Origin of the sequence: Paenibacillus enshidis, from assembly GCF_042136365.1 — a bacterium.
GTDB lineage: Bacteria > Bacillota > Bacilli > Paenibacillales > Paenibacillaceae > Paenibacillus > Paenibacillus enshidis.
The window spans coordinates 57672-115342 of the sequence record NZ_JBHHMI010000010.1; the positions used below are offsets into that span (position 1 = coordinate 57672).

Annotated in this window: 52 protein-coding genes and 2 pseudogenes (2 of these 54 cut by a window edge); 12 read left to right on the top strand and 42 right to left on the bottom strand. The window is 48.6% G+C overall.

The genetic code is table 11. The features are described from left to right. A protein-coding gene (locus tag ACE41H_RS13225) for a DUF6138 family protein (RefSeq protein ID WP_375355740.1) crosses the window boundary here: on the bottom strand, positions 1-1630 show its 5' portion. 35 nt of this gene lie to the left of the window's left edge; 1630 of the gene's 1665 nt are visible here — the first part of the coding sequence; the start codon lies at positions 1628-1630; its stop codon lies beyond the left edge, outside the window. Between the two features lie 193 nt (positions 1631-1823). On the opposite strand from ACE41H_RS13225, the gene ACE41H_RS13230 reads away from it, so the two are divergent. Continuing rightward, the gene (locus ACE41H_RS13230; protein ID WP_375355741.1) at positions 1824-2009 is read left to right on the top strand and encodes a hypothetical protein; all 186 of its coding nucleotides are present in this window, start codon (positions 1824-1826) and stop codon (positions 2007-2009) included. Between the two features lie 120 nt (positions 2010-2129). Here the strand turns inward: ACE41H_RS13230 and ACE41H_RS13235 are convergent, their stop codons facing one another. The 4 genes from ACE41H_RS13235 to ACE41H_RS13250 all read right to left on the bottom strand — a co-directional run bounded on the left by ACE41H_RS13235 (position 2130) and on the right by ACE41H_RS13250 (position 5280). Continuing rightward, entirely contained in the window at positions 2130-3194 is a 1065-nt protein-coding gene (locus tag ACE41H_RS13235) for an ankyrin repeat domain-containing protein (protein WP_375355742.1), read from the bottom strand. A gap of 27 nt (positions 3195-3221) precedes the next feature. Continuing rightward, positions 3222-3785, bottom strand: a complete 564-nt coding sequence (locus tag ACE41H_RS13240; RefSeq protein WP_375355743.1) for a DUF1697 domain-containing protein — start codon at positions 3783-3785, stop codon at positions 3222-3224. Positions 3786-3832: 47 nt separating this feature from the next. After that, positions 3833-4315, bottom strand: coding sequence for a hypothetical protein (locus ACE41H_RS13245; protein WP_375355744.1), 483 nt, complete (start codon positions 4313-4315; stop codon positions 3833-3835). Positions 4316-4863: 548 nt separating this feature from the next. Next, a complete protein-coding gene (locus ACE41H_RS13250; RefSeq protein ID WP_375355745.1) occupies positions 4864-5280 on the bottom strand; it encodes a hypothetical protein in 417 nt (138 codons plus the stop codon). 292 nt (positions 5281-5572) lie between these two features. On the opposite strand from ACE41H_RS13250, the gene ACE41H_RS13255 reads away from it, so the two are divergent. Then, a complete protein-coding gene (locus ACE41H_RS13255; RefSeq protein ID WP_375355746.1) occupies positions 5573-6370 on the top strand; it encodes an SDR family NAD(P)-dependent oxidoreductase in 798 nt (265 codons plus the stop codon). Positions 6371-6614: 244 nt separating this feature from the next. Here ACE41H_RS13255 and ACE41H_RS13260 read toward each other — a convergent pair whose 3' ends face one another. From ACE41H_RS13260 to ACE41H_RS13290, 7 genes are all read right to left on the bottom strand, one after another. Further along, the gene (locus ACE41H_RS13260; protein WP_375355747.1) at positions 6615-7268 is read right to left on the bottom strand and encodes a GntR family transcriptional regulator; all 654 of its coding nucleotides are present in this window, start codon (positions 7266-7268) and stop codon (positions 6615-6617) included. A 371-nt stretch (positions 7269-7639) separates the two neighbouring features. Next, the gene (locus ACE41H_RS13265; protein WP_375355748.1) at positions 7640-8620 is read right to left on the bottom strand and encodes an ABC transporter ATP-binding protein; all 981 of its coding nucleotides are present in this window, start codon (positions 8618-8620) and stop codon (positions 7640-7642) included. Beyond that, positions 8604-9593 (bottom strand): ABC transporter ATP-binding protein, encoded by a 990-nt coding sequence (locus ACE41H_RS13270; protein ID WP_375355749.1) that lies wholly within the window; start codon positions 9591-9593, stop codon positions 8604-8606. Before ACE41H_RS13270 ends, ACE41H_RS13265 begins: the two co-directional genes overlap by 17 nt. A gap of 87 nt (positions 9594-9680) precedes the next feature. Further along, positions 9681-10943, bottom strand: a complete 1263-nt coding sequence (locus ACE41H_RS13275) for a M20 family metallopeptidase (RefSeq protein WP_375355750.1) — start codon at positions 10941-10943, stop codon at positions 9681-9683. A 146-nt stretch (positions 10944-11089) separates the two neighbouring features. Continuing rightward, on the bottom strand, positions 11090-12679 hold the full coding sequence (locus ACE41H_RS13280) for an ABC transporter substrate-binding protein (RefSeq protein WP_375355751.1): 1590 nt from the start codon (positions 12677-12679) through the stop codon (positions 11090-11092). A gap of 37 nt (positions 12680-12716) precedes the next feature. Next, positions 12717-13622 (bottom strand): ABC transporter permease, encoded by a 906-nt coding sequence (locus ACE41H_RS13285; RefSeq protein ID WP_375355752.1) that lies wholly within the window; start codon positions 13620-13622, stop codon positions 12717-12719. Between the two features lie 28 nt (positions 13623-13650). After that, positions 13651-14661, bottom strand: coding sequence for an ABC transporter permease (locus tag ACE41H_RS13290; protein ID WP_375355753.1), 1011 nt, complete (start codon positions 14659-14661; stop codon positions 13651-13653). A gap of 326 nt (positions 14662-14987) precedes the next feature. Between ACE41H_RS13290 and ACE41H_RS13295 the strand changes: the two genes are divergently transcribed. From ACE41H_RS13295 to ACE41H_RS13315, 5 genes are all read left to right on the top strand, one after another. Next, positions 14988-15317: a PadR family transcriptional regulator gene (locus ACE41H_RS13295; protein WP_375355754.1), complete on the top strand. Its 330-nt coding sequence runs from the start codon at positions 14988-14990 to the stop codon at positions 15315-15317. A gap of 13 nt (positions 15318-15330) precedes the next feature. Further along, positions 15331-16200: a pentapeptide repeat-containing protein gene (locus ACE41H_RS13300; protein WP_375355755.1), complete on the top strand. Its 870-nt coding sequence runs from the start codon at positions 15331-15333 to the stop codon at positions 16198-16200. A gap of 16 nt (positions 16201-16216) precedes the next feature. After that, entirely contained in the window at positions 16217-16987 is a 771-nt protein-coding gene (locus ACE41H_RS13305) for an ABC transporter ATP-binding protein (RefSeq protein WP_375355756.1), read from the top strand. Next, positions 16988-17755: an ABC transporter permease gene (locus tag ACE41H_RS13310; protein WP_375355757.1), complete on the top strand. Its 768-nt coding sequence runs from the start codon at positions 16988-16990 to the stop codon at positions 17753-17755. A 130-nt stretch (positions 17756-17885) separates the two neighbouring features. Continuing rightward, on the top strand, positions 17886-18491 hold the full coding sequence (locus tag ACE41H_RS13315; RefSeq protein WP_375355758.1) for a YjgB family protein: 606 nt from the start codon (positions 17886-17888) through the stop codon (positions 18489-18491). Positions 18492-18788: 297 nt separating this feature from the next. On the opposite strand, the gene tnpB is transcribed toward ACE41H_RS13315, so the two are convergent. The 23 genes and pseudogenes from tnpB to ACE41H_RS13430 all read right to left on the bottom strand — a co-directional run bounded on the left by tnpB (position 18789) and on the right by ACE41H_RS13430 (position 46736). After that, entirely contained in the window at positions 18789-19892 is a 1104-nt protein-coding gene (gene tnpB, locus ACE41H_RS13320; RefSeq protein ID WP_375355759.1) for an IS200/IS605 family element RNA-guided endonuclease TnpB, read from the bottom strand. A gap of 4 nt (positions 19893-19896) precedes the next feature. Next, entirely contained in the window at positions 19897-20166 is a 270-nt protein-coding gene (gene tnpA / locus ACE41H_RS13325; protein ID WP_375355760.1) for an IS200/IS605 family transposase, read from the bottom strand. Beyond that, on the bottom strand, positions 20153-20407 hold the full coding sequence (locus ACE41H_RS13330; RefSeq protein ID WP_375355761.1) for a hypothetical protein: 255 nt from the start codon (positions 20405-20407) through the stop codon (positions 20153-20155). The genes tnpA and ACE41H_RS13330 overlap by 14 nt, the downstream gene beginning before the upstream one ends. Before the next feature lie 175 nt (positions 20408-20582). Next, the gene (locus ACE41H_RS13335; RefSeq protein ID WP_375355762.1) at positions 20583-23876 is read right to left on the bottom strand and encodes a DUF5704 domain-containing protein; all 3294 of its coding nucleotides are present in this window, start codon (positions 23874-23876) and stop codon (positions 20583-20585) included. Between the two features lie 4 nt (positions 23877-23880). Then, positions 23881-24819, bottom strand: a complete 939-nt coding sequence (locus ACE41H_RS13340; RefSeq protein WP_375355763.1) for a copper amine oxidase N-terminal domain-containing protein — start codon at positions 24817-24819, stop codon at positions 23881-23883. A 41-nt stretch (positions 24820-24860) separates the two neighbouring features. Beyond that, positions 24861-25133, bottom strand: coding sequence for a hypothetical protein (locus ACE41H_RS13345; protein ID WP_375355764.1), 273 nt, complete (start codon positions 25131-25133; stop codon positions 24861-24863). A 362-nt stretch (positions 25134-25495) separates the two neighbouring features. Beyond that, complete coding sequence (locus tag ACE41H_RS13350) at positions 25496-26218, bottom strand: GntR family transcriptional regulator (protein ID WP_375355765.1); 723 nt, start codon at positions 26216-26218, stop codon at positions 25496-25498. 9 nt (positions 26219-26227) lie between these two features. Beyond that, positions 26228-27244, bottom strand: coding sequence for a sugar kinase (locus ACE41H_RS13355; protein WP_375355766.1), 1017 nt, complete (start codon positions 27242-27244; stop codon positions 26228-26230). Further along, a complete protein-coding gene (dagF, locus tag ACE41H_RS13360) occupies positions 27237-27992 on the bottom strand; it encodes a 2-dehydro-3-deoxy-phosphogluconate aldolase (RefSeq protein ID WP_375355767.1) in 756 nt (251 codons plus the stop codon). Before dagF ends, ACE41H_RS13355 begins: the two co-directional genes overlap by 8 nt. Before the next feature lies 1 nt (position 27993). After that, positions 27994-29097 (bottom strand): DgaE family pyridoxal phosphate-dependent ammonia lyase, encoded by a 1104-nt coding sequence (locus ACE41H_RS13365; protein ID WP_375355768.1) that lies wholly within the window; start codon positions 29095-29097, stop codon positions 27994-27996. After that, a complete protein-coding gene (locus tag ACE41H_RS13370) occupies positions 29075-30175 on the bottom strand; it encodes an amidohydrolase/deacetylase family metallohydrolase (protein ID WP_375355769.1) in 1101 nt (366 codons plus the stop codon). Before ACE41H_RS13370 ends, ACE41H_RS13365 begins: the two co-directional genes overlap by 23 nt. Positions 30176-30862: 687 nt before the next feature. Beyond that, a complete protein-coding gene (locus tag ACE41H_RS13375) occupies positions 30863-32287 on the bottom strand; it encodes a GH32 C-terminal domain-containing protein (RefSeq protein WP_375355770.1) in 1425 nt (474 codons plus the stop codon). Positions 32288-32348: 61 nt separating this feature from the next. Further along, a complete protein-coding gene (locus tag ACE41H_RS13380; protein ID WP_375355860.1) occupies positions 32349-33323 on the bottom strand; it encodes a glycoside hydrolase family 32 C-terminal domain-containing protein in 975 nt (324 codons plus the stop codon). Positions 33324-33440: 117 nt separating this feature from the next. Continuing rightward, positions 33441-35737: pseudogene (locus ACE41H_RS13385) on the bottom strand (LamG-like jellyroll fold domain-containing protein); the annotation flags it as partial. A 154-nt stretch (positions 35738-35891) separates the two neighbouring features. Then, positions 35892-38171 (bottom strand): GH32 C-terminal domain-containing protein, encoded by a 2280-nt coding sequence (locus ACE41H_RS13390; protein ID WP_375355771.1) that lies wholly within the window; start codon positions 38169-38171, stop codon positions 35892-35894. Beyond that, a pseudogene (locus ACE41H_RS13395) lies at positions 38168-39664 on the bottom strand (glycoside hydrolase family 32 protein); the annotation flags it as partial. The gene ACE41H_RS13390 and the pseudogene ACE41H_RS13395, both read right to left, overlap by 4 nt. Before the next feature lie 47 nt (positions 39665-39711). Continuing rightward, on the bottom strand, positions 39712-41334 hold the full coding sequence (locus ACE41H_RS13400) for an ABC transporter substrate-binding protein (protein WP_375355772.1): 1623 nt from the start codon (positions 41332-41334) through the stop codon (positions 39712-39714). Positions 41335-41455: 121 nt separating this feature from the next. Further along, the gene (locus ACE41H_RS13405) at positions 41456-42352 is read right to left on the bottom strand and encodes a carbohydrate ABC transporter permease (RefSeq protein ID WP_375355773.1); all 897 of its coding nucleotides are present in this window, start codon (positions 42350-42352) and stop codon (positions 41456-41458) included. 12 nt (positions 42353-42364) lie between these two features. Then, complete coding sequence (locus ACE41H_RS13410; RefSeq protein WP_375355774.1) at positions 42365-43315, bottom strand: ABC transporter permease; 951 nt, start codon at positions 43313-43315, stop codon at positions 42365-42367. A gap of 164 nt (positions 43316-43479) precedes the next feature. Beyond that, a complete protein-coding gene (locus ACE41H_RS13415; RefSeq protein ID WP_375355775.1) occupies positions 43480-44448 on the bottom strand; it encodes a LacI family DNA-binding transcriptional regulator in 969 nt (322 codons plus the stop codon). Positions 44449-44654: 206 nt separating this feature from the next. Further along, a complete protein-coding gene (locus ACE41H_RS13420) occupies positions 44655-44768 on the bottom strand; it encodes a hypothetical protein (protein ID WP_375355776.1) in 114 nt (37 codons plus the stop codon). Next, on the bottom strand, positions 44761-45846 hold the full coding sequence (locus ACE41H_RS13425) for an NAD(P)H-dependent flavin oxidoreductase (protein ID WP_375355777.1): 1086 nt from the start codon (positions 45844-45846) through the stop codon (positions 44761-44763). The genes ACE41H_RS13420 and ACE41H_RS13425 overlap by 8 nt, the downstream gene beginning before the upstream one ends. Positions 45847-45881: 35 nt before the next feature. Then, on the bottom strand, positions 45882-46736 hold the full coding sequence (locus tag ACE41H_RS13430) for an alpha/beta fold hydrolase (protein ID WP_375355778.1): 855 nt from the start codon (positions 46734-46736) through the stop codon (positions 45882-45884). A 133-nt stretch (positions 46737-46869) separates the two neighbouring features. Here ACE41H_RS13430 and ACE41H_RS13435 point away from each other — a divergent pair, with 133 nt between their 5' ends. Further along, on the top strand, positions 46870-47733 hold the full coding sequence (locus tag ACE41H_RS13435) for a LysR family transcriptional regulator (RefSeq protein WP_375355779.1): 864 nt from the start codon (positions 46870-46872) through the stop codon (positions 47731-47733). A 298-nt stretch (positions 47734-48031) separates the two neighbouring features. Here the strand turns inward: ACE41H_RS13435 and ACE41H_RS13440 are convergent, their stop codons facing one another. After that, positions 48032-48877 (bottom strand): aldo/keto reductase, encoded by an 846-nt coding sequence (locus ACE41H_RS13440; RefSeq protein ID WP_375355780.1) that lies wholly within the window; start codon positions 48875-48877, stop codon positions 48032-48034. Between the two features lie 218 nt (positions 48878-49095). Between ACE41H_RS13440 and ACE41H_RS13445 the strand changes: the two genes are divergently transcribed. Then, positions 49096-49572, top strand: a complete 477-nt coding sequence (locus ACE41H_RS13445; RefSeq protein ID WP_375355781.1) for a MerR family transcriptional regulator — start codon at positions 49096-49098, stop codon at positions 49570-49572. Between the two features lie 229 nt (positions 49573-49801). Continuing rightward, on the top strand, positions 49802-50539 hold the full coding sequence (locus tag ACE41H_RS13450; RefSeq protein WP_375355782.1) for an SDR family oxidoreductase: 738 nt from the start codon (positions 49802-49804) through the stop codon (positions 50537-50539). A 60-nt stretch (positions 50540-50599) separates the two neighbouring features. Here ACE41H_RS13450 and ACE41H_RS13455 read toward each other — a convergent pair whose 3' ends face one another. The 3 genes from ACE41H_RS13455 to ACE41H_RS13465 form a co-directional block, all read right to left on the bottom strand. Continuing rightward, positions 50600-51937, bottom strand: coding sequence for a glycosyltransferase family 2 protein (locus ACE41H_RS13455; RefSeq protein WP_375355783.1), 1338 nt, complete (start codon positions 51935-51937; stop codon positions 50600-50602). A 130-nt stretch (positions 51938-52067) separates the two neighbouring features. Next, positions 52068-52841, bottom strand: coding sequence for an exodeoxyribonuclease III (locus ACE41H_RS13460; protein ID WP_375355784.1), 774 nt, complete (start codon positions 52839-52841; stop codon positions 52068-52070). Positions 52842-52928: 87 nt separating this feature from the next. Next, complete coding sequence (locus ACE41H_RS13465) at positions 52929-53588, bottom strand: alpha/beta hydrolase (protein ID WP_375355785.1); 660 nt, start codon at positions 53586-53588, stop codon at positions 52929-52931. Between the two features lie 226 nt (positions 53589-53814). On the opposite strand from ACE41H_RS13465, the gene ACE41H_RS13470 reads away from it, so the two are divergent. Beyond that, complete coding sequence (locus ACE41H_RS13470) at positions 53815-54138, top strand: DUF3817 domain-containing protein (RefSeq protein WP_375355786.1); 324 nt, start codon at positions 53815-53817, stop codon at positions 54136-54138. Here the strand turns inward: ACE41H_RS13470 and ACE41H_RS13475 are convergent. Next, positions 54122-55204, bottom strand: a complete 1083-nt coding sequence (locus tag ACE41H_RS13475; protein ID WP_375355787.1) for an iron-hydroxamate ABC transporter substrate-binding protein — start codon at positions 55202-55204, stop codon at positions 54122-54124. The two genes, ACE41H_RS13470 and ACE41H_RS13475, sit on opposite strands and share 17 nt — an antisense overlap. Before the next feature lie 561 nt (positions 55205-55765). Next, positions 55766-57160, bottom strand: a complete 1395-nt coding sequence (gene thrC / locus ACE41H_RS13480; RefSeq protein WP_375355788.1) for a threonine synthase — start codon at positions 57158-57160, stop codon at positions 55766-55768. 198 nt (positions 57161-57358) lie between these two features. Between thrC and ACE41H_RS13485 the strand changes: the two genes are divergently transcribed. Continuing rightward, a complete protein-coding gene (locus tag ACE41H_RS13485) occupies positions 57359-57613 on the top strand; it encodes a hypothetical protein (RefSeq protein ID WP_375355789.1) in 255 nt (84 codons plus the stop codon). 25 nt (positions 57614-57638) lie between these two features. On the opposite strand, the gene fhuB is transcribed toward ACE41H_RS13485, so the two are convergent. After that, positions 57639-57671 carry the 3' portion of a Fe(3+)-hydroxamate ABC transporter permease FhuB gene (fhuB, locus tag ACE41H_RS13490; protein WP_375355790.1) on the bottom strand. It continues 2022 nt past the right edge of the window, so the window shows 33 of its 2055 coding nt (coding positions 2023-2055); the start codon falls outside the window, past its right edge; it ends in the stop codon at positions 57639-57641.

The following is a 57671-nucleotide window of genomic DNA, read 5'->3' on the forward strand; positions in this document are numbered from 1 at the left end:
CTTTGAGTGGAGGTTGTTCTTTTTTGGCCGCTTTGGCGAGCTTTTGGGCACTGCCGAAAATCCGGCACAGTACCAGCTCCCGCTCATAATCCTTTTTATCCTGCAACACCCGTACAAGCGCATCGGCAAGCTCGGGGCGGTCAATGGCTATATTCTTAACAGGTCTAGCCTCCTCGTTGCCTCCCAGCAAAATCTCCACCAGCACAGGCACTTGCTCCGCCTTGACGCCATGCGCCTCAACAAATGCTTCCGCATAGCTGTCCTGCACCAACTGATGCTCGGTATCCACCAGTTCCATATAGCGGCATACCAGCGGGAAATAAGACTCACTGTACAGGCCGAGACCAAATACGGCGTAGGTGCCGGGCATGACGGATTTTTCACTAGGCTCCACATCCCCGTACCAGGAAAATTCCTCCATCGCCGTTTCGGCGTATTCGGCAAGCTTGGGGAACAGGGCCGGATATTGCAATGCGTTACCAAAAAACTGATGAAGCTTCGACTTGGCGAGCTTTTTCAACGGGAGAAAATGCTTTTGTCCGCTTTTCAGCTGCAGCTTGTATCCTTTGGGAAACCCTTCTCTCAAAAGGCCGATCAGATAGTCCAGCGCTTCCCCATAAGCCTGCTCCTCTTCGGACAGAATGCGAATTTCTATCGTCTGTGTCACATCGTTATTTCTGCCTTCCATCCAGCTTCCTTTATAAGTACTTTCAAATTCCCCGCTTCCGGCCTGCAAGTAATTTGCCGCTTTCCCGGAACCGAGCTGGGCGGCGAGCTCCAGATACTTCTGCCTCGTATGCGGCTCCCTTCCGCCGATCTCCAGAGCTGCAAAGAGAAAAAAGTCCATTTCCCCCGGGTCCGGGGCCTGGCGTCCAGATTCCGCCTTCAACACCCAATTTGTCGAGTAATCATCAGGACGAACAAAATGTTGATTCAGAAAATGCTCCTGCGCCCAATCGTTCAAAGCCGAGGTATAATGGCCTGTCCACTCGTCCAATCGTTTACGGTTGCTGCGAAGCTTGTCCGTAAGCCGGCGAATCAGTGGCCCCACTGCTTTTTCATCCTGCTTTATAACATCCGGATTCGTCAAATGCCGTGCAAAGAAAAACATATCATTTTCGCTTGGCAGCACGGGAGGGTCGGATAGAATTTTCGTCTGAATAAAATGATCCAGCGATTCTTTGAGCTCCGCAAGCTTCGATTCATTCACCATGTGGTGGCTGAGCCGCAATTCAGATTGCTCCCGTTCAAATACAAATAAGATTTCAAAGCGGTAATCAAAAAAACGGGGGCCGAGCCCCTCCGAACGGAACAGGGCATCCATCCGGCCCCATAATGCAGGGAAAAACTCCTGAATCAGAAGCTCGTCTGTCAGTTCTTCTATATAAGAACCCGCTTCGATTTTGTACGAGCTGTCACTCCAGGAGAACGGTTCGTAAACATCGATATGGATGCTGCCTTGAGCCCAGTTGAATTTTCCTTTTCTCCACGCCACCTGGAGGTAATTGTGAATGCCTGCCTGCAGTCTGCTTTGCTTGTTCAGCTCATGGATTCTTTGGCTTTCCTTGGCGTAAATCGCGGTGACTTCCGCCCACACATCGGCCAGAAAAGCTTCGACAGCTTTATTCAATGATCTATCCCCTTGTCTGGTCAGTTAGTTACGTTCACTTGGTATTCTTTTATTCTAGTAGCCTGATAAGGTTGTTAAAAGAGCTTAAAGGCTTAGTCGGCCATAACAAAAATGAGCGGCAGGGTCAATTGACGCTGGTTATTTTTGCATGATACATTGATGCCAACTATAAAAAAACGGGGGACAGGCAGATATGTATACAGGCGCAGCGCTTTATCAGACCGAGTCGATCAGCCCGACCGAAGCTTTCCGCTTGGGGGAAGCCTTTTTCCATGCTATGGGTGTAATTAAAATAACGGACGAGGCTATTACAAGCTGCTTGAGGATGGAGACCATGACGGCGATTTCGATCTGGAGGAGGTATCCGCTGAAGCATTGAAAGAGAAGCTTTACGATGGCGAGGCTGACACCTTTTGGCTTAGATGAAATTCAGCCCAGATATTCGCCGAATTCTGGTCAGCACCTTTTCATGAAACTCTCTCAATTACCTGCAGCTGTCTCAAAAAAGTTCTCTCAAAACGCCAACCGGATCGGCCATAAAATCGGCAAACTTCGCCAAAGGGGCAAACTCCAGATGTTCTTCATCGTAGAATCCTATTTTCTTGGAGCCCGGGTGCCACACGATCAGAATATGGCTGTAATTATCCACCCCGGCCGACAGACGCAGCAGCTTTTTGCGGTCAACCTTCATTTCGACGGTATCCGTCAGGCTCAAAAAATCAATGTATTTGATCTTAAACTCATTTTTGGGGAGCATAAGACGCAGATTGTCACCGCTTAGAAAATCGATCAGCTCTTGCGGAAGCTTATAGCTCTGCAGTGCGTACAGCTTATTGCTACGGTCATGAAATTCAGGCGGCTCCAGCGACTTCAGGTATGCGGCCAGCTTGTGATTCTGATTGGCAGCCGCAATAATGTACGGGCGCTCGCCGTTCTGCTCGGCCAATGTGACATTCGCCCCATGCTCAATCAGAAACCTTGCCATCTGCATATCGTTATTTCTGACCGCCACGGTCAGCGGCGTGGCCCGGTAAGGGTAGACCATGTCCGGTTCGTTGAAGTTGATGTCAACCCCATGCTCCAGCATATAAGTCACAATTTTCAGGTTGTGATCCGAAACCGCGGTACGCAGTGTTTTACCGCCATATTTGCGGATATCCAGTCCGAGCTCTTGGATGACCGGAATGTTTTTAACGTTTCCGTAATAGGCCTCCTGATAGGCGCTGGATTGGACAGAGTTCAGCAGATTCACCCGTGCCCCCTGCTGATGTACATAACGTACCGTTTCCTCACTGCCATACCTGACAGCCAGAAGAAAAGCAGGCTTTTTCTCTTGATTCAATTCTGCTCCATGCTCTATGAGCAGTTTTACAGCGTCGAGCTGGTCCATAATCAGCGCGATTTCAAGCGGCAATAGATTTGTATACTTTCCAAGTTGAAGCGGGGCCTGTATATCCCACCCCTCAGCAATCAGCCTTTGCAGTGCCGGCATATTTCCTTCATAGATATGCAAAGCTTCCTCCGGCAGGGTCTCGAAGTTTCCTTTGTCCTTTAATTTGTACACTACAGACTCTCCTATCATGCTTCATTATTAATCAGCCGCAATTTCCTGCTCCGCTGCTGTCTCCATCAACTGGTGAATCTTCCGGGTCGTATTCACGTTGCGGACCGTCATATGCTTATATAGCTTGGTGCCCACCAGTTTGATCAATCCACTCCTTGAGGCATTCGCTTTACTGACGGAATACAAAATGGCCCCGGAAGCAAACAGCACCGTGTCGATCTCCGGATTTATCGGAATCTGGTCGAGAACCGACCTGTCGTTAATCTCATCCCACAGGAAAAGAACATCACCTTTCATTTGGGCATCATTCGTCCAATCCTCAGGCAAGACTTTCATAACTTCCCTGATTTCCGGCAGATTACGGATAAGGACACGGATATTGAGGCTAAAGTCGGCGAAGATGCCCTGCTCCAGTTTGTCTGCCAACTCCTGGTGGTTCATGCTTTCGTTAGAAAAAATGATGTTTCCCGAATTGATATAAGTGGTCACATGCTTCATGCCTGCTTTTTCAAACATTTGCTTGAGCAGCTTCATATCCACCTTGTTGTTGCCACCCACATTGATTCCTCTCAGCAAAGCAATGTAGATCAAGAGCTTCCCAACCCTTCTGTGATGTAATGAAAATATAATTGCTCCGGTTATTTCAGGGGGATTTCATACAGCTTGATTGCGGTCTGCAGCGATTGCTGAAGGCCGCGTATCACCTCAAAAGCCGGTTCGAGGCTCTCCCCGATTCCATTCACAAAAAGGTCAATATGAAATTTCAGTGTTGTTCCGATCTGTCTGCCGAAAGGAGTTGAGGGCGGAAGCGCAAAGGGGCGAAGCTGAATCCGTGTTCCGCCACGCGCATAATCCCGCACGAACCAGGCAAGAAACTCCAGAGAATGCATGCTTTCCAGCGAATAGTCCGTGCAGAGCTCAAATTGGATTAGCACTTCATTCTCCAAGCCGCCGTTCGTGCGGAGCAAGGCTGCATGGGGAAGATGGGCGAACCCTGAACTCCCCAACAGCTCCACGCTGATGGGCTCCAAATTTTCAACTCCGCTCTGGACTTCCGTAATTCCCTTTAACTGCATCAGGGTGTTATGGAATTTTTCAATATCAACAGGATAATGGCTCATATGCACTCCTCCAAAAATAATCGTCGTCCTTCCACTTCAAATACACAGTAAGGGTCCTATCCTCTGTATATCCGCACTTCCTCCCGTTTTCCTCAGCAAAAATTATAATAGCCGCGCCAGAAACCGTTCTATTTATGCCTGGCGAAGTAATATTACCGGCATTACGTCTAGCTTTGTTGATACACCGTGGCCGTCAGGCGATCCTCCGTACAAATAACATGTAAAAGATACCTTCTCATTAGCTGATCCGGTCCTCCCCATGCAAATAACCGGTATGAGCGGTGTAAGTCCCACTGGTCCTTTTTGGCAAATATTCTTTAATTATAGTACAGTTCACTTATATCTTAATTGATGCAAATTAACTATTTTTTATAGTCTATGATCTGGAGAACGGGGGCAGATTGCATGATTAACGATAAAAAGACTATGCCGGATTGAAACTTTAATAGCATAGTCTTTTTATGCAAATATCTGTATTCTACTACGCTGGAAGCTTCAGGAATCCTTGCGAGAATACTGCTTCATGGACACGCTGGACTCTCTTACGATCAGCCGGGGCTCGAATTCCACCCGCTCATATTCGATATGGTACCTTGATTCAGATACTCTAACAGCATCTTTCCTGCTTCGTTCAAAGATATATGGATAGAGGGTTTTTCCTCCTTCATTTGCTTTAGAGCCGCTTCATACCTTTGAACTGTCCGTTGTTCGCCAGCTATTAACTTTTCTATTTTATCCTCATAATTTTGAATGTTTAGCTGCTCATTTGCTATTTGCTTTTCAAGTGTTTCCTGAAGGTTGTATATTTGATCGTTCAGATGATCCTTTTCGATTTCCAGGTCAGTGGTTTTATTGCGATAAAATTGCGTAACTTCCTCCATTTCAGACAACTTTGCCTGCAAAGAGACATTCTCAGATATTAAAAGTTCGTTTTTTTGTTGTAAACGAGTCTGGTTTTTTTCCAAGCTCCTCATTAGTTTCTTTAAGCTTTCCGCTTAGAAAACGTAGAGATGTTACGGTCTCTGCGTTTTTCTATTTTTCACTTTAGTTTTTACCAAATTGTTTTGATATGAAATTAAATCTGAAATATTCCATTGTTATACTCATGCTTGTGACTAATACTTTTTTATGTAGTTCAACCAAAATTTCTATTGATTAGTATGTCAATTTCGTGACAAAAAAATATATATAATATATAATAACAGTATAGATTTATATATTATATATAATCCAATAAAAGATTTAGGAGGTATTTTCATGACAAAAGGCTCAAGATTACAAGATAAAGTAGCTTTAATTACAGGAGCTGCAAAAGGTATGGGGGCAATGCATGTCCGTATCTTTGCAAGTGAAGGAGCAAAAGTTGTAGCAACAGATTATAATTATGAAGGTGTACAGCAAGTAGTAGATGAGGTAAATAAGGAATTCCCAGGTTCAGCAGTTGCTTATAAACTAAATGTAGCAGATGAAAATGACTGGATAGAAGTTACTAAAAAAGCATACGAAAAATTTGGTAGATTAAATGTACTAATTAATAATGCTGGTATTTTAGAAAGCGCAACCTTTGATAAATTAACACACGAACAATGGAATCGGGTAATGGACGTAGATACATGGGGCGTCTTCATCGGTATGCGTAATGTTCTACCATATATGAAAGAAGAAGGTGTTGGTTCTATTATCAATTTGTCGTCCATTGCAGCAATTAATGCAAGCGGCGGTCTATCAACTTATACAGCTGCAAAAGGGGCTGTAACTGCATTAACGCGTGCTGCCGCAATTGAATTCGCACCATTTAATGTACGTGTTAACGCAGTACATCCAGGAACTATTGATACAGACATGTTCCGAGAAGGATTCCCAACAGATGAATTACGTCACGCTGCAATGCAAGGTCAACCTTTAAAGCGTGTTGGTAAAACAGAAGAAGTTTCTTATTTAATGGTATATTTAGCTAGTGATGAATCAGGATTTACAACAGGCACTTCTCAAGTAATCGATGGAGGATATACTGTACAAGCAGGTGATATTGCAGCTGTTCCTTCAGAAGAATAAATTTAATATAAAAAAAGACTTATCTAAAATTAAAAAACCTACCTTTAGGTAGCTCAGCTTGCAGAAAAACCCCCATTTTTTAAAGTATGATTTTGAATAAAGGGGGTTTTTTGTTGTTTTATTTTTATTTGACCACAACGTAGTGATATTTAGACATAATAAAACCACTTTATGTTGTGGGTGAATTCATGGAAAATTCTGCTGAAACTTTCTCGACAGCCTAGCTACCTTTTGGTAGCTGATTTTATATAAAAAATGTCTTAAGTGATAGGTCTCTTAATGACATTTTAGCTTCTTCATATTGTTCATTTATAATTGCATTAACAGCAGTAGATAAAAGATCCTCCCTATTTTTTAAATTCTCTTCCTTTTTCCATTTTACTTGTGAATATGCATTTGTAATATAAGTAATTTGTGTGTAAAAGTTTAAAAAAGCCTCGTTGTTTGCTACTTCAAAAATATAACGACATGTGTAATCACACTGCATTGCAAAATCAATAATTTCTTTATCTTCCAAGAACTTTCTAGCAATTGAAAAACGATTCATTAATGTTTGATATTTTTCGTCCGACCACTTACCGATTGAGTAATTCACACCAATGTTAAAGATCTCTGTCAATGCTTGAGTATAGTCTTCCATTACTTTTTCAGAAATAGATTTTACGCGAACACCTTTTCGTGGAATTCTTTCAATAATTTTTGTGTTTTCCAAAATAAAAAAAGCTTCCCTTACAGGAATATTACTTACATCTAATTCTTCAGCAATTGTATTTTCTGTTAGACGTGATCCTTGTGGAAATTCACCCATGAAAATCTTTTTCATAATATAATGGGCAATCTCTTGTGATAATGGCTTCCCTTTTTGTTTGTTAAAAGAGTAGTCGATAAAATCTTTCATTATTAAAATCCTCTTTCTAATTAATTTACTATATTATATAGTAAATTTTCTTATTCGAGAAATTGAGAATACTAAATATTTTGTTCAAATTAATGAAGATACAAAGGAGGAGTGAATAAATAAACAAAGGGCCCATGGCCGGATTCGTGTAGAATGAAAGTTCCTACACCCACATTCACACAAGGAGAATCCGCCATGAGCTACACGCAGCGGCTGCAAGCGGAAGTTCTCTTGCGTTTCAGTAAGAAAATCCCCTCCGATCTGCAGTATTGAATTCATTGTAACATGAACTCTTTTTTTCACTGTCTACCGTGAGGGGATAATAGCACTTAAGTTGATGAGGATTCTTCGATTGTAATATGCTCTGTCTTCTATTCCGGCTTGGAAGTTGGATACAAGTGACACGCAACCTGCCGTCCGCGGGCCGCCTCGGCAAACACGGGCTGGATCTTGCTGCAAATGTCCATGGCTGCCGGGCAGCGGTTATGGAACGCGCAGCCCTTTGGCGGGTTCTCGGGGCTTGGCACATCACCCTTCAGGACGATCCGCTGCAGGTCCGCTTCCGGGTCAGCAACCGGTACGGCGGACATCAGGGCCTTCGTGTACGGATGCAAAGGCTCCTGAAAGATTTCCTTCGTCGGCGCCAGCTCAACCAGTTTTCCAAGATACATGACGCCGACCCGGTCGCTGATGAATTTCACGACAGAAAGATCATGGGAGATGAACATATACGTCAGGTCGTACTGCTCCTGCAGATCCTTCATCAGGTTCAGCACCTGGGCCTGGATGGATACGTCCAGCGCGGATACCGGTTCATCGCAGACGATGAATTTCGGATTCAGGGCGAGTGCTCTTGCAATGCCGATCCGCTGGCGCTGTCCTCCGGAAAATTCATGCGGATACCGCCCGGCATGATAGGACGACAACCCGACAACCTCCAGCAGCTGGTCAACCCGCTGCTTAAGCTCCGTTTTGCTTACATTTTCATGGGTAATCAGAGGCTCCTCCAGCACCTGCTGCACCGTCCATCTGGGATCAAGCGAAGCGAACGGATCCTGGAACACCATTTGCATATCCGTCCGGAATTTGCGTAATTGCTCGAGATTCAGACTGCGCACGTCCGTGCCGTTGAAGATAATCTCGCCGTCCGTAGGCTCAATCAGCCTGAGGATCGCCCGCCCGGTCGTGGATTTGCCGCAGCCGGATTCCCCTACAATCGCCAACGTCTCTCCCTTCTGCACCGTCAAGGTCACGCCGTCAACGGCCCGGACAGCTCCGACCTGTTTGGAAAACAGGCCTTTTTTGATCGGATAATGCTTCTTCAAGTTGCGAACCTCAAGCAGTGTGCTCATGATATCCCTCCTGCTGCAGCAAACAGCGGCATTTATGCCCTGCTTCCACTTCTTCCAGCTCAGGCGCATTGGCACGGCAGATGTCCTGGGCAAATTGACAGCGCGGCGCGAATCTGCAGCCTTCCGGCATTTCCAGCGGATTCGGTACCTGCCCGGGGATGGAGGCCAGCCGTTCCTGCTCGCTGTTGAGCTGCGGCAGGGATGCCAGCAGGCTTTTGGTATAAGGGTGCTTCGGATTTTTGAAAAGAGTCTTCACATCCGTCTCCTCCACGACCTGACCGGCGTACATGATGACGACCCGGTCACACATTTCTGCAACTACGCCAAGATCATGCGTGATCATCAGGATGGACGTGCCTTCCGTCCGCTGCAGCTCTCTCATCAGATCCAGAATCTGCGCCTGGATGGTCACATCCAGCGCCGTTGTCGGCTCATCCGCAATGAGCAGCTTTGGGTTGCAGATCATGGCCATCGCGATCATCACCCGCTGCCGCATCCCGCCGGACAGCTCATGCGGATAGGAGACAGCGACTTTCTCCGGGCGGGGAATTCCGACCTTGGTCAGCATTTCCACCGCCCGCAACATCGCTTCCTTCTTGCCTACGCCCTGATGATATCTGACGGCCTCGGCAATTTGCTTGCCCACCCGGAATACCGGATTAAGCGAGGTCATCGGCTCCTGAAAGATCATGGCAATGCGGTTGCCGCGGATTTGGCGCATTTTTCGCTCCGAAAAGGCGAGCATGTTCTCACCCTCCAGACGAATCTCCCCGGCGGCCACCTTTCCTAGCCCTTTCGGGAGAAGCTGCATAATGGACAGGGATGTGATGCTTTTGCCGCAGCCGGATTCGCCGACGATCCCGAGGGTTTCTCCTTTATCCACCGCCAGATCCACGCCATCCACTGCCCTGATCACACCTGCGGCTGTTTTGAATTCGGTGCGAAGGCCGGTCACTTCAAGCAGCTTGGCCATCTCTCCATCCCTCCTGTTCCAATATAATCAAAATCATTGGGGTACTCCGTTAGCCTGATGTTCGTTCGATGTTCAGGCTTCAGCTGTTTATTTACCGGCATCCAAATATTTCAGCGCAGTCAGCGCGTATACTTTGGCCGATTGAATGATCTGCCATACCGGCGCTTTTTCATTAAAGTTATGAATGGTCGGCAGCTCCGCCGGACCATACTGCAGGACAGGGATGTCGTACTTGCGGAATGCGCGCGCATCGCTGGTCGCCCACTGCAGCACGCCATACGCCTCCTTGCCGCTCACTTCGGCAATCGATTCCACCAGATCATGCACGATGTCCGTAGTTGGCGGCGTCCAGTTCGCATTGCCGAAAAATCCGAACTGCTTCAGCTCGCTATGAATGCCCACACCTGCCAGCAGCTCCTTCGCTCTGGCCAATACATCCAGGTAGTCCACGCCAAACGGCACGCGCGAATCGACCTGCACGGTGCAGCGGTCCGCCACCACATTGACCTTGGTTCCACCCTGGATTGTTCCAATGTTGACCGTCACATGGTCAAAGGCCTGCCCATATTCCGGTGTTCTTTCCTCGGCTACATACCGTTTGGAGATTTCAATAATTTCTTTCACTTCTGCTGGAATATCAGGTTTGATATCCCAGAGCTGCTGCAGGGCTTCGATGCCCCGGGCCGCTTTCAGAATCGCGCTTTCGCCCGCGATCGGCTGCAGGCTGCCATGTCCGGGTGTGCCTTCCACCGTAAACTCAAACCAGCAGCTGCCCTTCTGGCCAATCGTCGGATTTTGCGGCCCTGACGGCTCCGCGATCACGGCCGCCGTTCCGTCGATAAACTTGCGTTCCAGCATCCACGGCACACCGAGATGACCGCCGGTTTCCTCGTCAGGCACGACCAGCAGCGACAGGCAACCATCGAGCGGAACTCCCAGCTTGGACAGCAGGGCGACTGTAAAGATCAGGCCCCCAAGGCCTGCCTTCATATCCGAAGCGCCGCGTCCCAGCAGATAACCGTCGCGAATCTCACCGCAGAACGGGTCAAAATCCCAGCGGGACAGATCCCCCGCAGGCACAACGTCCGTGTGGCCACAGAAAATGAGCCGTTTTCCGCCAGCTTCCGGCGAGCCATAATCAGAAACAAGATTCCACATCTTCGGTTCAGCTTCATAAACGGCCGTTCCAATGCCCGCCTCCTTCAGATAGTCCATGATAAACTGGCTGATTTCCCGCGAGTCGCCTGGGGGATTTTCGGAAGGAAACTGAATTAACCGCGAGCAGAACTCCAGCAGTTCATCCTGCCGTTTATCGATTTCTTCCAGTATGAGCTTTTTCCAATCTGTCATATCGGTTCATCTCCTCTGCATTTATGGACAGTCCATTGGGACGAACTAACCACGAAATCACGAATCACGAAATACGAATCATGAGCCACGAATATGACAGCCCCCGGCTATTCATTGACCAGGGGCGTCATGGCGGGCTTCCGAAATTATTGCTTGTTCAACGAATAGAAGCGGATCACCTCATCTGGATAGTACACATATCCGCTGATATTTTTGTTCATGCCCGCAATCCGGTTGTATTCATAGAGGTAGGCCCATGGCGCTTCGGAAGTGATGATTTCCTGGGCTTTGCCGTACAGCTCCTTGCGGACGTTTTCGTCCTGCTCCGTGCTGGCCTGCTCCCACAGCTTATCCACTTCAGCATTGTTGTAGTGCATATAGTTGGAGGAGCCCTTGCTGTACATCAGGAAGCCGAGATGATAACCCGGATCGTTAACGAAAGAGGTCCATTTGGAAATATAGGCTGTCAGGTTGCCTTCACGCTGCTGTTCAAGGAACTGCGCACGCGCAACGTTAACGACGTTCATCGTTACCCCGATTTTGGCGAGCTCAGCCTGAATCAGCACGGCATCATCCGCCCAGTCCTGGAACCCGGAGCCAAGGGTCAGATCGAAGGTGAAGCCGTCAGGATAGCCCGCTTCGGCCAGCAGCTGCTTGGCTTTTTCCAAATCGTAGGTGTAATTATATCCGGCATCCGTATATCCCGGCGTGTTGCTCGCAACAGCGCTCTTCATCTGCTTCCCCTGTCCGTACATCACATTATTGATCAGCTGATCGTAAGGAATCGCATAAGAGATGGCCTGACGCACCTTCGGATTGTCAAACGGCTTCACGTTGTTGTTCATGGCAAAATACAAAATCCGGTTACTTGCGTTGGATTGAACCTTCAGGTTCTCATTGCTTTCCAGGGTCGCAACGTCCTTCGGCGGAATTTCAATGGCCATATCCACGTCGCCTTTATTCAGCAGCAGCACACGGTTGGAAGCCTCTTTCGTAAACTTCATGTTGACCTTGCTGACCTTTGGCGCCCCCTGCCAGTAGTCCGGGTTCGCGTTGAACACCGCTTCAGTAGCCGGGTCCCATTTTTCCAGAAGGAAAGGTCCGGAGCCCGCTTCATTCGTTTTCAGGAAGTCTCCGTCGCCTTTTTCCTTCACAAGCACATCATCGACAATGGAGAAGTTATACAGGGAAATCATCTGCAGGAACATATGATTTGGCTTGGACAGCTTGACTTCAACGGTGTGATCGTCCACGGCGGTCACCGTATCGATGGCGCTCATTCCGTACAGGAAGCTGCCGGAGTCCGAATTTTTCAGGCGCTCAAAGGAAAACAGCACAGAATTGGCTGTCAGCGGGTTACCGCTGTGAAACTTGACGCCTTCACGCAGATGGAACGTATAGATCAGCTTGTCATCGGAGACATCCCAGCTTTCCGCCAGCATGGGCTGAATGTCTTCGGTATTGGCGATTTCGCCGCCTTCGGAGGACTTCGTTCCGTAGGTGACAAGCTGGTCATACAAGGCAAGCACCAGCGTGTCGGACGTCAGATCGCTGGCTTCGGCCGGATCCATCGTCGAACCGCCTTCAGAATAAGCAATGGTGACCGCTTTCGGTGCAGAAGAACCGTCCACGCCGCCGCCGCCGTTAGAGGCCGCCTGATTGGCGTTGCTCGCACAGCCTGCCAGCCATAGAACCATGGACATGGCGATGAGTAAATAAAGACTTTTTCTGAGCATTGCATTTTCCCCCTTGCTGACTTGTGCTTTATATTAGTTATTTGCTGGAGCGCAGCCTTGGATCAAGTACATCCCGCAGACCGTCCCCAAGCAAATTGAACCCTAAAATGGCTGTAGCAATTGCGAGTCCGGGAAAAGTAACAATCCACCATTCTCCCGATATGATATAAGCGCGTCCTTCCGAAATCATGGCCCCCCACTCCGCCGTCGGCGGCTTGACCCCAAGGCCAAGGAAGCTGAGGCTCGCGGAGGTCAGAATGGCAAACCCCATGCCCAGCGTGGCATTGACCAGCAGCGGAGCAAGCGCGTTCGGGAAAATATGTCTGAATAAAATGGTGGAATCCTTCACCCCAATCGCTCGGCTGGCTTCCACAAACTCTTTTTCCCTCAGGGAAATGGTCTGGCCATGAATGAGTCTGGCGAATTCGGGAATGCCCACAATACCCACGGCAATCAGAGCGCTGAGCAGCCCCGGGCCCATCGCGGCCGCGATAGCCATGGCCAGCACCAGTGAAGGAAAAGCAAGCAGGATGTCCATACAGCGCATAATAATGCTGCCTGTCCGTCCGCCGTAATACCCGGCAATCGCTCCCAGCGGAACCCCGATCACAAAGGAGATGGATACGGCGATCATGCCCGTCCATATGCTGATTCTCGCCCCATAAACGACACGGCTGAATATATCGCGGCCGTAATTATCCGTACCGAACCAATGCCCGGCGCTTGGAGGCAGCAGCTTGTTGACCGGATCGGTGCCATACGGATCATGCGGAGCAATCCATGCGGACAGAATTGCCGTCAGCATCCAGCCCAGGATGAATATCAGTCCGATTACAGCCAGTTTGTTGCGAACCAGCAGCCGCCAAAAGGTCGTTCGCTTCCCCGCGGAAGCCTGCGGCTGTCCGACAGCCGTTTTGACCGCTGCATCACTAGCACTGCTCATTTCAGTCCCCCCTGTCTCTCTCTTCTATTTACTCAAAGCGGATACGCGGATCGAGCCACCCATAAATCAAGTCCACAGCCAGGTTGATAAAGCTGTAAATCAGCGCGCTGACCAAAGTGAAAGCCTGAATCGGCGCATAATCCGCAGCCAGGATAGAATCCGTTACGTAGCTGCCTACCCCCGGCCAGGTGAAAATCGTTTCCGTGATCACGGCGCCCCCAATCAAATAGCCAACCTGCAGACCCAGCACCGTAAGCGTCGGGATAAAAGCGTTGATAAGCGCGTGTTTGTAAATGACGATCCATTCCCCAAGCCCCTTGGCCCGTGCAGTACGGACAAAATCCTGGCCGATCACCTCAAGCATGCTGGAACGCATCATTCTGGCCACGATGGCCATCGTACCTGTGCTGAGACAAATGGCAGGCAGAATCAAATGAGAAATGCTGCTCTTCAATGCCACGAAATCCCCGCTTAATAAGCTGTCCACCACATAAAGCCCCGTAATATGCGTCGGCGGATTCAAGTCATTGCTGATCCGGCCCATCGGGGCGGGAGCGATACCCAAGGTCGCATAGAAAATGTAGATAAACAAAAGCCCGATCCAGAAAATCGGCATACATGCGCCGATCAGGGAGAACACCCGCGAAATATGATCGATGATCGATTCTTTGCGCGTAGCCGCCAGAATTCCCACTGGAATCGCTACCAGAATCGCCACAATGAGACTGGCCAGAGCCAGTTCGATGGTCGCCGGAAACCGTGTCGCAAAATCACTGGCCACCGATTGTCCGGTGTGATAGGCCTCACCAAGATTCCCCTGCAGCAAGCCGCCTGTATAATGAAAGAACTGAATGTACAGCGGCTGATCAAGCCCCATGCTTTTGCGGATATTTTCAATCGTTTCCGGTGTTGCCTGTTCTCCCGCAAGCATGACGGCAGGATCGCCAGGCAGAACCCTTGAAATAATAAAGGTAATGATGACAATTCCCAGCAGTGCCGGGATCATTTGAATCAGCCTGCGAATGGTGTAGATAACCACTGCCTTTCCCCCTTTTTATACGGATGCAGCGCATCCTCTCTTGTCATGTTTGCATTCCCCTCATGTTATATTTGTTATCCCGTTTGCGATTTTTTCAATTGTACTGTAAGGATCACATCTGTTCCTATGTACCCTGCAAATAAAAATATGTTGTTTCTTTTGTCATTTGAGCACAAATAAAACATTGAATGTAATGTATCGTACAAGCTTATTAGACAAATATGTAAATTTATATAACATGTTTTTTTCAACAAAGTAATATAATCAAAATACTACCTTGACAGTCATAGTAATATGCCGTATCATGCAGATGTGGGGGTGATTGAATGAGCGAGAACAAGATCACATCCGACCTGCTGCGCGGACATACCGATACGATGATTTTACGGCTCTTGTCCGAAGCTGATCATTACGGTTACGAGATTGTCAAGCTGATTGCCGAGCGTTCGGGTGGCGAGTATGAACTAAAGGAAGCCACGATGTACTCCAGCTTCCGGCGGCTAGAAGCAGACGGCGACATCGAGTGGTATTGGGGCGATGAATCACAGGGCGGACGTCGCAAATATTTTAGGATTACCGAGAAGGGCAAGGATACTTACGCCCGTAACAAAAGCAACTGGGAGTATGCAAAACGCGTGTTAGAAAACTTATTATAAGGGGAGATTTGAGATGACGAATCCAAAATTAACGGATTATCTGAACAGCGTTTTTACGCCATACGATGGGGTAAAAAGCGTCACCGAATTAAAGGCCGACCTGCTCACCGATTTGCAGGAGCGTTACCGTGAACTCAAGGCTGAGGGCAAGGACGATGAAACCGCGTTTCAGATGACGGTTGAGGGGATCGGCGACATCGAGCAAACGATTCTGGAGGTCGCCAACCTCTCCCGCTCGCTGCAACGGCAAGTCGTGACCAACTTTAGCGGCAGCAACCTGGCGACAAGCGACTTTGCAGGTGTTACGGCCCATAAAGGACAGTTTAATGGCAGCGCCTTGCACGGTTCCGATTTTTCGGGTGCAGATTTGACCGGCAGCTCGTTTAAGGGCAGCGATGTACGTGATGCCAATTTTGACGGCGCGAATCTGACGGACTGCAGTCTGTCCGCCCTTGACCTGAGGAATGCAAGCTTCAACAAGACGATTCTTGTACGCACCAACTTCAGTGCGGCAGGCCTTGACGGAGCCAAATTCACAGGCGTAAGACTGACCGACGTGACATTAACGACGACCGATCTTAGAAAAACGATTTTCGAAGGTTGTTTATTTGATGGAGTGGACTTCAATTACTCCGATATGAGCGGGCAGTGTTTCGACCGACAGACGTTCATAGGTGTTAAGTTTGACCGAGCGGCATTAAACAACGTTTCGTTCAGGGGCGCTACATTCAAAAATGTTTCTTTCCAGTCCGGGTTTACAATTTCCAAGAAATACTTTCGTGCGATCAAGACCATCTGCTTTGACGGCGCAACGATGGATAAACTAACCTTTGCGCTGCTCAAGGGCATGGAAGCCGATTTGTCAAAAGTTACTGTCATTTAATAAGGGAGGGGATCCGATGCAAACCGTGCAAACCAAGTCCATTCAAGTAAAAGGACTGCAAAAATCCTACAAACAGCTCCAAGTGCTGAAGGGCGTAGATTTCGAGGTGGAGAAGGGTAGTATTTTCGCTCTGCTCGGCTCCAACGGGGCGGGCAAGACAACGGTTGTCAAAATCCTTACCACGCTGCTCAAACCGGACGGCGGAACCGCCGCCGTAGGCGGATTTGATGTCGCTTCAAAACCCGATCATGTGCGGCAGGTGATCAGCCTGACCGGGCAATTTGCCGCCGTGGACGAAATGTTAACCGGACGGGAAAATTTGATTATGATTGCCAAGCTGCGGCACCTCAAAAATCCACGTCAGGTGGCGGATAACATGCTTAAACGCTTCAACTTGACAGACGCCGCCGACCGCAAGGCATCTACTTATTCGGGTGGTATGCGCCGCAGGCTCGACATCGCCTTGAGCCTTGTAGGAAATCCGCAGCTCATTTTCCTCGACGAGCCGACGATCGGACTTGACCCCGAAGCGCGCATCGAGGTTTGGAGGATTGTCAAAGAGCTTGCCGACGGCGGCACGACCATATTTTTAACCACACAGTATTTAGAGGAGGCTGAGCAGCTTGCTGACCGGATTTCCATACTGCATGAGGGTAGAATTATCGCCAGCGGCACGCTCGATGAACTGAAAAAGCTGTTCCCGCCAGCAAAGGTGGAGTATGTGGAAAAACAACCTTCATTGGAGGAGATATTCCTCTCAATCGTTGGTAAAAAGGAGGAGAAGTAAATGGAGACGGCAAAAAATCACTTTTTCAGCGATATGGGCGTGATGCTTGGACGTTCCATGCGCCATATTTTCCGCAGCATGGACACCATCATCACGGTCTGCATCACTCCGATTGCGATGATGCTGCTGTTCGTCTATGTGTTGGGCGGCGCAATCCAAACCGGCACAGATAACTATGTGAATTACCTGCTGCCCGGCATCCTGCTGATTGCGATTGCTAGCGGAATATCCTATACGGCTTACCGCCTGTTTTTGGATAAGCAACGAGGTATAATTGAGCGGTTCCACTCCATGCCTATTTCGCGTTCCGCCGTGCTGTGGGGGCATGTGCTGACCTCGGTGGTATCCAACGCGATATCCGTTGTCGTCATCATTCTCGTAGCGCTCATTATGGGCTTTCGTTCGTCGGCAGATATACTGTCTTGGCTTGCCGTAGCCGGTATACTCGTGCTGTTTACGCTGGCTTTGACCTGGGTCGCAGCGATTGCCGGACTGTCCGCAAAATCGGTGGAAGGTGCAAGCGCGTTTTCCTATCCACTTATCTTTCTGCCATTTATCAGCTCGGCGTTTGTGCCGACCGAGTCCATGCCGCTTGTCGTTCGCGTCTTTGCCGAAAACCAGCCGGTAACCTCGATCGTGGAAGCCATCCGTGCACTGCTGTCAGGTCAGCAGGTCGGTAATGATATATGGATTGCGCTTGCGTGGTGCATCGGAATTATGCTCGTGGCTTATATCTTTGCGATGAGGGCGTATAAAAAGCGGATGTGAATGTCTGCCTGAGACAATTACAAAACTTTAAATTATTCTGTTACTTTTCCCTGTTTTATATCCTGTATATTGGTTAAATGACAGACAGACTGTCACCAATTTTCTTTTTTCCTGGGAGGAGCTACACAGCATGAGCATAAAATACAGAACGAAGTCAGCTGCGAAAACGGTTATAGCCATGGGAATCATGGGTGCGGCGGTTTTCGGCACAACTGTCCCCGCCTCCACTCCGCTCATGTCCGCTTCCAGCGTCGAAGCAGCTGCAGCTACTAGCGACAGCGTAAGCGCGGAGCAGAAGCAAATGGCCATTGACACGCTAAATTCCTTCTATAAACCTGCTTTGAAGGGACAATTTCCGGGAGCCGTCAGCGGCTTTACGATTGGCAAAACCAAACGGACCGAAGTGATCAAAAAGTTCGGGGAGCCTGCAGAAAAATCGGGGAATTTTGAATGGTATACCGCCAATATGGGAAATCCCGGTTACGCTTTTGCCTATAAATCCGGTGTGATCAATGAAATACGCTATTTTGGCACAAATGTAGAACGGCAGACCAACATCGGCGGCATCACGATCAGCATGCTGTGGCAGCAGTGGTCCAAGCCAACACACAGCACCACCATACGCAACAGTGGTAAACAGCAAATCAAAGTAACTTACCTCAGAGGCGATTACAAGCTGGATTTTATTTTCAATTCCAGAACCGACCTTGATCATATCAATCTGACCAAAGCATAATTTACGAACAGCGGCAGCGCGACGAACGGCATCCAACCATCTTCAGCGCTGCCTTGAAGCTGCTGCATTGGTTGGATTTTGACTTAGTTGCAGGTACTGCAAGCCGACGAAATTAACGGGGAATGTTGATTCAATAGAGGGGCGACGTTTAAAGAGCCAGCGTTTCCTCCGTAATTTTTCTAATTTGAAGCCTCTCATGGCTAAAGCCGCGAGATTCCTGGGTAGTCCGTTCTACTGAACAGAATTAGCACGTGATATGCCGCCAGGCTATCCCCGCAGTCCCTGCGGTTCCTTTAACTATTCAGTTAGAAGTCTTTTGCCTTCGGCAAGGATATTTTTGCTTGCATTGTTGTCACGGTCATGGTGGCTGTGGCATGCTGGACATTCCCACTCCCGCAGACGAAGGTCTTTGACTTCTTTATTTTGGTAGCCGCAACACGAACAGATTTGAGACGAGGCGAAGGTTTTACCTACGGCCACAACTCTTCGTCCGTACCATTTAGCCTTATATTCAAGCATCTTTTTAAATCGATACCAGGACACTTCGCCAATGACCTTCGCCAGCTTGTGATTCTTCATCAGGTTAGATACCTGCAAATCTTCCACCGCGATCAGGTCGTGGTTTTTGACGATATGCGTTGAAATCTTTTGCAGGTAATCCGTTCGGGCGTTGGTAATGCGTTCATGGATGCGAGCCACCTTTACCCGTTGTTTGTTCCAGTTGGAGGAATCTCCTACCCGTCTGGAAAGAATGCGTTGTTCCCGAATGAGTTTTTGCTCCATCTTCCGTAGAAACTTCGGATTCTCAAACACTTCACCACTGGATAGAACTGCGAAATCTTTAATCCCCACGTCAATCCCGACTTCCCGGTTTGTTTTGCGCAGGGGCTCGATGTCGGTTTCCACCAACAGTGAAACAAAGTATTTGCCCGTAGGATTACGCCTAATCGTCGCACTTATGATGCGACCTTCGACTTCTCTGGACTTCGCAAATTTCACGAGCCCTAATTTGGGTAGTTTCACCTTATTGCCTACGATTGAAATATTACCATTGGTATAGTTCGTTTGATACGACTGCACCGGGTTCTTTTTACTCTTAAATCTCGGCGCATCATTTTGTTTTCCGAAAAATTTTGCAAAGGAATCGGCCAGATGCTGCAAAGCATTTTGCAAAGAAAATTTATCCGGTTCTTTTAGCCATGTGAGCTCTTGCTTCAATTTCGTTAATTGAGCAGAGCATTGGGTATACGACAAGCCTTTGCCTGTACTATGATAAGTTTCATTCCATAAGGCCAGAAAATGATTAAAGACAAACCGGGAACAGCCCAGCGTCTTGTTAATGAGAATAGCTTGATCTTCATTAGGATAGGTACGAAACCTATAGGCTTTATAGACAAGCATATTCTCACTTCACTTTCTGGCTTTGAATATACTTTCGGATTTGTTCTTCGGTATGTTCACTGACGGTAGCCACAAAGTAAGAGGGACTCCACAAGTGGTCTCCTCCCAGCTTGTTTTTGAGCTGCGGAAATTCTTTAAACAAAAGTCTTGCGGAAATCCCTTTTAACACTTTGACCATATTGGGTATGGAATGTTGTGGTGTGCATTCGGCCAGCACATGGATATGGTCCTGATCTGTCTCCATTTCAGAGATGGAAAAGTTATAGTTTATCACACATCAGCATCATCATATCCGTCCGTTCCAGGAAACGAAGCCTGCCACGACGGACGGCCTTCTCTGTCTCCTCCGGTTCGGGGGTTACGCGGGCAAACGGCATAAATGGGCGGAGTTCCTTGAGGCTTTCCCGGATCGCTGCATTCAGCGGTGCGCCGTCCCCCCATTGTGGGGCCCGAACCATCAGCCTTGCGGTTTCAAACTGCTCCGGAAAATCCAGCAGCAATGGATCGATTTTCATGCTATGTCCCCTCCCTAGTAACTGCAACGATATACGAAAAACAGCCGGTATTCAATCTTGTTCCATGTACCAGGTTCCGGTGAAAATCGCAGACCGCAATGCCGGTCCCGTTTCGTCCACCAGCTTCTGCAATTCAGCCTTCTACAACCAAACCCGAGATTCGTTGTCCCACCGCTTAATGGGTAACCGAGGACCTGAAGTCATCGTAGCTGGACAAGTCTGCATGGTAATAGACAACGTCCCCGTCCGGAGCTGCAAATTCATGACCATACTTATCCTGGACTACATTGCTGTACCCCTCCAGCTGCCATTGGTTATTCAGCGGTGTATTATCCCCTTGCAGTCTGTAATACCGCAGATGTGGAGTAGCCGATCCATCCTGATAGGTTTCAATGTTGAAATTGACCACGATGTACCCGTTCTTCAGGAAAATCGGTGAGTTGTCCGTCAGCCTGTTGGTTCTGCCATACTCCGCTATATTGAATCCAGCCGGAACGACATAGGGAGCGGCTGGCAAGCTATACTCGCCATACCACTTTTGAATGGATGCTACTGCACGGCCCGGATCTACCGTTTTCGGAATATCGGATGTTGGCCCAATTAAAGTCCGCACCCGCTGCGTGAGATCCAGCAGGCTGTATGAGCCGATGGTATTCTTCTTGCCTGCTTGTTTCATGAAATCGGCAAAGCCATACGTCGCCACGTATTTCGCGGTATTGCTCAGCTCGGTCGAAACAATGTTACGCATCGGGCTGTTCAGAACCATATTGCGGGTCACTGTGTCCTGGCTTGAACCGATCTTCACGAACTTTTGACCTGTGGTCTGATTGTGGTAATACAGATCGACTTTCTGGCGCTTGGTTCCGTCTTTGTTCACAAAGTAGAATGTCGGCACGATCTTCACGTGGTCTTTCGGGCCGAAATGATTGCCTTTCGTCTTAAAGTCAAATTTAAAGGAGTAGCCGGTCTTAACGGTCACATTCTTATACCCGCTGTTCGGGTGGCTTCCTGGCCGGATCGGCAAGAGATACGGGAACGTATTTCCGCGGGGCGCACCGTCAATGGAGTTCGGCCCGACCCAATATGCTGTACCAGTTGGCTCTGAGCTGCCTTTTTTCGTCCGGAACACCATCTGCCAATCATAATCTGTGATGTCCGTCACCTTGAAATCATACAGTCGCCCGATCACTTCCACCGGCACCGTATTGATGGCCACATGGTTGGCCAAATCAAGATTAGCCATCTTCTCCCAGGTGAAATTTTCAGGTGCATTCTCCGCTATCGAACGGAAGTGAACCGTATATTTCCCCTCATTGACCCATACCGGCATCCGGAACGTGGTCTGCTGCTGCGTCACCGGAATATCAATCCAGGTTTTGGCCGGAATATATTTGCCCATATCTTCGTTGTAAACATCGAACTCAAACAGCACTTGCTTGTATGCTGTGTACTTGGCGTAATCCCGGTTGCCGTACCCTTTAATATCCCGGTGCGGCCCACTCGTCGGCATGGTGACGGTGAATGGCCGGTCCAGCACCAGGGCAGCGGTGCCAGCGGTCGGGTATACCTTCTGGTTATGCTCCTTGTCATTACTCACGCTTGGATACATGACCACCGGCGTATGGACCGTGACGCTGTTCAAATCATCAACCGGCTGCCGCTCGTTTTCCGGATTGCCCAGGCTGCCGTCGAGCGGAGAATACTCAATCGTGCCGGAGCTTTTATTGTCTGCTTTGTTGCTTTTGGTTACCGGAATGACATTGCCCGGACGGTACAGAGCGTTTTCGTCAATACTAAGCGGCTTCTTGATCTCTCCTGGCTCCTTAGTCTTGGTTTTGACCATGGAACCGTCCATCACGGTTTCTCCGTTGAATATCAGCTTGTCGTTACGCACATCCAGCTCCGGCGTCTTTTCTTCAGCGTAGCTCTTCAGGTTTTCATCCGGAACATCCGGCTCGCTGCTGCCACCATCAATCGTCTGGCTTGGTGCGGAAGCCGATACCGGTGACGGCTCTGGCAGATTCACCACTTCTGTTTCCACGTTCATCGTCGCTACTTTGTAGGAGCTGCCTGGTTCAATGACGATACCGTTGACTTGGAAGGCGTAATTATAGAGCTTTGCGGTGTCGATTTTAAACACCTGCAGGCCAGGAATCGTCCAGTACGAATAGTGTCGGACGATTTCATAGGATGGGGTCACGGTGACGCTGCGCGACTTGTTAACATCACGCGACTTCGTTTCGCCCTTGCTGTTTTCATAATCTTCTTTTTCCGTCCATTTCAGTTTGTAAGTCTTGCTCACGGGAACCGTAAACGTACACGTGCCGGTGAACTTCTCGAATTTGTTGTTGTACAGGTATTCCTTTGCCCAAACGTTGCCGTATAAGCTTTCCGAGGTCGGAATGCCCTTGGCCACTTCAAACTTTTCGGACCCCCGCGCATCCGCCTTGATCTTCCCGACCGCACTGCTGTTCATCAGGCTGCCGGTTTTAACGCCTGCAGACTGCGGCGGCGTACATACCACCGATGGCTCCGCTGGTTCCGGCTCCGGAAGCGACGGACACTGCGGCCCCGTTTCTGTGCCGGTTCCTTGGCCTGGCTCCAGGCATGCCGTCTTGTAATACAGGTAAGCAGTGTAGCTCTCAAATGAACCGTCATAGGTGAAGCTCGGGGCATTTCCCTGCTGAATGGTGCCGCCTGGGGCTGACCCGGTCGTACTTTTCTTATACCCGACGTATGTAAAGGCCGAATTGGTTGGCGGCGTGAAGTCGTAGGCTTGGCCAACCACCATGGATTCTTGCCGTGGCGGGAAAATGCTGGCCAGGGATTTACCATCCTCCGTGAAGTATTTCACGGTCAGGCTGGTATCCAATTCGATTTTGAACAGGATCGGAACATATATCCTGTACGCTACCGTACTTTCAGCACAGGTAGGACACTGTTCATCCTTCACGTTTCTTGGGTTCAACGCATCCAGAAGCATGTTAACAGTGATCGGAATGGTTGTGGTATCTGTACCAACCCCTTGCATTTGAAAAGGTCTGATATCCGAATTCGTTGTTCCATTACTGATTGCTTCTCTATAATCGTTGTACGAATCTGAACGGGATTGCTCAAAATAGGCTACCGGATCGCCAGTAGTATAAACACGTGCCTCTACGTTTTTAATTTTCCGGTTCGGGAATTGAAATTTATAGGTGAACTTGGCATCGCCGCGCATTCCCTTGTTCGGCTGCCGCCCTCCGTCCGTCCAGACCAACTCCCCGCCCTGTCCATCCGTACTTCCCCACATTTCGTAATACATCATCCCAACAAAGTATCTGTAATTTTTGTCCTTATAGTATTTAAGTGGTGTGATCTCCGTCGCCGCCTGCACTACATCGTTCTGGAAAATGGGCAACTGCAGAAAGAATAGCAGCCCCACCAATGATGCGGTAACAATGCGCTTCAGCTTGAGTGTTGCTCCCATGGGCTTAGTTTCCTTTCCATGGGTTAATCAGCAGAGGAATGTAGTCTTGCTCGCTGCCGCGAAATCCAATGTACTCTATGTCCTTAATGGTTAAAGGCTTCTGATCTACAATGCCGTCAATAATTTTATCAGAACTTGACCAGACACTATAAAAACTGTACTTTGTCCCATCACCGTTATTAATGGTTCTTTGGTCTATAGGGTAACGGTAGCGAATATCACTTTTCTTTGTAAGGAGGAACAAATTCCCTGCACTGGATGTAGTCTTTGACCTGACTTTGAGGTAAATATTGGTTGTCTTTGGGTCTGTATACAGTTCAACGCTGTAAATATCCCGTTGAAAGCTCGTCGGCAAATCACTAATTTTAAAAATTAAAGCCTGATTATACTTCTTGTCCCCCCGAGGACTTTCCAGCAAATATTGCTTCTTTGCAAACCATTTCCGGTACGGATCCAGATTCACCGGCTTTAATCCGGATTCCTCCAGCGTCGGAACTTCCTTTGCCCCAATCCAGACCCACCGGCTAAGCTTGTCCCATTCTACCGGTTGGCCAAGCCCCTCGCTGACCAGGCGCAGCGGCACAAACGTCCGGTTCTGCTTCAGAACAATCTGCGTGTCATACGTCTTGGTTTGGCCATCGATGGTAGCCGTTTTCTGCCCTACGGTCATGTTAACCGTATGCTCGTTATTTTGGATGGACACGGACAGCTTACTGCCTGATTTGGTCCAGCCTACTTTCGCGCCCAGGGCTTCACTGACAAAGCGGATCGGGACCATAACCCGGTCGCTGCCATCCTGAAATGGCTTTGCATCCGGAAAGGAAATTTTCTTGGCGTTCCACAGCACTTCAATGTCTTGTTTGCTGCTGCTTACAGCCTGGGCTGGTGTGGCAATCCCAAACAACAGGGCGGCTGCCGTCACGGACAATAGGATTTTTCTCATTGATTACTACCCCTTTTCTCAATCGCTAATAGGTTGAACTATCATTTCTTAGTAGAAATTACGCCTAAAGAATGACATTTCTTCAAAGTATATCGGTTTCCTTTATGTGATTTGTGATTTATATGCTTTTTCTTCTCTATGTGCATGTCCACCATCATCTGCAGCAGTTCTGTCCGGTCTCGTTCAATCAGTTCCATGAGCGATTGGTCTGAGCGTTCCTCCTGGATCTCAATCAGTGTATCCAGCACCTTGGTGATCTCGGTTTCAATTTGCGCAATCTCCCGCATCGTATGCTCCAACAACGTTTTCATCATGTGTAATCCCCCCCTTTCAGTGAGGCAGATCGTACTCCAAGTGACTATGGATTGAAATCAGCTATCCTTAACGCCTTAATGTCACTTCTACTCTGCTCAGAAATAAAAAAAGCACCGTTCATCAGCCACAGGTATGGGCTGGTAAACGGTGCTTCCGTCACATCACATATTTTTACAGTTAGAATATCACAGCACAGCAAAACAGACAAGCTGTTTCTGCAAAATCATGCGCTCCAAGGTTTCAATTCCTCTGTTAGCATGTCGACCGTTCATCTCCATGTTTGGCGGATTTGATCGAATCGTGTTGCTTTTATTTCCATCGGCTCCCCTTACTCTTTGGGTGTTTATTTCGGTGCGGCTCCTTAGACCGGTGCATCATAGCTCACAAGATAAGGCTGAAGTTCCGTATTGTAATGCCCGATGCTGTACTCCACGACATGACCATCTACACTGTAGGAGTATCGGATACGCTTAAGTGTAGGAGACCCTTCCGGTATGCAGAGCAGACGAGCAGTTTCGACGCTTGCCGTGCCAACGGTAAACGCATCGCGAAACCGGTCCAGGCTGATATCATTTTCTTCAATCAGGTCATACAGTGACTGCATGTTGGCATCCTCATCACCTGTCACGGCAACGGCCGCAGGAGCGAGGTAATGCACATAATGAATATACGGATGACCATCGAGCAGATACAACCTCTCCAGGCGCAGGCAGCGCTCCCCGAACAGCTGAAAAGGCTTGGATTGCACATCATTGGTTACCATTTCCGAACCGAGCAGCTTCTTCTCAATCCGGTGGCCTTCATCGACGAGAATTTCCGTAAACCTTTTCCCTTTGGACAATCGGGACAGAGAGCGATTCCGGATCACTGTCGTTCCTACACCGCTTCGTTTTTCCAGATAACCCTCCTGGCATAATTCCTGCACCGCATTGCGGACCGTCACTTTGCTGACGCCAAACTCCTTTTCCAGCTGCGGCTCGGACGGAATGATCGTGCCCAAGGGATAAATGCCGTGCAATATCCGGTCTTTCAAAATTTTCTTGATTTGCAAATATAACGGCCCATTTTTGCGCGTAATGGACAATCCGCGTCACTACCTTTCCACGTCAGGCATCATTTGGGTCATGGCCTTCATCACTTCGGCCTCGGATGCATTCGGCGTATCTCCGGACACGGTATGCGCCAGCGCCGCGGCGGCTGCGGCAAAATCAACCGTGTGCTTCACGGAAAAATTCTGAATTTCTCCATGAATGATGCCGCTCGCATATGCATCTCCCGCCCCTATACGATCATACACCATAAAGTTAAGCATGTCCGAAAATTCAAACTGTCCGTTTTTATAAATATACCCCTGCAAGGAGTGGCTGTTATCCCGGTTGATGGACCGGTGCGTCCCGGCGGCCACTGAAATACCAAACTTGTGTGCAACCTGCGGAATCAAGTCCATCAGCTGCTCCTTCCTCTCAGTGGCATGTGTTTCCATACCGAGAATATGCAGCGCATCTTTTTCATTCATCAAGACCACATCGGCCAGTCCGAGCATCTCCTCATAATGAGGCTTGGCCAGCGCATATCCGTCATCTCCCCACAAGGAAGGGCGGTAATTGCAGTCGAACACGACTTTGCCGCCCGCCTGCTTCACTGCTGCGGCCAGTTTTTTCATATGCCCCCGCACCGTGTCGTTCATGGCCAGCGTAATTCCGCAGAAATGCATAATATCCACGTTCCCGGCAATGTCTGCCGAATCGTAGTTGTCCGCCGGAGCCTGGTTAAAGCTGCTGCCCAGCCTGTCCGTATACGTCACTCTGCTCGGACGCAACCCAAAGCCGTTTTCCAGAAAATACATGCCGACAAATCTTCCGCCCCGCGGGATCAACGAGGTGGACACTCCCAGCTTGCGCAAATACGCAATGGCCGCTTCGCCCAGCGGATTGTCAGGCAGCGTCGTGACCAGGTAACCGGTGTGACCAAAGCGCGCCAGAGCAGATACAATATTGACTCCCGTTCCCGAAAAGGTATACCGGAGCGTATCCGCCTGTGCCAGTGTGTCGAAGCCGGGCACCTGCAGCCGCATCATCACTTCCCCGAATGCGGCTACACGCTTACTCATAATGGTCCACCAGCTTTTTCATCGTTTCGTACAATACTTGTACGTCCTTGACGTTTGTGCTGCCAGTGTCATTATCGATGATGGAAGAATACACGTGCGGGATCACCTGCGGAACACCCGCTTCAAGTGCAATGCGCACAATCTCTTCGAAATTGTCCAGGTCGATGCCACCTGTTGGCTCGAGGGCAAAACCTTCCTCGCCGCATGCCTGCGCCACCGCCCGGAACTCATCCTCCAGCTTCAGCCCCTGCATCGGGAAATATTTCAGCGCATTGCCACCCATATCGCGCACGAGCGCAATCGCTGCTTTCACAGGTACAATGGCATGCTCGGACAAAGCCGCACTGACAGGGCCTGTCGAAATATTCACATAGCCGGGACGGCCGTATGGAGACACGAGGCTGTTAATCCAACTATCACGGGTGTCCAGATTGGCGCGGGTCGCTCCAACGGCTGTGAACACCTGGTTGATATGTGTGCCGCCATAGCTTTTCACGATTTCCGCCACGACAGCCGCCTGCCGGTTGTCCCCTGCCCCAAGTCCGATGGACACGGCGTCTTTAATTGCCGCTCCATATTCCTTCATGGCAGCGACAGCCGTCTCGGCATCCGGATAGTTTTTGGACAATACGCCGACAATGACATGGCCTTCAGCGGCTTCATATACTTCACGGGCGTTCTCAATGCTGCCTGCCAGCACATTAAGCGCAGCACGGTTTTTGTAAAGACGTTTTTCCATCAAAGACATGTTAGTTTCCTCCTACAATTTCCTGAATTCTCGATACGATCACCTGGATGTCGTCCCCTTGAAAAGAACGGGCATCCAGATCGAAATATCCCTGCCGCACTCCATAGTCGCGTGTATAGATAGCAATCTGCCCTTCACGCAATTGGTCATTCACCTGTCTGGCATCAATACCGGTCTCTGCCGCGTTAATCTGGATCCGTCCGCGGAAAATTGCTCTGCCCGCCTCGTCCTGCACGATGCTGACACGGACACCCGGCAGCTCATTTAGTACCATCAAGGCCTGCAGCGATTCTTTCTCCTGCTCGCTTTTATCCTCCTTGCGGGTATATTCGTCGAGCGCCTGCAGCAGGCCAAATGTCGATTCCTTGCCAACCTTCATGCTGCGCCCGATACCGTGCAGCTGCACCTTAAGCCACTCGATATATTGACGCTTGCCGGCGACAATGCCTGAGGTCGGTCCTTCAATGGCTTTGGAGCCACTGTAAATGGCCAGGTCGGACACCTCGACATATTTGTAAATATCCTCTTCCGCCGCCGCATCCACGATGAGTGGTACTCCCCGCCGCTGTGCAACTTCCCAGGCTTCCTCGACGGAGATCATGTTCTTTTGCACACTGTGATGAGATTTTACATACAAAATAGCGGCGGTCTGATAGCTAATAGCGTCTTCGATATGCTCCTTCCAGCCTTCATTGGCATAGCCCACTTCAACAAGCTTGCCTCCGCCCAGATACACCATGGTCTCTACAGGAGCGCCAAATTGTACGTTATGGCCCTTAAGGATAATGATTTCGTTCTTGGAAATGGGGTCCTGGTGAAGCCGTTCGCTCAGGCGTTTGTTGCCCTGGGTCACGATGGCTGCGACCGACAGCGCAATGCCGCTGGAAGCCGAGTTGACGACAACCGCTGCCTCCGAACCCAAAATCTGCGCAATATGGTCGCCGGCTTTATTCACCAGATCAGCAATTTCCACGTACTGCTGCCCACCGGTCTTCACCGCCTCCATCACCGTGTCCGTCGGTGCGGAGACACCCAGAATGCTCATGCGGCCGCTGGCGTTAATGACCCGTTTCAATCCGTATTTAGCAAGTAAAGAATGATCCATGAATGACAGCTCCTTTAGCTTCAATATATTGGTCCGCAGTCCGTTGCTCGCCTTCGGAATCGACAAGCACAATCGGCTCCTGCTTGACGGCAAACAGCGTCAGGTTGGCATCGTCCCCGACCTGAATGCGCCCGAGCTCGGGCTTGCCAAGCCAGTCTGCCGCTTTGACGGTGACGGCATGAATAACCTCTTCCAGGCTGTAGCCCAGAATTAAAAACTTGGACAGCACGTTCGCCATGCTGTAGACCGGTCCGTTCAGACGGTTGCCCCGGTAAATGTCGGTGCTGATCGTGTCAGGCTGAATGCCGTTTTGCTTGGCATGCTGGGCCACCCGGAACGAGAAGCTCGCCGAGCCGTGGCCGACATCCAGATGCACTCCCCGCTTGACTGCATCCACCAGCACGGGCAGAGGCTTACCGGCTTCATCGAACAGATTGTTCGGCTTGCCGTTCAGATAGTGGGTGACCACGTCCCCTTTGGCGAGCAGTGGAATCACCTCTTCGATTTGCGGCGGAGCCGAACCGATATGCACCATCAGCGGCAGACCGGTTTCCTCCGACAGCTCACGCGCCAGCACCAGCGGCCGGATGCCGCTGTCCTTCACCACACTGCGGCTGATGCGCGCCTTCAGGCCGACAATGAAATCCGGGTACAGAGCGACGGTCTCCTTGACCTTTTCCTTGTCGATCCACTCCAGTTGGGACAGCTCATCCACCCGCTGCAAGCCGATGTGCGAGATGTTCAGAAATGCAAAACAGCGGGTGTTCGCAACCGCCGCGCTTGCTTGCAGTTCCCCGATCCGGTCAGCGCCGCAGCTTCCCGCATCGATGATCGTCGTCACCCCCTGCTTGACGCCAATCTCGTCAATCTCGTCTCCATACGGGTCAAACTCCGGAAAAGCATGCACATGCATGTCAATCCAGCCGCTGGATACGTACAGCCCGGTGCCATCAATTCCGTCATTTCCCGGCAGCGAGCCTCCCTGGACAATCTCCGCAATCTTCCCGTTCTCGACAACAATGTCGGCGGACTGCCCATTGACGAATTTCACATTGCGAATGACAAAACGTTCAGACATGTACTCCTTCCTTCCCGAACGGCCATCCATCTTCATAAGGCGATAGCTTGTTTGGCTCCCTCTCTTACCGGAGCAACCGCTCTTTATAGATCAACAATACCACATCTTGAGCAGGAAAAGAATATAACGTTATAATGTTTAAGTGAAAAAATTATTATATGGTTATTGAGCTGTTTCTCTTTAATCTTCGAACAAGCAGCAGCTAAAGTCCTTGGGATATAAAATCATCCTGCTGGACTTTGAAGAAATTTTCATGAAATATCCAAATGGTCGACGGGATTATCGTCAAAGCAACGATGGACTGAGGCAGCTTCCAAGCTGATGATCGAATCCATTGAATCCGACAGCCAGCGCACCAGTTAATTTCCAAATAAACTTCAGACTCCCAGACTGAGGTGGCTGTCTATTGGGTTCGTGTCTTGATGCCCCTGCACGCTGCTTTGTACGATTATCCCTCTCGCTCAGGGAATAGGTGGGGCTAGGACAGGTATTCGTCCGTTTCTCTGTTTCTGATCAAACGGGATAATCATGCAAAGCGTCCGTACTTGCGAGTGTTGATTGATCTGCCGCCCAACCCACCGGCCTGCCAAGCCGTCAAGAATTGATTTCTAGGTTGAGCCAAACTTCAAACAGATCATTCAAAAAAATGAGCGGAGGATTCATTGATCCCCTGCTCGTTTTTTTGCTTTATCCTCTGCCCTCGATTCGCACATCGCTAAACTCAGCATAGCCTTGACTGACAAACAAACCAAGCTTTCCTCGTGGGATATCATACATTCTGGCGCTCATCGCTATGTTCGCATCCACGTAAATTTCGCAAATCGATCCGTCCATAAACACTTTGATTTCGTAAGGACGATCGGGAATAAGCTCAATAGGACGCTCCAGTTCTACCTCATAAGGGAACGTCTTCCCGCCCTCTTCCGACTGCATGATCTTCCCGCGGAAGGTAAGGCGATTCCGCTGCGGTTCCAGGGTAACGTAATAGGCCTCATCTAACCTGTCTTCCGTTCGCAGCATGAACCCTACCCCTTGCGTTTGCCCGGAGAATGAGACGCTGGCGGAAATCTTGCATGAATCAGGCAGTTCTTCCCTGCTCGTGCAGCCGGCAAAGCCGTACGGCGACACGCAGGAGAGCGTGCGATCCGAAATGAGCCAATCTCCCGTAATGCCCTGGTAATGTACGGGCAGCGGCTGCGAAAACGCCACATCAACCGTATCCGGCACTTTTACGCCGAGCGTGCCGTCAGGGCGCTGAACGAGTTCATGGACGATCAAATTTCCTCCCCAATCCCAGGTATTGTAGTCCTTTCCTCGGGATTTCGGCGGATTCCAACCGAATAAATCGTCGTTTTTCGTGGGATTCCACCCGAACAGATAGCGTTTTCGCCCGTCTGACACGGATTTAGCCGCATAGAATGCCCGCCCGTCGAAGGTATCCTCCCGGGGAGTCAGCCACGGGCCTTTCAGGGAACGGCTCATCCGGTAAAAGGTCGCAAAACGCCCCGTATAGGAGGAATAGATTAAATACCACCAATCCCCGATCCGAAACAAGTCGGGACATTCATGGGCCCCCACGTGCAAATTCGGCGCGTACAAGGGCTCGCGGTACTCCCAAGTTTTAAGGTCTTTGGATGACAGCAGCGCAGTGCACCCTTTTCGGTTGGTTGGCCCTTTCGCCATCGCGGCAAGCAGCATCCAGTATTGGCCTTCCTCTTCATTCCAGAACACGAAAGGATCGCGCCAATCGGACAGCTCATAGATGCGACCGTCACCGGCAAAGGTATCTTCGGGAATAGGCTCCCAGGTCTTCAAGTCGCTGCTGATCGCATGGCAGACGAGCTGCTTGCCTGGAGGAAATATGCAGTAGAACATATGATAGATACCGTCCACTTTCAGAATATGGCCGGTGCCGCCTTCGATTTTGCATGCTCCTTCTGCCTGATAATTCACGAAATCCTTCGTTCCGACCAGATACCAGCCATGGTCAAGATCATCCCGGTAGTTCTCCCGCCAGCCGTGCAGATAGAATAGTTTAAATTCCCCGTCTTCATAATAGGGAATCACATCCCCTACCCAGGCGTTCTCCGGCCGATAGAAAAATTCCCTCATCCTGATTCCCCCTAAAGATTTAAGTGGCTTAGCGTTCATTCAACGAAACAGTTGGAACGTTCTACTTCTTGACCTGTACCGGTACGTTAAAATCATCGACGTTAAGATGTCCAAAACCGCCCGTGGATTGGTCAACCACCTTAATATAAAGCTCCTCGCCGATATAATTCGATGCATCCCAGATCTTCCGTTGATACTCCTCATAATTAGTGGCAGTCTCTTTAAACAGCTCTTTGCCGTCCGATGCCCGGACCAGCGCAACGTACAGCTTATCTATATCGCGCCCGCCGCTGACTAGGAAGTTGATTTTCCCGTTCCCGCCAAGGATGAAATTCTGTGATTGTAGCGTACCTGTCAAGCTGTCACCCCCGGCTTGCTCGTTGAAGCCCCACAAATGATAGCCCCCTGGAATTTTTTGCGACGGGTTAAAGTAAATGTTACCCCAGAAGAACTGGGTATCGGTCACATGCACATCTTGGAAGGCGTCACCCTCCGTTATCCAGCCTGTTAAGTCGCCTGTGGCAAAATCATGATTAGGCAGATCTGTTATATCGGTATATACTGAGTTATCCCAGTTCTTAGGCACATCGACCGGAGCAGCCGGTTGACCGGTTAAAGCATTCATCTCCCATACTTCCATCGATTTGACTGTGACATCCTTGTCGGCCCAAACCTGCAAGCCCAAGGAATCGTATCTGCCTACGTAAACTCGGGTTGTCAGCTTTTTCTTGTAATTAGCAAAAGCTTCAATGACCGAGCGATCGAGGAAAATATGGAGTTTCAGATTCTCTCCGTTTAGATCAACGTATCCGCCTTGAATGCCGTCCACGCGCACATCCGGGTCGATACTGCTCTTGGTGCGATCCACATTAAAGGTACCGTTTGTCTTGTCGTAGTAAATCAGTGTTTCTTCCTGTCCATTGTCGGAGCGCCGCACCTTGATTCCGAATTTCTGAGCCTCACGCGGATCCATTTCCATCACAATTTCCAACATGTCGCCTTTGACATTCCGGATCAACTGATTAGCGGACTCCATATTTTTCTCTGAAAAATCAACCAGTTTATTTCCTCGCAGACTCTGCAATTCTTGAATCGGCTCAACGCGCAATTCGTCATGCTCATCCAGGCTTAATGAAACTGGCAGAGCCAGATTATGAGCCCATCCGGATTGATATTCTGCTTGCGGTGTTCTTACATTTTGCACCATGGAGAATACGACCGTTCTTCCGTCAGGCGTGACCAGACCGCTCTCTGCGGTTAAGTAGCCGTCACCTACATCCATTTTGGAGGGAGCCTCTTGATCGGGGATAAACTTGAAATTCTCCCGATCCCAGGTCCCAATCCAATAAAAGACCTCAACATCTCTTTGTACATCGTTCGCCGGCGCTACATGCTCCGGTTTTTCATGCGGATTAATCATGAATATATGTTTTTGTTGGCCCTTGCTATCCTTGCCTAAAGGTAATAATACCGGCAGTTCCCAGACCGTGCCCAACTCCGGATACAGGGTTCTGTTACTAACATATAAAGGCCCCTTGTACTCCCAGTTGTACATATCGTCGGATACATACACTAATGCCGTACCGCTGCTGAAGTCCTGAAGGCCGGAAGTCACTAATTGATACCACTTATCCGTCTCTTCATCGTACCAAACGAACGGATCACGAAACTCGTTATGGATGCCGATCCCGTTCTGTTCCGTCACCGGTTCGGGGTATTTCACCCATTGCTCCAAATCAGGATCGGATACATCGGCTGGAGTTGCAATTGCTGTTCGTTGGTTCGGCGACTCGGAGTCGTTGCCAGCGGTATAGATAGTACGGGATTGCCGTTTCGATCATACGCCGCACCGCCTGACCACGCGCCGTCCGGGTCAAGAGTGCCCGCTTCAGGCGCAAGGGCCGGCCTTACATTTTCCCAGTGAACCATATCGTTGCTTACCCAATGCCCCCAATGGATTTGATGCCAGTATGGCCCCTGCGGGTTATGCTGATAAAACAAATGGTATTTGCCGTTATAATAAATGGGCGCATGCGCTTCATTCATCCAGTTTTGCGGAGGCATTGCATGATACTGGGGACGGTGCTGATCTCCGTCAAACACGCTTGGGTCCTCATCAATGTCCCCATTCGGAATTTCCGGAACCGAACCGCCATGGAGCGCCTTTACGCTCTCATACTCAGCTAGCACCTCTTCGTTCGTAAGGGCTTTGTTATGCAGCTTCACTTCATCGATGAGCCCGCTGAACATATTGAAGGAAAACAGTCCTGCCAACTCAACCGGTTTATTGTTTTTTCCGATGATTAGGCTTTCCGTGGATGGTGTGATTGAGACGTTAACGGGGGTTGCTTGGGAAGCCACTTCCTCTCCGTTTAGATATAACTTGATCATTCCATCTTTTTTATCGAAAGTTGCGGTAACATAATTCCACTTGTATTTTTCCAATGGGTGATCTTTTACCCACACCTGAATCCACTGCCCGCCAATCCCGGCCTGCATCGACCATGTACCGTGCCGGTACATTCCAAGAGCAAAGCCTTCCGCTTTATCCTGATCGGATTGGTTCACAATGGCGGACAGTTTGTTTCCGTCCCCCCATTCATAGCTGCGCGGAGCGACCCAGGCTTCGATGGTTAACGCATCGTTTACAGGCATGGTATCCTTGGCGTTGACCTCAATATAGTTCGAATATCCATCGAACAACAAGGCCCCGCCTTTCACCCCGCGGGGAGTCCATCTCGGATCCCTGGAGTCCATATATCTGGCGTTGTTAAATACATAGTTCACATCATGCTCAAGCTTGCGTACTCGATCCGATGTTTTCTTTCCTGCGCCTTCATTAAGATCCAAGTAAAATATAGTATCCGTACCACGTACTTGGAAACCGTCAACGGAAATGCCGGCTTGATCAGACTGATCAACGACCTTTACATAGAGCTCCTTGTTGTAGTACTCCTGCACGTTCCATGTGATTTTCTCAGTTGCACTGACATTCCCCGTTTTCTTAAGCAACGTATTGCTGACGGCATCGTAAAGTTCGACGTAGGCGTCCTCCGGTTTTAAAATGTCCAAAATAGTAAAGTTAATTGTTCCACTTCCCTGGAGTGTGAAAGTATTGGAGGTGATGGAGCCCTGAGCTTCCAAGGCAGATTTAGCATAGAAGTTTCCTTCTTTGCTCGCATGAGCTTCATCAGTCACTTGAAAAGCATTTCCTTCAACCGTCCATCCCGTCAAATCTCCGGTTTCAAATCCCAAATTCTCGACTTGATATACTGTTTGATATACGGCATCCGTAACCGTCGTCTTCACTTCAGCCAAAGACGCGTGCGTTTCCGCCCTATTGGAATCGGAATAGGCCGCGGCCGGAATCACGGGCGCAATAAGCTGAAGAACCAGAGTCCATATAACCGCCTTGCCAAACACGTGTCCTCTCTTTTTTTCTTTTCTCATTCACGATCCTCCTTCGTGATTTCCCAATTCAGAAAAACATCGCTATCTGACTTCGCAATGCTCCCTTTATACAAGGATGATAATCATGATGAAAAAGGAGAATAATAGAGCGTTTTCACAATGTAAGGTGATAAGGAGCGCCTAAGCGCTCACTTTACCAAATGGCTTGCATATCCCATATATCCAGGGATTTAACTGTTAGCTCCCCGTCTCCCCAAATCTCTAGCCCCAGAGCATCCATACGGCTCGGATACACACGGGTCGTCAGGCTTTTCAATCCGTTGGCATAGGCTTCGACCATGGAACGGTCCAAATAAAGGTGAAGCTTCAGATTCTCACCTGACAGCTCCAGCTTGCCGCCCTGGATCCCTCCGCATCTTTCTCCCGGATGCAGCGTCGTTTTCGTCCGGTCGGACAAGAGCATAGATTGATTCGCATCATAATACAGCAGCGTTTCTTCTTCTCTGTCCGGGGTGCACCGGACCTTGATTCCGAATCGTTTGGCGCTGCCCGGCTCGATTTCCAGTTGAATCTCAAGCATGTCGCCTTGAACCTCCCGGAGCCGTACATTCGCCTCGGCCAATGACTTGTCCCGAAGCGATATCCGCTTCTCCCCCCGTAACGATTGCAGCTCCTCAATAGGCTCGATTCCCAGTCGTCCGTCATCCCGCAAATAGACGCTTAACGCCAAACCGCCGTTATGGGCCCAACCCGATTTATATTCCAATTCGGGCGTCCGCTCCCCCTGGGCGATCGTAAATATGATATTTCTGCCGGTTCTCGGATCCACCATTCCGCTTGGACCGGTAAAGTGGAAATCACCGACGTCAATCAGTTGCGGCTCCTCTTGATCAGGAACAAATGTAAGATTTTGCTTGTCAAGCTGCCCCATCCAATAGAACACCTCGACATCCGCCCCTTTTCCCACTGGGCTGACCAGCAGAAGATGTTTGTTCACCCCCTGCTTGTCGCAACCAAGCGGAAGCAGCACGGGAAGCTCCCAGATTGGGCCAAGATAAGGGAACTTCTGAAGATCCGCTTTAAAAAGGGGGCCTTTATAGGTCCAATTCAGCATATCCTTGGACGCAAATGCCAGCGCCGCGCCTCCTTCGCCTTCCATCCCCGACCCGACCAAAGCATACCAGCCGTCATCGTCCTTCCAAACAAAGGGATCTCGGAAATCACCGAATGCACCCATGCCCTTCTTCTGCACGATGAGCGGCTCCGGATGTTTGACCCAGTGAACCAGATCCGGGTCTCCATCCCGAGAATAAGTGCTGCGGGCAAGCGCAACGCTCTGATTCGGCGAAGCGCTGTCATTGCCTGCCGTAAAGAACAAGACAGGCAGACCGTCCGCATCATAGGTCGCGCTTCCCGACCAGATCCCGTCCGGTGCAAGCTGATCCTTCTCCGGCGCCAGCGCCACGGGGAGGTCGCGCCAATGCACCAGATCTTCACTTACCCAATGTCCCCAATGGATCTGATGAAAGAAAGGCCCTAGCGGGTTATGCTGATAGAACAAATGATATTTCCCATCAAAATAGATGGGCGCATGAGGTTCATTCATCCAATGGGCCGGCGGGCTGACATGATATTGGGGTCTATGCCGGTCCGACAGCAGGGGCTTCCGGTCCAGCTTGATCTCATCATATTTTAAGGACGGTCGGACACCTCCATGGGCGGAGTCCAGTACATGCCGATAAGCAGCGGCCACCTCTTCCGCGCTCAGGGCACGATTATAGATCTTGAGCTCATCGATGATGCCGCTAAACATGTGCAGGCTGAACACCTTTGCCAGACGGCTGCTGTGATTGTTCTTTCCGATGAGCAGATCGCTGTCCACAGCCTCGGCCAAGCGGGAACCGCGTGGCAAGGTAGTCGAAGCGATTTCACTGCCGTTCAAATAAAGCTTCATTTCTCCCTGGTTCCCATCGAACACCGCACTTACATAAGACCATTCATTTTTGGGCAATTCACAGCCGTCCGGTGACCAAATCTCCGCCCAAGCCCCTCCTTCAAGCCCAACCTGGAAAGACCATGATCCGTGGCGAAACATGCCCAGCAAATAACCCTGCTTACGGTCCATGTTGTAGCGGTTCACGATGGAAGCCAATTTACCACCCTCCCCCCATTCGTAGGAGCGGGGCGCTACCCATACTCCGATGCTGAGCGCTGTCAGAAACCCAGGCTCTCCACTCGAATTTCCCGTATTGACCCGATGAGCAACGTATGTCGAGTACCCATCGAACAGGAGTCCGCTGCCCAATATGCCCTGTCTCCACTGCGGATCGCACGGTTCCGTAAACTCCGCTTGCTTAAATACGTATTGAATATCATCATGAGTTTTTGATACGCTCTCCAGAGCGCTTGCTCCGCTTCCTTCATCGAAGGCCCAATACATGATCAGCCCCCGATTGTCGGGTACTTGGCTCACGCGTCATTCCCCCTTGAAGTCTGCTCGACGGCACCATTAGGAATAGGAATGGATTTAAGAATATGAATTTGAAGTGAGTTCAATACAACCTGCCCCGAATTCGTGCTTATCCAAACATTCTCGATCGGAGCATCAGGGAAAATTTGATCCGTCAGCACAGTCAGGCCCTCATTCCCATACACTTCAACCGCATTGCGGTCCAGCCAGATATGCAACTTGATCTTTCCATCCTCCGGAACCAGGCTTACACCGTGATTGCATGCAAACTCCGGATGAAAGTCAGTCAGACCCGATTTGGAACGGTCGATAGATAGCCGTTGAGACACAGGATCATATGCAATCATCGTCTCGTTTTGCCCGGAGGACTTGAATTTAATATGCACCTCGTTCCCGGACCGGGTATCGATATCCGCTTCTATCTCGAGCAGACCATCGTTCGTCTGCTGTGTAAACGGCACGTCCTGCATCACCGTAACATCCTTCCAGCTCATCGATGTTTTTCGCAGCCGTTCAACTTCCCGGACAGGCATTTGAGTCAGAACTATGCCTTCGTCCCGGCTGGTCAATGACAAGGCACGGGGCAGAGTCATGGCGCCTCTCCAGTCTCCGGTTGGCGTCTGGTTGGCATATTTCCAGTTGCTCATCCATCCGATCATCACGCGCCGACCGTCTCGCTCCGGTATATCCGACCAGGTGACACCCGCATAATTATCCCTGCCATGATCCAGCCAAAGGATATGATCGGTCGAGTTGTCATTGATGAACCTATTTCCGTCGAACTCTCCGATAAAATATTGTGTGCGCGAGCCTTCAGGACAGTCGGGATTATCCCCAATGCTTATGATAAGCACCCATTTGGAGCGCCCGCTGTCATCGATCGGTAATTCAAAAAGGTCCGGGCATTCCCAAACGCCGTCATGCGAGCCTTTCCCTTTGCCGAATTCTCCTGTTAGCGACCATTCACGCAAATTTTTCGACCCATAAAAACGAGCATGGTCTCCCGCCACAAGCACCATCACCCACCGCTCACTCAGCGGATGCCAGAACACTTTCGGATCTCGAAAGTCGATCAGATCATCCTCGGCGAGAACCGGGTTCCCCTCATATTTGTGCCAACTTCGGCCTTTGTCGCTGCTGTAAGCCAAGCTTTGCCGCTGGCGCGGCTGCCCGGTCTTCGGACAGGTGTCCGCATGGGTAAAAATGGCGACCAACCCATGCGAACCTTCGAACAGTCCGCTGCTGTTATCCCAGTCCACTACGCAGCAGCCGGAGAAAATGGCTCCATGCTCATCCGGAAACAAAGCGATCGGCATATGCTCCCAATGGATCAAATCCGGACTTACCGCATGTCCCCAATGCATGGGCCCCCATTGGTTGCCGTGAGGATGATGTTGGTAAAACAGATGATATTCTCCCTCGTAATAGACTAATCCGTTCGGATCATTCATCCAATGGGATGGAGGCGAAAAATGAAAGCCCGGTCTGAATCTCTCATAAAATACATCTTGCACAATTTCTCCCACCAATCGTTTGAGATTATTTATTTTTGTAAATTTGCATGATAACGGTCCAATCCTGTTTGATAGATTTCCATCAATTCGTTCAGGCCCATCTTCTCCAGTGTCTTCACATATTTATCCCACTGTTCATCCACGCCGCCATTAACAATGAATTTACCTCGCTGGGCATTTACATATTTAATCAGTTCCGGCTCAATTCTATTGATTTTGTCCAGCTCTTCCTTTTCAAAGAAGATATTTGGATAGTTTTCCTTCTCCATATATGGATTGTAATATTGCTCCAAATCTTTAACACGCTGCTGGGCCCGTGGCTCCAGATCAACAACTTTTCCAAGGTCTTCGATGGTAATAACACCAGGGCCGCCTGCGCCTGGAGCCACTTTTTGACGGAATTCACCTGCAGAGGTTCCATCAGGGAGCGGCAGGTTCACCAACTTGCCATTTTCGTCTTTCTTGAATACAACATCCAGCGGACCCCAGTGGATCTGAGCCGCCATATATGATTCATACTGCTGATCGATCCAGCGCATCGTGATTTCGGGATAGCGGTTCGCTTTTGTTATCACAAAGGCGCCGCGTCCCGGCCCCCCTCCGTTGCCGCGGCCGATCAATTGGTCACCGTTCGGTCCTTTAAGCGGAGACAGTAAAGCATAATCTTGGCTTCGTTCAGGTCCGACAACCTCTTCGGCTTCCCACCAGATGTAAGAGCCAAGTGTTTCGTCCTTCGTTTTGCCTTTTGCCAGATACTGAGCAGCGTCCTGGGTGAAAGATTCGGGGTCAATCAGGCCCTGCTTATACCATTTTTCGTGAAAATACTTCAAAGCTTCCTTGTACTGAGGTTGCGTCGCAGTAAAGATCACTTTTCCGTCACGGACGATCCGATGCTCCATGTTATCCGGAAGTCCGAAAGCTCCGAATATGCCGCCAATGTCCATACACCATTGCATGTGCATGAAGCTTAACGGAATTTCATCGGCCTTGCCGTTGCCATTCGGATCCTGCGTTTTAAAGGAAATCAAGGCTTCCGTATATTCATCGAGCGTTTGCGGCATTTTCAGACCGAGCTTATCAAGCCACTTTTTATTGATGACATGAAAGAAAGGGTTGGTTCCCAGGTTATTCTCTTCCCACGACGGTAACCCATAAATGTGCCCATCGGGCGCTGTGATCGCTAACTTGATGTCAGGCCTGCGCTCCAAAAGCGCTTTCAAATTAGGTGCGTACTGATCGATCAAATCCTCCAGTGGAATGATCGTTCCGTCTTTACCGTAATTGATGAGCTCGTAATCCGAAAATCCGGCTGCGTAAAAAGCGTCCGGCAAATTTCCGCTGGCCAGCAGCAAATTTTTCTTCTCTGCGTAGTCTGTGTCCGGAATGTTCTCCCACTCGATCTTTACATTTGTTTGCTCCCCCAGCCGTTTGAAAATCTCCATTTCGGAATACTCCGGCGCCAACGCTGCTTTTGGGGATACCATCCTTAACGTCACTGTTTCTTTAACAATCGGCAGACCGGTTTTGTTGAAATTCGTATCCTGCTTCGGATTTTTCACCTGATTTTTGGAGCCGTCTTCTCCCGAACATCCGCTCAGCACAAGGGCTCCGGCCAGCACGAGAATTCCTGCGCTTTTGAATAAAGATTTCATCGTACCTAACCTCCCTTTAGTTCATCCCATAAAAATCACAATATTCATTTCCCAATCCGGCTTTGTCTGGATCAGAATAGCTGACTGCCATATATCCCCTCCCTTCAAGAAATCGTCAGTATCAGCCCTTGATCGAGCCAATCATTACCCCTTTGACAAAGTACTTCTGCAGAAATGGATACAAAATCAACAGTGGCAGGCTGGACACGATAATAACACCGTACTTGATAAGCTCAGTAACCCTCATCTTCGCTGCATAGGATTCCACATCCACCATCATCCCGGAGTTGACCTGATTTTGGACGAGAATGTTGCGCAGCACCAGTTGAAGAGGATACTTGCTCTCGTCGTTCAAATAGATCAAAGCATCGAAAAAGCCATTCCAAAAGCCGACGACATGATACAACACCATGACTGCAATGATGGACTTGGACAGAGGCAAGACAATACTCCAAAAAAATCGGGTGTTGGAGCAGCCGTCGATTGAAGCGGCTTCCCACATTTCATCCGGAATGGACGACTGAAAGAATGTCCGAACGATGATAACATTGAATATACCGCCAGCTCCAGGAATAACCAGCGCCCAAATCGTATTTAACATGTGCAGATCCTTGATCAACAAATACGTGGGAATCAACCCGCCGCTGAAAAACATGGGGATCAGCAAAAACCACATCACTGCTGATCTCCCGACCAGATCCTTGCGGGCTAAAGGATAGGCTGCAAATACGGTAACAGCTACTCCGATCAAGGTTCCCAAACCCGCATAAAGAAGGGAATTTGCATATCCGATCCAAATAGAGGAGTCATTAAAAATTCGTAGATAGCCATCGAGTGTAAACCCCCTCGGATATAACCATACTTCTCCTGAATAAATCAGATTGGGGTCACTGAATGAAGCAATCAATACAAAATACAGCGGAAATAATATGAGCAGCATGACTACCGTCAGCACGAAATAGTTAATGGCGTCAAACCAGGCGTCCCCTCTGCTTTTTCTCTTCAAAAGATTGTTCAAAGTAAATCCCCCTTACCACAGACTGGTTTCCGTCAATTTTTTGGCGATCCGGTTAACGGTGACAATCAGGATGATGTTGATAACGGAATTAAACAATCCAACCGCCGTCGAAAAGCTGTATTGCGCCTTCTGAATCCCTAATTCGTATACATAGGTTGGAATAATATTGGAGGTGGCATAGTTCAGATCACTTTGCATCAAAAAAGCCTTTTCGAAACCGATGCCCATAATGTTTCCAAGTGCGAGAATAAGCAGAATGATAATCGTCGGAAGAATGCCAGGAATATCTACATACCACACCCGTTTCCATTTACTCGCACCATCCATAATGGCGGCTTCATGCAGTTCAGGATTGACCCCTGCAAGCGCTGCCAAGTAAATAATCGTGGAGAATCCGGTCTCTTGCCATATCCCTGACAAAATATATAAAGGACGGAACCAGCCTTCGTCAGCCATAAACAGAATGGGTTCTCCCCCGAACCAGGTAATCATGTGGTTCACGAGCCCGCTGTTTGGCGATAAAAAAACATGGAGCATACCGACAAGCACAACGGTAGAGATAAAATGGGGCGCATAAATGACCGTCTGAATAAATTTCTTGTATCGCTTGCCTAACATTTGATTCAACATAACCGCTATGATAATCGGAGCCGGGAAGCTGAACAAAAGTGACAGGAAACTGAGCGTCAGCGTATTGAACATGATCGTCCAGAAATTATAAGAATCGAAAAAATCAATAAAATGCTGAAAGCCTACCCATTCGCTGCCCCATATCCCCTTACTCGGTGAAAAATCCTTAAATGCAATTTGCACTCCATACATCGGGTAGTACTTGAATACGAGATAAATCAAAACAATCGGCAGCAGAAACAGATACAGTTCATAGTTGCGTTTGATTCGATCCCAGGTTTTACGGTTTTCTTTGATAACGAGTTGATATTCTCCGGAATCTCTTGGATTCATCCTGATACTCCCTTTCCTATATAATATTTGTAATTGAAACGTTTCCATTTTATTTGAAACGTTTCCAATTTAGTTTAAGAAGAACGCCAACCGCAAGTTCACTGGTGCAGCGACTGAGCGGTTGATGTTTTTCTAATAACCGTTGAAAAGGTTTCAATGAATAACTAAGTGGTTTCACCTCGTCTAAATATGACCGGAAGACGATAAACTTCCCGGTCCAAGGTTTCTCCTTCTATCTTTTTGTAGAGCAGCCTGATCGTCATACGAGCCATCTCCTCTACAGGCTGCCTGATCGTTGACAATATCGGATGAAAATAGGAATGATCCTGAATACCGTCATATCCGATAACCTTTACATCCTCTGGAACACGAATCCCCTGCTTGCCTGCTTTATCTATATATTTCGCGGCAAACATATCAGTAATGGCAAAAATACCGTCCACATCGTGATACTTATCCAGAAACTCGTCAAAATAGGCATCGTCGTCCAAAACAGGGTCCGGCTTCTCGTATACAACATAGTCGACTCCCATTGTTTTCGCCTCATGTATGAAACCTTCTCTCCGATTCATGGTTTCACTGAAAACGGAGGTGATACTGCCCAAAAAAGCCATTTTTTTTGCACCTGCTTTGACAAGTTCCCTTAACGCCAGGCGCCCCCCTTCATAATTGTCCGAAGTGACGCATGTGATTTTCTTGTTAAAGTGTCTGTCGATACTGACAATCGGAATGTCATTGCTTACGTTATTTTCAATATCATTGTACGTAATACCAACAATACCTGCCACTTTGTTTTGCTGCAGCATATCGAGATAATACAATTCCTTTTCGGGTTTGCCGCCGCTGTTGCACAGCATAAGCTTAAAGCCTTCCCGGTCCAACTCATCTTCAATGTAATATGCCAATTCAGAAAAGAAAGGGTGCCAGATACTTGGGAGCAGCAGGGCAACCATCTTGGATTTCCGCATTTTGAAGTTGCGGGCAACCTCATTAGGGATATAATTCAATTCTTGTATGGCTTTCTCCACTTTTTTGCGTGTAGCGGGTTTTACAGAGCCCGAATTGTTAATGACTCGGGATACAGTTCCCACAGCTACGCCAGCCAAGTTGGCTACATCTTTAATACTAGACATCTAACCCTCCACTTGTAGCATCTCTTATGACAATCATAATAATACTAAATTGGAAACGTTTCAACAGTTAATTTGGAAACGTTTCATTTTTTTTGCGGACGTGCATAATCACAATCAATCACGAAAAGGCGGCTCTCCTGGTCATAACCAAGGAGGCCGCCTTTTCACAGGCAATACAAAATCAGAGGGGCAAGATGCCCAGTTTATCAAGGAGCATCATAGCTCACAAGATAAGGCTGGAGCTCGGTATTGTAATGACCAATGCTATATTCAACGACCTGTCCGTCGGCACTGTAGGAGTATCGGATACGCTTAAGCATAGAAGCTCCTTCCGGGATGCCAAGCAACAAGAACACTGGCTTGGTCAATGGTTTGTTTTACAATTGAAGCGGCAGGCTGGTCGCCTGCTAACCGAAGACCCTGGCCCGCCCAAAGTGACATATACTCAGGGTTGTTCGCTTTTGCAGCCGCCTGACGAATGTCCCGGGTCAACCCGTTTTGAATGGGGTAAGCCGGGATTGTTCCTGGGTACTGATGCATGTCCATCATAAATTTTGTTTGAATGCCTCTTGAAGCTTTTCCGGAATATGCACGTGTAATTTCAGTGGAGTCCTCATTTGTCGTGAGGATTTTCTGTTTGTACGTTTCGTGGGCGCCGCTCTCGGGGCAGGCTAGAAACGCAGTGCCCATCTGTACTGCAGCGGCTCCTAATGCAAGGCTTGCTGCAAGTCCCCGCCCATCCATGATTCCCCCTGCTGCGATGACCGGGATCGACACATGGTCAACAATCTGTGGAACAATAGCCATAGTGCCTATCAAAGCATGGGAAGGGTCTTTCATGAAGGTCCCTCTATGCCCTCCTGCTTCGCTCCCCTGAGCCACAATGGCATCTGCACCAGCCGCTTCCAATTGCTTGGCTTCATCAACAGTTGTTGCAGTTCCAATGATGAATATCCCATGCTGTTTCACGGTTTGCATCACCTCTTGCGATGGTATGCCAAAAGTGAAACTAAATACGGATACACGCAACTCCAAAAGTACCTGTACCTGCTCCCCAAATGATTCTGAAAACTTCAAAATCGATGGATTTGGGGTAGTGCCAAGTTTGATGCGGTATCTGTTCAGATAATCTGTCATCCGGTAAATTGCTTCTTCCGACTCTTCTGATTGCTCAGGCACAAACAAGTTTACTCCGAAAGGCTGGTCCGTTCGCTGCTTGATCTTTTGGATCTCGCTACGGAGTTGCTCCGGCGTTAAGTATCCGCCCCCCAGGTTGCCTAGCCCACCGGCATTTGAAACAGCTGCTACTAATTCGGGCGTCGTAACGCCACCAGCCATCGGCGCTTGAAAAATCGGATATTGAATTTTAAGAATGCGCGTCAAATCAGTCTCAAACATCTTTGAAACCTCCTGAATTAAAATTACCCCTATTTTCAAATCCCATGATTGTTCAAAAAATTCAGCATTCGTTCTCCAATTTCATAAGCATGTGTTTCCAATGCAAAGTGCCCGGTGTCCAGTAAATGAATCTCGGTGTCAGGTAAATCTTTCTTAAAAGCCTCGGCGCCAGCCGGAATAAATGAAACATCATGTTTACCCCATGTTGCTAATAAGGGCGGCTGATATTCACGAAGATACTGCTGAAACTCTGGATACATTTTTACGTTATTTTGATAGTCAAAAATTAAATCCAATTGTTTCTCATCATTCCCCTGCCGGGACATATAAGCAATATCAAGAGTATAACCATCTGGAGAAACTTGGCCTTCCTTCGTTCCATCAACATATTGGTTTTTGATCGTGTCAGGGGCAAATGCTGTCCTATAACTTTCTCTTTTTTCTCGCGTAGGATAACGCCAATATTCTTCTCGTGCTGCCCACTTTTCCCCTAGTCCTTCACGATAAATATTGCCATTTTGGCTTATGATGGCTGTGACACGTTCTGGATGGTGCATGGCTATGCGAAAGCCAATAGGGGCTCCGTAGTCAAAAACATATAACGCATATTTAGCAAGCCCTAGTTTATCGATAAAGGATTCAATCATTTCAGTAATATGGTCAAATGTATACTGGAACTTTTCTCTGTCAGGTGATGAAGAATTCCCGAACCCCGGATAATCGGGAGCAATTATATAGTAGTCTTTTTCTAAAACAGGTATTAGCTCTCTAAACATATGACTAGCGGACGGAAAGCCGTGAAGCAATATAATGACTGGCTTATTCGGATTACCAGCCTCACGATAAAATACGTTTAATCCTTCAACCTCTAGTGAATGATAAGTCGCCATATTGTAACCTCCTGTCTTCTTCATAAGACCTGCTGCTTACCAAACTAATTGTAACTTCTCACAAATATCGTGTAAAATGAATTTATACGATTGGTAATATTAAAATTATCAATAATTAGATGGAGGAATAACAGTGGACATCCGGGACTTGCAGATTTTTCTGGCAGTTGCAAACGAAGGAAGCATTACCAAGGCAGCTGAAAAAATGGAATATGTTCAGTCGAGTATAAGTATCCGGATCCAACAGCTTGAGAAAGAGCTGAAAACAACGCTATTTCGTCGTGGGCGGCAAGGGGTCCGGCTCACAACATCCGGAGAGGCACTCAAGTCTTATGCTGAGAAAATTGTCTTCCTTACTCAAGAGGCGGAACGTGTCGTGGCAGATAACTCGATCCCAAGAGGGCCACTTCGGATCGGATCGCTCGAAACCACAGCAGCAATTCGGCTACCGTCTATTCTCACCGATTACCATAAATCATATCCAGAGGTGGATTTGGCATTAAAAACTGGAACAACGGAAGAACTTATTCACTTAGTGTTGAAATATGAGTTGGACGGAGCTTTCGTAGCTGCACCAGTTGATCATGCTGATCTCAATATTTCAGAGGTAGGGATCGAGGAACTTGCGTTTATATCAGGAGGACAATTCCCCTCAATTGACCAGCCTGAACAATTGCAAAATCTGACTTTACTAGTATTTCGTGTTGGGTGTTCATACCGACGAAAACTTGAGGATTGGTTACATTTGCAAGGAATAATTCCTGCTAAGATCATGGAGTTCGGAACATTGGAAGGAATCCTTGGATGTATTCATGCTGGTCTCGGGGTATCCCTTTTACCACGCTCGGTGGTTGAAAGAGCCATGGTTCAATATAACTTGCGATCTCAAGAAATCTCTAAAACCCCGACTCTATTCATACGTCGTAAAGATACTTATGAAACTGCAGCTATATCCGAATTTATCCGGATTTCAAGACAGAGGTTCAATCTTACTTAACCTGCCAGCAAAAGAAATGAAAACAAGAGGAATAGAAACTTCTTGATCATACAACACTTCCCATCGTCTTTACGGTCTTCCTCCGTAAACGGCGATGTCTGCCTCCAGATTCAAAAGCTGCTCCAAAGCGCCGCTGGAGTTCGTCGTGGTGATCTTCATTGATGCCCACATATCTCCGCACAAAAAATAGGCCGCTGTTCACAGCGGCCTTCGTCTATACGCCAAATCCATTAAGGAAACTGAAATATCTTTGAATCCATCTTTGCCAGAATTCCCGAACAAACGGTGAAGTACGGTTTTATTTGCCAAGATTAATGATATACTCTACGGTTTGTGGATCATAGTGGGAGAAGAATAAACTTTCACCTGTATCCAGTGCAGCAATTTTTCCCATGTCCTCCACTGTCAGTTTAAAATCAAATACATTGAAGTTTTCTTCCATTCTATTTTTATTGACCGTTTTTGGAATGACCACTACGTCTCTCTGAATCAAGAAACGCAAAGCAACCTGAGCTGTAGATTTGTTATATTTATCGCCGATTTCCTGTAAGGTGGAGTTCGTGAATAAATGGTTCTTTCCTTCTGCAAAAGGGCCCCAGGATTCGATCTGTGTATTGTATTTTTTCATAATTTCATGTGCTTTTGCCTGCTGGTTAAAGACATGGGTTTCCACCTGATTCACAGCCGGTACCACTTCGCTGAACTCCACCAGATCGACATATCTATCCGGATAGAAGTTGCTTAATCCAATTGCTCTGATTTTACCTTCTTTATAAAGTTCTTCCATCGCACGGTACGTTCCATAATAATCGTTAAATGGTTGATGGATCAGCACCAAGTCCAGATAATCAAGCTGGAGTTTGTCCATGGATTCCTGAATAGATGCTTTTGCTTTGTCATAACCTGCATTGGAAATCCAAACTTTAGTGGTGATAAAAAATTCTTCTCTGGGCACTCCACTTTTCTTGATCGCACGACCTACCGCTTCTTCATTTTGGTAGACCTGTGCAGTATCAATGGAACGGTAACCCACACGGATAGCATCGAGCACGCATCTTTCACATTCCGCCGGATCCTGAATCTGATAAACACCAAAGCCTAAAATCGGCATCTTTACTCCATTATTCAAGGTTACAAATTCCATTTCAATTCCTCCTATACTTTCCATGATTATTTTTTCTTTATTAATACTACAATCACACCTTACCTCATTCGTGTTACACGAAGGCAAGTGCCTAATAGAAAAATGATTTATCATTACAATTATGGATCAGCAGACGAGACAAGATTGCCTCGCTTAACACCTTCGGGTAACATGAAAGCAAGAGGAAATATATTTGTAAATTCATGTGGAGGGATTTTATGTACACGGTAAAAGAAGTGGCACAAATGCTTGACTTAAGTGAGCATGCAGTTCGTTTTTACACGGATAAGGGATTAATACCAAGCATACAGCGAGATCAAAATAACAACCGCCTATTCAATGAGGAATCCGTCAATTGGCTTATCGGTGTCAAAATATTAAAACAATGCGGGATGTCTATCGAAGATATTAAAACTTATGCAGATCTTTCTTTAAAAGGTGATTCTACAATTCAGGAACGCTACGAGATCATTTTGAGACAAAAAGAACGTGCCCTTCTTCAATTGCAGGAAGCTAAAAATACAGTTGATTATTTGGAAGCGAAAACCAACTATTACCTTAACATTATTGAGGGTGTTATTACTGATAGCTCCAACCCCACTAAATGGCCTTTAAAATATGAAGTACATGAAGTCTGGGACTCTATAAGAAAAACGTCTATCGACGTACATTCACAGAAGACAGACCGCGTTTAGCAGTAGTTTTCCTTGCGGCGACAGAATTGTTTCAGATCCGCTGAAAATTTATAAATTCTGGCATCTTCAATAACGTTGGCGCAAATAACGATGCTCTTCTTTGTTTTTTACATCATGGTCAATGGCTGCTTTGAGAGGATTCGGCAATGATTTGGGATGAATCTTCTATCCGTTGTAAAGCCAGATGTTCCATAATGAACTCATGCAAAAACAAAGGAGAGATTATCGAATGTCCAATGTTAAAGGAAAAGTTGTTGTTATTACAGGTGCAAGCAGCGGAATCGGTGAAGCCGCCGCCCGCCTGCTGGCCGAGCAGGGAGCCAGCGTCGTTCTGGGAGCAAGACGCACGGAAAGGTTGGAGGCACTCGCAACCGAAATCCGTTCCAAAGGAGGCGCTGCAGAATATCGTGCCCTGGATGTCACCAGCAAGGAGCAGATGGATGAGTTTATCAGCTTCGCGCAGAGCAAATTCGGCCGTGTCGATGTGCTTGTGAATAACGCCGGCGTAATGCCCCTTTCTCTGCTGGAAGCCTTAAAAATCGATGAATGGAACCGGATGATTGACGTCAACATCCGCGGAGTGCTGCACGGTATTGCTGCCGGGCTGCCTGTGATGAAAGAGCAGGGCTTCGGCCAATTCATTAATATCGCATCCATCGGGGCGTACAGCGTAACGCCGACCGCTGCGGTCTACTGTGCCACCAAATATGCGGTCCGCGCCATTACCGACGGACTGCGGATGGAGGTGGGCGGCGATATCCGCGTCACTCTGATTTCACCGGGGGTCACGGAATCCGAGCTTGCCGACAGCATTTCGGATGAGGAGTCACGCGAGTTCATGAAGGAGTACCGCCGGATTGCCATTCCTGCGTCCGCCATTGCCCGTTCTATCCAGTACGCTATCGAGCAGCCGGACGAGGTGGATGTAAGCGAGATTATCGTGAGACCGACGGCGAGCCCGAATTAATTTTTTGTAAAATAGGGGGAGTCCCAGGCCAATTGTGCCTGTTGGGACTCCCCCTATTTGTTATTTCCAGACACGCTTTAATTTCAGTGCTTCCTGCGCATAACCCCAGACCGAAATCGGGCTAATCAGAAATTGATAAAACAGGGTAAACAGAATGAACCCCCTTATATTTCTCCGCACCCTCAGATTAAGCGTCCGGAATACATGCCGCTGGTAACGGTACAGTAAATAAAAGCTCAAAAAGGTTATCGGCAGCACCAGCAAAGACATTGGACCAACAATCCAGTAAATGCCAAAAAAAGCGATGAACATGCCTGGAATCCAGGCAAAGGTGTAAGCCAGATCAATCAGGAGCATGGACAGATTTACACCCGTCAAATACTTGGCGAAGATGCTCGGCTGCTCCCATGGCTTGACCGTCTTCAGTCCTTCAATCATGCCCCGCGCCCATCGGCTCCGCTGACGGGCAAAGTGCAAAATGGATACCGGGACAGTCGTAAAGGCGACCGAGAGCGGCTCAAAATAGACACGGTAACCGGCCTGCAGAAACTGCCAGGTCAGTACGATGTCTTCCCCAATCACATCGGGCCAGCCACCCGTGGCACGGACCACCTCCGTCTTGTAAAGACTGAACGCCCCTTGGGCCACCAGGGTCTGCTGATACAATCCCTGCAGCCTCTTGACCGAGGCAATGGCGAGGAAATAATCCCACTCCTGCATTTGTGTCAAATAATTTTCGCGGCTGTTGCGCACCAGAACAGTGCCTGCCACCGCACACACATCCGCAGGTGAAGAGAGCATCCGTTTGACAATGTATTGAATAGCGCTCTTGTGCATTAGCGTATCCGCATCCAAGGTCAGCACAAGCTCTGTTTCCACTTCAGCCAACCCCCTGTTCAGGGCATGGTGCTTGCCCGGCCTCTCCTCCCGCAAAATACGCAGAGAAAGGCCAAGCTCCTGCCCAATGGTGTCGGCGGTCGCTGCGGTCCGGTCCGTCGAATTGTTGTCAATCAGAATGACCCGGATCTGCCCGGCATAGTTCTGTGCAGCCACCTTGCGAAGGGTACCCGCGATTCCCTGCTCTTCGTTCCAAGCGGCGATGAGAAGCGTAACCGGTACCTGCGGATCATCCACCTTATAAGCAGGCTGTCTGTCGAACAACAGGCTGCTGATCAGAAAGGCGTTCAAATAACCGGGAATGTACGCCAAACCTGTGACGACAAAAATGGATCCGGGGATAGTAATGATTCGCCCCAGGTCCTCGACCCAGCGCAAAGATAAAAAAATGGAAAAAAGCACCCATAACAAAGCGATGCCGTGGCAGATAAAAAACTTGATTTTTACGGGGATGTAGGGGAATGTGATTTTCTCCTGCTGTCTTTGCCCATCCTGTCTCACTTGCTGTTGCTCCTTAACCTCTTACATAGGGGAGGCATCATGATGTCGAATAACTCTGAAGTCCCCCATATCTTAAACTTTTTCGCACAAAAAAACAGTGTATAATTTCACCCACGAAAACCATATTGTGTTATTCCAAACAAACATTTTTATTCCATTCTAATAACACGGGGCAATGGTCACTTCCCAAAATGTGACAGTCGATCTGAGCATCCTTTAACTGCGGCTTTAAGCGCGAGGAGACCAGGAAGTAATCGATCCGCCACCCGATATTCCGTTCCCTGACCTTGGGCATATAGGACCACCAGCTATACATTTCTTTTCGGTCTGGGTAAAAATAGCGGAACGTGTCCGTAAAGCCGGATTGCAGCAGCTTTGTAAACTTATCCCGCTCCTCTATAGTAAAACCCGAATTGCCCATATTGGACTTCGCGTTTTTCAAATCAATCTCCTGATGGGCAACATTCATATCGCCGCAGACGATGACAGGCTTGTCCTGATCAAGAGCAACAAGATATGCCCTGAACTGCTCCTCCCATTGCAGCCGATGCTCCAATCTGGACAAATCGCGGCGGGCATTGGGGGTGTACACATTGACCAGAAAAAAATCGTTAAATTCCAGCGTAATCACACGCCCTTCGGTATCGGCATCCGTCTCCCCCAACCCGCACGTGACCGCCAGCGGTTTGATTTTCGTAAATACGGCGGTCCCGGAGTATCCTTTCTTCTCGGCATAGTTCCAATATGAGTACACTCCGCTGCCGAGCTCCAGACTGATTTGCCCTTCCTGCAGCTTCGTTTCCTGTACGCAAAAAATATCCGCATCCGATGCGTGAAAATAATCCGTAAAGCCTTTGTTCACACATGCTCTCAATCCGTTTACATTCCAAGATACCAGCTTCATGTCAGACTCCCCTTATCTGTTTCCTGTGACTCAGTTTAACATACCGGGCCGGATTTGGCCTGTCTGCTTCCCTGTTCCATGCAATCTTCACGGATTGCAGATCCAATGCAAAGCTTCGCGGAAGAGCAGCTCCTTTTCGCTGCAATGGCACACCAGATGGCCGCTATTTGGGATCATCAGCAACTTTTTATCCGTTGACCCGAGGTGCGCATACAAGTAAGAAGCGCTGCGATTTCTGACCAGATGATCGTTCGTGCCCTGTACAATGAGCGCCGGCTGCCTGACCTGCCCATAAAAATCAAACGACTCGCGCACCAGCCGAAAATATTCACGCGTGGCCCTCGGCGGTGTTGTTATTGCGTTTCTGACATAAGCCCTTAGCATTTCAGCCCTGAAAAGTGTCTTGACAATTTCGCGCGGGTTCAAAGGAAATACCGGTGTGGACAGGAGGATCAATCTGCCGATTCTTTCACCATATTTGGCTGCCAGATGAACAGCAATTAGCGAACCCGTTGAAAAGCCGATTACATGGACCGTTGAATGCCGGGCCAGCAGACTCACCAGCTCCTCCTCGGCGCGATTGATCCAGTCCCTTCTTCCAGCTGCGAGCATATCCTCACGTGTTCCCCCGAGACCTTTCAAAGTAAAAGTACGCGCCGTACAGCCATGATCGCGCAAATAGTCGGCCAAAGGCGCAACCTCATGCTCCCCTCCGGTAAAGCCATGAATCAGCAAACAAACAGTCATCGCGATCATCTCCTGTTTTTTGTCCTGTTGTATATATCATTGTAAATCACGGACCTCTTCACAACCAAATAGGCACAAGCGAGCCATATTTCCTGACGGTTGGGTCGCTGATCAGGTTCAAAGCATATTAAATTTGAAATATTCATTTTTTTGTAACTTCCCGAATGACTGCAAACGTTTTATTTCAGCTATATTAAAAAGAAAACTATTAGTAGGAGGTATTCATTTGTCAGGACGCGTCTTGCAGTTGCTGCGTTTCGTCGGCAATTTTGAAGCGGTATCGTATCTGCTGCTCGTTTTTATCGCAATGCCCCTCAAATATTTGGCAGATCAGCCTTCTATGGTCAGCGTGGTCGGCATGATTCACGGCGTTTTATTCATCCTGTACGTAGTGACCATTCTTGCGGCACTGCTGCTGCGAAAATTGACGTTCAAGCAGGCCGTTCTCGGCTTCATCGCCTCGCTGCTGCCTTTCGGTCCTTTCGTGTTCGACCGCAAGGTGCTGAACAAGAGCAATATCCCTGCCAAGCCTGTCAATCCCAGAGCATAAGAACATATTCCAATTCAAAACACATATTCGATGTAAAAACAAAGAGAGCCGGGGATGTTGGTCCCTGGCTCTTGTTCGCTTCTCGTTGAATAAGCATGTCGGCAAACAGGTCGATCTGCTCGCTGATCGCGATCGGGTCATAAGGGTAGAACGTATCAAAATCATTCGAGAAAAACCGGTTGTTCTTCACGGCATCAAGATTCCTCCAGACACCGGATTTTTGCAGCTTTTCAAGGCTTTCACTTGTCCCGTCCGGATCATAATTGGTCAGGAACATGTAATCCGCCGCATATTGGGGCAGTGCCTCCAGGGACAGAAGCTTGGTTCCTTCTGCTCCCTGAATCAGTTCCTTCTGTATGACCTCAGGTGCTTTAAGCCCCAAGGCATTATAAAGGGCCTGTCCACCGCGCCCGGCATTGTCCCCGAATGCATACAATTCATTCTTCGGGGTCAGCTCGTATATGCCGAAGGTTGCGTTTTCGTCGATAATACCTTTAATTTTTTCCCGTCCGGCAGCCGCTTTTTCCTCATATTTGCTGATAAACTGTTCGCCTTTCTCTGGATGACCCGTTAAATCCGCAAACAGCTCGACCGTTTGATAAATGTCTCTTTCCGCGTCAAACGGAATATGTACCGTCGGTGCGATTTTGGACAGCTGCTCATATTGATCATCATACATGACCACGATCAGATCAGGCTGCAGCTCCAAAACGGATTCCGCGTTAATCGGTGTTCCTGCATCCTTGACCGTCTTCATTCGGTCTTTTATATACGGATTCTTGAAAGCATCACTTCCCGAGCCCACTACAGCCCCCTCGACGGACAGCAGCGCGCCTGTATAATAATCGGTTATGATCCGCTGTGGTTTGGCAGGAATCTCGATCGGTCCTTTGTCTGTTTCGAAAACCCGTGTTTCATTTGCAGCGGTTCCGGTGGTCCCCGTGCTCTCTCCCGTTTTTCCTGCCGCCGTGTTTCCAGAGCTGCCCGCCGCCCCGCATCCTGACAACATTACCATAAACATCATCAGCAGGATGCTGATTGTTAGCATTGCTTTTTTCCTGCTCATTTTCCTTTATCCCCCTACAGTAAACGATAAATATATGATAATGAAAATCATTATCATATAAATGATGATAGCAAGACCTTTCCCTGCCGTCCACCTTTTTTTAACGATCATCTGAAAGGAAATCCGGAAACACAAAAACGGGCCAAGTCCACTGAAGTGTGACCCGCCCGTTTAAAGATGATCCATATCCGTAAACTGCTGCATTGCCTGCAAATACCTCCTGTTAATGTTGAGTTTAACGTATCTTCGTTTGTGAATACGCTTACAATTTGCTGTGGAACAAATCGTTTGCTATCTGGATCCACCCCCATATCGAGAGATACAGAGGAATGCTGAGCAATGTTGCCCACAGCAGGCCTAGCCGAAAATCTCCTTCATGTCTCATGGGAATTCCTCCTCACGATTGAGCTTTTGGTACCGCTTACTACATATTATATACCCAACCAGCGAAGTTACCACTCCTTTTTTTTACACACAGAAAACATTTGGGCCATAAAAAAAAGCAGACACAAGGTTAGCTCGCTCCTTGGTCTGCTTGGGTGTAAGGAGGGCTCGCCTGCCTTACAGTTGATAAAAAATCTCCAGCTCCCGCACGATTTCAGCTTTATCATGCTCGACAATCTTTTGATGCTGCTGCAGCGTAAATAATTGCTCGATCTGCGGCGGGAATTGCTGCTTGATATCCACGAGCCGCACCGCTTCATCAAATTTCGCCGGATGCGCCGTTGCAAAGGTTACTGTTACTTCCCCTTCACCAGCTTCTGCCTCGTATGCCGCAATACCGCAGGCTGTATGGGGATCAAGAAGATAGTCATAAGATTTTTTATAGTCTCCGATCAGTTCAAGACATTGCGTATTGCTAGCTCCATAAGCCGCGAAATCCTGCTGCACCTTAACCAAATCCTCAGGGCTGATCGTAATCTTGCCGTTTTGCTGCAGCTCCTTCATATATGCGGATACCTTCTCTGGATCCTCACCCAGGAAATAGTACAGGTATCGCTCAAAGTTGCTGGCCACCTGGATGTCCATCGACGGGCTGTGGGTCATTTTGAAATCACCCGGCTTGTACTCTCCCGTCTTCACAAAGCGTTCCAGGATGTTGTTTTCGTTGGTGGCAATGATCAGCTTATTGACCGGAAGCCCCATTCGTTTGGCCAAATATCCTGAGAAAATATTGCCAAAGTTGCCGGAAGGCACACAGAAATTGATTTTCGGAAGCTGCTCTCCTTTGTTGATTTGCAGGTATGCATAAAAATAATATACGGTTTGGGCCAGAATCCGTACAAAGTTGATGGAGTTAATGGCGCGCAAATGGTATTTGCTCTTGAAATCCAGATCCGCGAACAGCTCCTTAATGACCTTCTGGCAATCGTCAAAGTTGCCTTTGACGGACAGATTCAGCACATTTTCATCGTCCACCGTCGTCATCTGCAGCTCCTGCACCTTGCTCACCTTTTGATGCGGATGCAGAATGCAGATCTTGATGCCCTCCTTACCGCGCACACCCTGAATGGCCGCCGCACCCGTATCGCCGGAGGTTGCGCCTAGGATGTGGATGATCTTGTTCTGTTTCTGTGATACATAAGAATAGAGCTCACCCATAAACTGCAGGGCAACATCCTTGAACGCAAAAGTAGGTCCATGGAATAGCTCCAGAATATACAAGGAATCATTCACTTGATGCACAGGTGTCACTTCCGGCGTCCGGAAGCTGGAGTAGCTGCGGCGGACTAGCTCCCGCAAGTCCTCCTGTGGAATTTCATCATTACTGTACAAAGAAAAAATTTCGAGGAAAAGCTGCTCATAGCTGAGCGTCTTCCATTGCTGCAGCGTCTCCTCCGCAACGGCCGGAACTTCGGCCGGTACCATCAGCCCCCCGTCGTCCGCCAGACCCATAAGCACTGTGTCGATAAACCCTTTGGGTTCCACTTGCCCTCTTGTGCTGATATATTGCATCGTCCACTTTCCCCCATTAACGTAAAAAGTAAAAACCCAGTGAATAAAACGTTTTTCAGAAAAACTTCCACCAGACGCGGACCCTCTTCTTAAATGTCCATCGATATACATTTTTTTTATTATTGTCTATATTAACCTGACACATGGCTGTAACCAAGCATTATTTTTGTTTATGCTGTATCTTTTTTACTGTATCTGATGAATATATTTTATCTTATTCTGCTGCCCTTTCCTGAAACACGGCATAATACGCCGCTCGCGGACGGCAATGTACAGCTTGTTCCGCTTCATTTTATTCAGGACATTATCCGGGAAACGAAGATGGTTGCAGATGAACCGTCAAGCTATTGGCATCTGCTGCAGGAACGCCCCGAGCTGAGCAAAACCTCCCATGTCATCACCTGGCCTGACAAGCACCGGGACAACAAAAGCCTGCAGACTACTTCGATGTAGTTTGCAGGCTTTTTTGCCGCGCTTTCTATCTTCTCCTTGGCATTCTGGATGAGCGCCA

Coding starts and splice junctions, on each gene's coding strand:
- ACE41H_RS13230 (WP_375355741.1), top strand. CDS start 1,824: ATGTATACAGGCGCAGCGCTTTATCAGACCGAGTCGATCAGCCCGACC.
- ACE41H_RS13245 (WP_375355744.1), bottom strand. CDS start 4,315: ATGAGCCATTATCCTGTTGATATTGAAAAATTCCATAACACCCTGATG.
- ACE41H_RS13255 (WP_375355746.1), top strand. CDS start 5,573: ATGACAAAAGGCTCAAGATTACAAGATAAAGTAGCTTTAATTACAGGA.
- ACE41H_RS13260 (WP_375355747.1), bottom strand. CDS start 7,268: ATGAAAGATTTTATCGACTACTCTTTTAACAAACAAAAAGGGAAGCCA.
- ACE41H_RS13265 (WP_375355748.1), bottom strand. CDS start 8,620: ATGAGCACACTGCTTGAGGTTCGCAACTTGAAGAAGCATTATCCGATC.
- ACE41H_RS13270 (WP_375355749.1), bottom strand. CDS start 9,593: ATGGCCAAGCTGCTTGAAGTGACCGGCCTTCGCACCGAATTCAAAACA.
- ACE41H_RS13275 (WP_375355750.1), bottom strand. CDS start 10,943: ATGACAGATTGGAAAAAGCTCATACTGGAAGAAATCGATAAACGGCAG.
- ACE41H_RS13280 (WP_375355751.1), bottom strand. CDS start 12,679: ATGCTCAGAAAAAGTCTTTATTTACTCATCGCCATGTCCATGGTTCTA.
- ACE41H_RS13285 (WP_375355752.1), bottom strand. CDS start 13,622: ATGAGCAGTGCTAGTGATGCAGCGGTCAAAACGGCTGTCGGACAGCCG.
- ACE41H_RS13295 (WP_375355754.1), top strand. CDS start 14,988: ATGAGCGAGAACAAGATCACATCCGACCTGCTGCGCGGACATACCGAT.
- ACE41H_RS13300 (WP_375355755.1), top strand. CDS start 15,331: ATGACGAATCCAAAATTAACGGATTATCTGAACAGCGTTTTTACGCCA.
- ACE41H_RS13305 (WP_375355756.1), top strand. CDS start 16,217: ATGCAAACCGTGCAAACCAAGTCCATTCAAGTAAAAGGACTGCAAAAA.
- ACE41H_RS13310 (WP_375355757.1), top strand. CDS start 16,988: ATGGAGACGGCAAAAAATCACTTTTTCAGCGATATGGGCGTGATGCTT.
- ACE41H_RS13315 (WP_375355758.1), top strand. CDS start 17,886: ATGAGCATAAAATACAGAACGAAGTCAGCTGCGAAAACGGTTATAGCC.
- tnpB (WP_375355759.1), bottom strand. CDS start 19,892: ATGCTTGTCTATAAAGCCTATAGGTTTCGTACCTATCCTAATGAAGAT.
- ACE41H_RS13330 (WP_375355761.1), bottom strand. CDS start 20,407: ATGAAAATCGATCCATTGCTGCTGGATTTTCCGGAGCAGTTTGAAACC.
- ACE41H_RS13335 (WP_375355762.1), bottom strand. CDS start 23,876: ATGGGAGCAACACTCAAGCTGAAGCGCATTGTTACCGCATCATTGGTG.
- ACE41H_RS13340 (WP_375355763.1), bottom strand. CDS start 24,819: ATGAGAAAAATCCTATTGTCCGTGACGGCAGCCGCCCTGTTGTTTGGG.
- ACE41H_RS13345 (WP_375355764.1), bottom strand. CDS start 25,133: ATGATGAAAACGTTGTTGGAGCATACGATGCGGGAGATTGCGCAAATT.
- ACE41H_RS13355 (WP_375355766.1), bottom strand. CDS start 27,244: ATGAGTAAGCGTGTAGCCGCATTCGGGGAAGTGATGATGCGGCTGCAG.
- dagF (WP_375355767.1), bottom strand. CDS start 27,992: ATGTCTTTGATGGAAAAACGTCTTTACAAAAACCGTGCTGCGCTTAAT.
- ACE41H_RS13365 (WP_375355768.1), bottom strand. CDS start 29,097: ATGGATCATTCTTTACTTGCTAAATACGGATTGAAACGGGTCATTAAC.
- ACE41H_RS13370 (WP_375355769.1), bottom strand. CDS start 30,175: ATGTCTGAACGTTTTGTCATTCGCAATGTGAAATTCGTCAATGGGCAG.
- ACE41H_RS13375 (WP_375355770.1), bottom strand. CDS start 32,287: ATGAGGGAATTTTTCTATCGGCCGGAGAACGCCTGGGTAGGGGATGTG.
- ACE41H_RS13380 (WP_375355860.1), bottom strand. CDS start 33,323: ATGGAGTCCGCTAATCAGTTGATCCGGAATGTCAAAGGCGACATGTTG.
- ACE41H_RS13400 (WP_375355772.1), bottom strand. CDS start 41,334: ATGAAATCTTTATTCAAAAGCGCAGGAATTCTCGTGCTGGCCGGAGCC.
- ACE41H_RS13410 (WP_375355774.1), bottom strand. CDS start 43,315: ATGAATCCAAGAGATTCCGGAGAATATCAACTCGTTATCAAAGAAAAC.
- ACE41H_RS13415 (WP_375355775.1), bottom strand. CDS start 44,448: ATGTCTAGTATTAAAGATGTAGCCAACTTGGCTGGCGTAGCTGTGGGA.
- ACE41H_RS13420 (WP_375355776.1), bottom strand. CDS start 44,768: ATGCTTAAGCGTATCCGATACTCCTACAGTGCCGACGGACAGGTCGTT.
- ACE41H_RS13425 (WP_375355777.1), bottom strand. CDS start 45,846: ATGTTTGAGACTGATTTGACGCGCATTCTTAAAATTCAATATCCGATT.
- ACE41H_RS13430 (WP_375355778.1), bottom strand. CDS start 46,736: ATGGCGACTTATCATTCACTAGAGGTTGAAGGATTAAACGTATTTTAT.
- ACE41H_RS13440 (WP_375355780.1), bottom strand. CDS start 48,877: ATGGAATTTGTAACCTTGAATAATGGAGTAAAGATGCCGATTTTAGGC.
- ACE41H_RS13445 (WP_375355781.1), top strand. CDS start 49,096: ATGTACACGGTAAAAGAAGTGGCACAAATGCTTGACTTAAGTGAGCAT.
- ACE41H_RS13450 (WP_375355782.1), top strand. CDS start 49,802: ATGTCCAATGTTAAAGGAAAAGTTGTTGTTATTACAGGTGCAAGCAGC.
- ACE41H_RS13460 (WP_375355784.1), bottom strand. CDS start 52,841: ATGAAGCTGGTATCTTGGAATGTAAACGGATTGAGAGCATGTGTGAAC.
- ACE41H_RS13465 (WP_375355785.1), bottom strand. CDS start 53,588: ATGACTGTTTGTTTGCTGATTCATGGCTTTACCGGAGGGGAGCATGAG.
- ACE41H_RS13475 (WP_375355787.1), bottom strand. CDS start 55,204: ATGAGCAGGAAAAAAGCAATGCTAACAATCAGCATCCTGCTGATGATG.
- thrC (WP_375355788.1), bottom strand. CDS start 57,160: ATGCAATATATCAGCACAAGAGGGCAAGTGGAACCCAAAGGGTTTATC.
- ACE41H_RS13485 (WP_375355789.1), top strand. CDS start 57,359: ATGAATATATTTTATCTTATTCTGCTGCCCTTTCCTGAAACACGGCAT.